Below are 56,234 nucleotides of genomic sequence, written 5' to 3' on the forward strand. Positions count from 1 at the left end.
AGCAGGGCGGTCAGCGCGGCGGGCTGCATCCCCGGCTCGATGATCGGCGACCTGCCCTCGGCACGGGCACGCTGGGCATCAGTTATGCGGGGGTTGCCGGTGGTGGTGGCGGGGCCGTAGGAGGGCCCTTCGGAAGGGCCTCCGGAAGGCTCTTCGGAGGGCTCTTCGGCCGCCGGCGCAGGCGTCGGCTCGTACGCGCTCTGCGGCGGCAGATACGCCGTCTCCGTCACGTCCACCGCGGCGGCGGGCGGCTGCACCTGCGTCTCCCAGGTCTGCCCCTCCCACTGCTGGGTGTACTGGTCCTGGGCGTACTGCTGCGGCTCGGCGTAGTACGGCTGTTGCTGCTGCGGGTACGGCTGCTGCGGGTAAGGCTGCTGGGCGTACTGCTGCTGCTCCGGGTACGGCTGCGCGTACTGCTGCTGCTCGGGGTACCGCGGCTCCGCGTAGGGCTGCTGGTACGGCTGCTGGTACGGGTCGTACCCCTCGTACGGCTGGTTGGACATGGCGCTCATCCTCCTGCGAACGGCGGGAGCACCTCGACCGTGCCGCCCTCGGCCAGCCGTACGGTCTCATGCCCTCGGGTGCCGACGGGGTCGCCGTCGACGAGGAAGGAGCAGCGCTGCAGGACCCGGACGAGCTCACCGGGGTGCCGCTCGCGGGCGGCCTCCAGCGCGTCGGCGAGCGTCACCGCGGCGTACGGCTCCTCCGCGACGCCCGCGGCCGCCTTGGCAGCGGCCCAGTAACGAATGGTGCCGTTCACCATGCGACTCCCCTTTCAGTCGGCGGTCGCCGATGTCTCATCGGCGGTTGCCGACGTCCATGATGCCGTGACCCAGGAGGCGATCCGTCCGACGAGTTCGTCGGAGGCCGCGTGCTCCGCGTGCCCCATGCCTTCTTCCAGCCACAGCTCCGCCCCGCCGTCGGCGGCGGCCGCGAGCATCCGCGGGTGGTCGACGGGGAAGTACGGATCCCGGTCGCCGTGCACGACCAGCAGCGGCGTCGGCGCGATGAGGGGGACGGACTCGACCGGTGAGAGGGGCACGGGATCCCACTCGTGCGGGTGGATTCGCGTCTTCAGGCCGAAACGGCCGACCGCGCGGCCCGCCGGACGCGTGACCACCCAGTGGATCCGCCGCATCGGTGCCGTCCCCCGGTAGAACCAGCGCGCCGGGGCGCTGACGGCGACCACGGCGTCGGTCCGCGCTTCCGTGCGCCCCCTGTGCAACGCGGCGTGCCGCAGGACGACCGAGCCGCCCATCGAGAAGCCGACGGTCGCCACGCGGGTGTGCCCGAGGGAGCGCGCCCACTCCACCGCGGCCGCCAGGTCCAGCACCTCGCGGTCGCCGACCGTGGTGCGCCCGCCGGAGCCGCCGTGCCCGCGGAAGGAGAACGTGATCACGGCCGCACGCTGGGCGAAGACCCCCGCGACGCGGCGCACGTGGGGCCGCGAAAGCTCCCCCGAGAAGCCGTGCGCGACGACGATCGCGAGCTCTCCCGCGGGGTCGGGCCCGGGGGCGTAGGCCGCCTCGATGGCGACGTCGTCACGTGTACGAAGCGTTGCGCGCTGTTGAACGCGACCCTGACCGCGAGTGATCGGAGGCACAGAAGATCGCGCCGCTTGACCTGCCGGACCGGAACTCATGTGGGCTATTCTGCTCGGCAGAGGATCCGGGCAACGCAGCCCCCGGGTCCTTTTGTGCTTTCAGGAGCTCCGGGCGCGGGCCCCTTGAAACGAAGTACGAAGCAGTGCCGTAAACGTCCTCGCAGGGACCGAGGAGGAACCAGACGTTATGGGCGAGCGAAACGTGCACGACAGTCGGACGACCCGGGCAGGTGGGGTGCGATGAGCTCTCTGCTGCTCCTCACCAATGCCCTCCAGCCGTCGACGGAGGTGCTCCCCGCTCTCGGCCTGCTCCTTCACAACGTGCGCGTCGCCCCCGCGGAGGGCCCCGCTCTCGTCGACACCCCCGGTGCCGACGTCATCCTCATCGACGGACGCCGCGACCTCCCGCAGGTGCGCAGCCTCTGCCAGCTGCTCCGCTCCACGGGGCCCGGCTGTCCGCTGGTCCTGGTCGTGACGGAGGGCGGCCTCGCGGCCGTCACCGCGGACTGGGGCATCGACGACGTACTCCTCGACACGGCGGGGCCCGCCGAGGTCGAGGCGCGTCTGCGGCTCGCGATGGGCCGTCAGCAGATCACCGCGGACGACTCCCCCATGGAGATCCGCAACGGCGACCTCTCCGTGGACGAGGCGACGTACAGCGCGAAGCTGAAGGGCCGGGTCCTCGACCTGACCTTCAAGGAGTTCGAGCTGCTCAAGTACCTCGCGCAGCACCCGGGCCGGGTCTTCACACGGGCCCAGCTGCTCCAGGAGGTCTGGGGTTACGACTACTTCGGCGGCACGCGCACGGTCGACGTCCACGTACGGCGCCTGCGCGCCAAGCTCGGCGTCGAGCACGAGTCGCTGATCGGCACCGTCCGGAATGTCGGATACCGCTTCGTCACCCCGGAGAAGGTCGAACGCGCGGCCGACGAGGAGAAGGCGAAGGCGGCGACTCCCCGCCCCGAGGGGAACGGTGGCCGGAAGTCGGCACCCGCTCCCGAAGCCGCGAAGTCCGCTCCGAAGGAAGCTGCCGTACGCCCTGCCCAGCGGTAGTTCCATCCGCGTAGACTCCGCGCGTGGCCAAGGTGACTCGGGATGACGTGGCAAGACTTGCGGGTACTTCGACCGCGGTCGTCAGTTACGTCATCAACAACGGACCCAGGCCGGTCGCCCCGGCCACGCGCGAGCGGGTACTCGCCGCGATCAAGGAGCTGGGCTACCGGCCCGACCGTGTCGCCCAGGCCATGGCCTCGCGGCGCACGGACCTCATAGGCATGATCGTGCCGGACGCGCGCCAGCCCTTCTTCGCGGAGATGACGCACGCCGTCGAGCAGGCCGCGTCCGAGCGCGGGAAGATGGTCCTCGTCGGCAACTCCGACTACGTGGAAGAGCGTGAGACCCACTATCTGCGCGCCTTCCTCGGCATGCGGGTCTCCGGCCTCATCCTCGTCAGCCACGGCCTGACCGACCAGGCGGCCGCCGAGATCGACGCGTGGGACGCGCGCGTGGTGCTCCTGCACGAGCGCCCCGAGGCCATCGACGACGTCGCGGTCGTCACGGACGACGTCGGCGGCGCGCAGCTCGCGACCCGCCACCTCCTGGAGCACGGCCACGAGTACGTCGCCTGTGTCGGCGGCACGGCCGAGACCCCGACCGTCGGCGACCCCGTCTCCGACCACGTCGAGGGCTGGCGGCGCGCGATGCGGGAGGCCGGGCGGTCGGTGGAGGGGCGGCTCTTCGAAGCCCCGTACAACCGCTACGACGCCTACCAGGTGGGCCTCGAACTGCTCGCGCGGCCCGACCGGCCCACCGCGATCTTCTGCTCCACGGACGACCAGGCCATCGGCGTGCTCCGGGCCGCCCGCGAGCTGCGCATCGACGTGCCGGGCGAGCTGGCCGTCGCCGGCTTCGACGACGTCAAGGAGGCGGGCCTCACCGACCCGCCGCTGACCACGGTCGCATCCGACCGGCCCGCGATGGCCCGCGCGGCGGTCGACCTCGTCCTGGACGACGGCCTCAGGGTCGCCGGATCCCGGCGCGAGCGGCTGAAGCTGTTCCCGTCGCGGCTCGTCGTGCGGCAGTCCTGCGGCTGCCAGTAGCACCCGCCACGGCAGCGCCCCGCCCCGGCCTTATATCGGGCATACGCACTTCTGCCGGGCTTCTCAGGACGTACTCAGCCGCCTCTCATGTACGCCGGACAGTCTCAGTGACATGACCGAGACCTTCCGCCCCAGCGGCGAGTACCACCAGCAGCAGTCGTCAGCGCCTGTGCACCACGGCGGTACGCAGGAAGGCCATGCCCACGGCGCATGGCCTCCCCCGCCCGCCTTCGCGCCGGAGGAACCTCGAAAGCCCGCCCCGCGGCGCCGCCGCGCCAAGGGCCCCGTGGCCCTGCTCGCCGCCGTCGCCATCGCGGCGGCCGCGGTCGGCGGCGGCACCGCGTACGCCGTGCAGACGCTCACCGACCGGGACGGCGGTACCACCGCCACCAGCACGGACGTCGTGCCGACCAGCAAGAAGGGCACCGTCTCCGGGGTCGCAGAGGCGGTCAGTCCCAGCATCGTCGAGGTCAGCGCCACCACGGGCCAGGGCAAGTCCACCGGCTCCGGCGTGATCACCAAGAGCGACGGCGAGATCGTCACCAACAACCACGTCATCGCGGGCGCCTCGTCGATCAAGGTGCAGACCAGCGACGGCAAGACGTACGACGCCGAGGTCGTCGGCACCGACAGCAAGAAGGACCTCGCGCTCCTCCAGCTGAAGGGCGCCTCCGGCCTCAAGGCCGCCACCCTCGGCGACTCCGACAACGTCAAGGTCGGCGACGAGGTCGTCGCCATCGGCTCCCCCGAGGGCCTGACCGGCACCGTCACCAGCGGCATCGTCTCCGCGCTCGACCGGGACGTCACCGTCTCCACGGGCGAGGGACAGGAGCAGCCGCAGAACCCTCAGGGCGGCTGGCCGTTCGAGTTCGACGGACGGCAGTTCAACGGCGACACCGGGTCCTCGAAGACCACGTACAAGGCGCTGCAGACCGACGCCTCGCTCAACCCCGGCAACTCCGGCGGCGGCCTCATCGACATGAACGGCAACGTCGTCGGCATCAACTCCGCGATGTACTCGCCCAGTTCGTCGCAGGCGGGCGCCGACTCCGCCGCCGGCAGCGTCGGCCTCGGCTTCGCCATCCCGATCGACACCGTCAAGGACGACCTCGGCAAGCTGCGGTCGGGCTCGAAGACCTGACGTTTCATACGACTCCACGGCACGACCCCAGGAGGACACCATGTCCGGCACCCCGCACACCTCCCTCGCCTCCGTCACCGTCAACCGCGCCAGGCACGCCCGCTCGTCTCCCACCGCCACCGATCCGGCCGGGCTCGGGCTCCCGCTCGCCGTGGCACAGGAAGTGCATGCCCCGCACGCCACGCAGTCGACCCGCACCGCCCCCGCTCGCGTGCGAGGCTGATACCGGCCCCGTCCCGCACCCCGACCCGAGGAAGTCCGAAGCCCATGAGCCCCGCCGAAGGCGACCGCACCGGTGACCGCGAGCAGCTGCGCATCCTGATCGTGGACGACGAACCCGCCGTGCGGGAGGCGCTGCAACGCAGCCTCGCTTTCGAGGGATACGGCACCGAGGTCGCGGTCGACGGCGCCGACGCGCTGGAGAAGGCCGCCGCCTACCGCCCCGACCTCGTCGTCCTCGACATCCAGATGCCCCGCATGGACGGCCTCACCGCCGCGCGCAGGCTCCGCGCCACCGGCTCGACGACGCCGATCCTGATGCTGACCGCGCGCGACACCGTCGGCGACCGCGTCACGGGACTCGACGCGGGCGCCGACGACTACCTGGTCAAACCCTTCGAGCTGGACGAGCTCTTCGCCCGCATCCGCGCGCTGCTGCGCCGCAGTTCGTACGCCGCGGCGGCCGGGCAGGCCGAGGAGGGCGACGTCCTCGCCTTCGCCGACCTGCGGATGGACCTCGCGACGCGCGAGGTGACGCGGGGCGCGCGCACGGTCGAGCTGACCCGCACCGAGTTCACCCTCCTGGAGATGTTCCTCGCGCACCCGCGCCAGGTCCTCACCCGCGAGCAGATCCTCAAGGCGGTCTGGGGCTTCGACTTCGAGCCGTCCTCCAACTCCCTCGACGTGTACGTGATGTACCTGCGCCGCAAGACGGAGGCGGGCGGCGAACCGCGGCTCGTGCACACGGTGCGGGGCGTGGGGTACGTGCTGCGGGGCGGCGAGTGAACAGGGTGGTGCGGCGCTTCCGTGCGCTGCCGTTGCGCTCGCGCCTGGCGTTGCTGGTCACGGTGGCCGTGGCGTTCGCGGTGGCCGCGAGCGCGGTGGCGTGCTGGTTCGTCGTACGGAACGTGCTGATCAGTTCGTTGGACGACGCGCTGAGCGAGAACCGCGTGTCCGACAACTGGGTGCGCGGCATGATCGACGAGACCGGTCAGTGCGGCCGTACGTTCGTCAAGCAGGACGAGGCGCCCAACCTCCTCAAGCAGACCGTGCAGGTGGTCGACCAGACCGGCGGTAAATGCACCGTCCTCGGCAAGCAGTCCATCCAGATCGACGAGAAGGACACCGAGGTCGCCCTCCGGGAGATCCCGAACACCTACCACAACGCCACCGCGGCCGACGGCACGCAGTACCGGGTCTTCACCTACCCCCTGGAGGGCACCCCGTACGCGGTCTCCGCGGCCCGCCCCCTCAGCGAGGTCGACGACACCCTCAACAACCTCGTCATCGTCCTCGCCGTCGTCGCCGGCATCGGCGTCCTCGGTGCCGGCGTCGCGGGGCTCTGGGTGGCCCGCACCGGGCTCAGGCCCGTGGACCAGCTCACCGAGGCCGTCGAACACGTCGCCCGCACCGAGGACTTGGGCCTGCGCATCCCCGTGGACGGCGACGACGAGATCGCCCGCCTGTCGGAGTCCTTCAACTCCATGACCGCCTCGCTGGCCTCCTCCCGCGACCTCCAGCAGCAGCTGATCGCCGACGCGGGCCACGAGCTGCGCACGCCGCTCACCTCCCTGCGCACCAACATCGAGCTCCTCGCCCGCAGCGAGGACACCGGCCGCGCCATCCCGCCCGACGACCGCAGGGCGCTGCTCGCCTCGGTCAAGGCGCAGATGACCGAACTGGCCTCGCTGATCGGTGACTTGCAGGAGCTGTCCCGCCCCGACGCGGGCCAGGGCAGCGGCAAGGTGCAGGTGATCGCCCTGCACGACATCGTGGACGCGGCGCTGGAGCGGGCCAGGCTGCGCGGCCCCGAGCTGACGTTCACCGCGGACCTCTCGCCCTGGTACGTCCGCGCGGAACCGGCCGCCCTGGAGCGCGCCGTGGTCAACATCCTCGACAACGCGGTGAAGTTCGGCCCGGCCGGCTCCGCCATCGAGGTCGCCCTCAAGGACGGCGCGCTGACGGTGCGCGACCACGGACCCGGCATCCCCGCCGAGGATCTCCCGCACGTCTTCGACCGGTTCTGGCGCTCGCCGTCCGCGCGGAGCCTGCCGGGCTCCGGGCTCGGCCTGTCGATCGTGGCCCGCACGGTGCGGCAGTCCGGCGGCGAGGTGGCGCTGGGGGCGGCCGACGGGGGCGGCACGGTGGCGACGGTGCGGCTGCCGGGGGCGGCGACTCCGCCGCCGGAGACGCCACTGAGCCCGTCGGGCCGGGACTCCGGAGAGAATTAAGCGAGACGGTGCGTCTTGCCAGACGCCTCGCGGCGGGCTATGGTCACCCCAGCGAGACGGCGCGTCTCGCCTCGCAGGACCGACCATGCCGCCGAACGACGAGGACGTACTTGTACCCAGCCACCGCCACCACCCCAGCAGCCACCACCACCGCCACCGCCGCCGTCTCCCAGCTCACCCTCTCCGACATCACCAAGCGCTACGAGGACCGCGTCGTCCTCGACCGCGTCTCCCTCACCGTCCGCCCCGGCGAGAAGGTCGGCGTCATCGGGGACAACGGCTCCGGGAAGTCGACCCTGCTGCGGATCGTCGCCGGGATGGAGCCGCCGGACAACGGCACGCTCACCGTCACGGCCCCCGGCGGCATCGGACACCTCGCCCAGACCCTCGACCTGCCGGGCACGGCGACGATCGGCGACGCGATCGACACGGCCCTCGCCGAACTGCGCTCCCTGGCCCGGCGGATCGGGATCGCCGAGTCGTCCCTGGAGGGCGCGGACGAAGCGGCGTACGAGCAATACGCCGCCCTGGTCACCGAGTTCGAGGCGCGCGGCGGGCACGACGCAGACCGCCGCGTCGAGGTCACCCTGCGCCGGCTCGGCGAACGCGCGCCGCTGGACCGCGCACGGCGGCTGGCCACGCTCTCCGGCGGACAGCGCTCCCGCCTGATGCTCGCGGGGGCCCTCGCGTCCTCGCCCGAACTGCTGCTCCTGGACGAGCCGACGAACGACCTCGACGACGAGGCCGTGCGCTGGCTGGAGGACCGGCTGCGCGCGCACCGCGGCACCGTGCTCGCGGTCACGCACGACCGGGCGTTCCTCGACCGCGTCACCACGACGATCCTGGAGGTGGACGGTGACACACGGACCGTGCGCCGGTACGGCGACGGCTACAGCGGCTACCTGACCGCCAAGGCCGCCGAACGGGCCCGCCACGAGCGGGAGTACGAGGAGTGGCGCACCGAGGTGGCCAGGCACTCCGCCCTCGCCGAGTCCAACATCGGCCTGCTCTCCGCGATCCCCCGCAAGGCACCGGCCGCGTTCAGCGGTGCGGGCGCCTTCCGCGCGAGGTCACGGGCGCACGGCGCGATGGGCCGGATCCGCAACGCGCGGGAGCGGCTGCAGCGCCTCACCGAGAACCCGGTCGCCCCGCCGCCGCGGCCCCTGCGCTTCACCGCGCGGGTCGAGGGCGAGGCCGCGGGCGCGGTGGAGCTGACCGACGTACGCGTGCCGGGGCGTCTCGCGATCGAGGGGACGCTGCGGGTCGGCGCGGGCGAGCGGCTGCTGGTCACCGGGCCGAACGGCGCGGGCAAGTCGACGCTGCTGCGGCTGCTCGCCGGTGAACTGGCGCCCGGGAGCGGCGAGATGCGGCGCCCCGCGCGGGTCGGCTTCCTGCGGCAGGACAACTCCCTGTGGCAGGAGGGGCGTTCGGCGCTCGCCCTGTACGGAGAGGAGCGCGGCGCGGAACTCCTCGCCCTCGGGCTCTTCCGCGATGCGGACCTCCGGCTGCCGGTGCGGTCGCTGTCCGTGGGCCTGCGGCGCCGCCTCGAACTGGCCCTGCTGGTCACGCGCCCGCTCGACCTGCTGCTCCTCGACGAGCCGACGAACCACCTCTCCCCCGCCCTCGTGGAGGACCTGGAGGCGGCCCTTGCCCACTACGAGGGCACGCTGGTGGTCGTCAGCCACGACCGGCGGCTGCGGGCGGGCTTCCGGGGCGCGCACCTGGCCCTGGAAGAGGGCCGTCCCGTCTAGCGGCCGAAGCCGATCCCCGCCCCCGCGAGCCGCACCCGGATGCCCTCCTTCTCCACCGTCACGTCCCGCAGCGCCACCGTCCCTGCCCCCGGCAGCTTCGGCAGCTGGAAGGCGAGGGTCAGGCGGTCGGCGAGGACGGGGCGGGTGAGCTGGGAGAGGCCCTTGAGGAGGGCGGGGTCGAGGCCGAGCTTCTTGAGCAGCCAGGGGTGGCCCATCGCGACGTCGATGAGGTTGAGGCCCATCACGTCGTTCACGAAGCGCGGCGACCCGGTGAGTTCGTTGAGCTTGGCGTCGCTCTCCAGGGCGCCGCGGACCACGGACTCGGGGATGCCGAGCCGCTCGACGATCGCCGGCACGGACAGCAGCGCCTTCGCCTTGGCGGTCTCCTCGGCCACGCGGTCCGCGGAGCTCTTCGACAGGTGCAGCCCCTCCGACTTCCGCGCCCCCGGGCGGTAGGTCGCCAGATCGCCGAGCTGCAGGCTCATGCCGCCGATGTCGGTGGAGATGCCGCGCTCGCCGTTGCGCTGGATGCGGGCGTCGGCGCGCACCTTCAGGTCGTGGCCCGCGACGGGCAGCGTGCCGCGGGCGAGGACCTGGTCGCGGCCGTGGCCGGTGAACGTGACCTGGGACGCGCCCAGTTCGCGGTTGAGGTCCTCGAAGGAGAGCAGCACCTCGCCGTCCATCCCGCCGATGGTGGCGCCCGTGATGGAGGTGGGCCCGTCGCCCTCGATCGTGACGTCCGTGGCGGTCGCGGAGACCTTGGCGAGCGAGATCCGGTCGGCCGCGACGTCGGGGACGGTCACCTTCACCTTGTCCAGGCGCTGGTCGAGGACCTGGGTGAGGAAGGGGAACCCCTCGATGTCGACCTCGGGCGCCGCGCTCAGGTGCATCTGGTCCTTGAGCTTCTCCGCGGCCTCGTGCTCGGCGTACAGGAGCGCCCAGCGGTCGCCGAGGGCGAGGAAGGCGGCGGCGACGAGGACGGCGACGACGGCCTTCGCGGCGAGCGGCAGTCCTGCGAACCGGTTGCGGCGGCGGCTGCCGCGGCGGTGGTTGGGCGGCGACCAGGCCGTGTCCGCCTGGTCCTCGTCCTTCTCCTCGTGGAGGAACTCCTCCAGCGGACTGGGCGCGAGCTCGCCGAGCTCTTCGTACGGATTGGTGTACTTGGGCCGGTCGTTGCGGTCGTCGTCAATAGGCGCATCCGGAGGATGCGTGGCTATGCGGTGGGGGGAACGCATCGAGCGATCTCACCATACGTTCACACCCCACCCCAAGCCTTACTCCCGGTAAGCACCGGTTTCGGCCACTTACTTAACGCATCGCTTACTCACCGCAGCACTCACTTCACGATCGTGATGCGGTCCGCCTTCGGCGGCGCGATCGGCTTGTCCGCCGAGGAGTTGGCGATCAGGTGGTCGTTGAAGACCTTCAGGTCCTCGCCGCCGACGAGCGGCTTCGCGCCCTTGCCGAGCTCGGTGAAGCCGTCGCCGCCGCCCGTGAGGAAGGAGTTCATCGCGACGCGGTAGGTGGCCGCCGGGTCGATCGCCTTGCCGTTCAGCCTGACGGAGTCGGCGACGACGCGGTCCGCGCCGGTCTTGGTCATGTCCAGCGTGTACGTCAGACCGTCCGAGATCTGCAGGATCTTCGGCGAGGCCTCGTTCGCGCCGCTGACCTGCTGCTTGAGCCCGGCGACGAGCTGCGCGCCGGTCAGGTCGACCAGGTTGACGGTGTTGGAGAAGGGCTGCACGGTGAACGCCTCGCCGTAGGTGACGACGCCGTCGCCCTCGCTGCCGCTCGCCTTGTGGACGATGTCGGAGCGGATGCCCCCGGAGTTCATCAGGGCCAGATCGGCCTCCGGGTCGAGGGACCTGGCGTGCGCGAGCTGCGCGTCCGCGATGAGGTCGCCGAGCGGGGACTCCGGGACACCGGCGCCACGCCCCGGGATGTCCGCGGAGACGTAGCCGACGGGCCTGTTGGCCACGGGCGCGGCCAGCTTGTCCCAGCGCGAGACGAGCGAGGTCATGTCGGGCGCCTTGGCCTGCTCGCGGCTGACGACGTGGTTGGCCGACCGCACGCTGGTGCGCACGATGTCCTTGGTCCTGCGGTCGTACGTGAGCGTGGTGTCCGTGTAGAGCTTCCCGAAGGAGGACGCCGAGGTCACCATGCGGGGCCTGCCCGCCGGGTCGGGGATCGTGCAGACGTACGCGCTGTGCGTGTGGCCGGTGACGAGGGCGTCGACCTTGGGCGTGATGCCCTTGGCGATGGCGGTGATCGGCCCCGAGATGCCGTCGCCCGCGCCGGGCGAGTCGCAGTCGTAGTTGTACGTCTGGCTCGCGGGGGCGCCGCCCTCGTGGACGAGCGTGACGATGGACTTCACGCCCTGCTTGTCGAGGATCTTCGCGTACTTGTTGACGGTCTCGATCTCGTCGTGGAACTTCAGGCCCTTGACGCCCTCGGCGGAGACGACGTCCGGGGTCCCTTCGAGCGTGACGCCGATGAAGCCGATCTTCACGCCCTTGTGCTTCCACACCCAGTAGGGATCGAGGAGGGGCCTGCCGGTCTTCTCGCTCGTGACGTTCGCGGCGAGGTAGGGGTAGTCGGCGCCCTCGAACTCCTTCGGCTTGCCGTTACCGTCCTTCTCGAAGCAACCGTCCTCGGGGTGGCAGCCGCCGTTCTGGATGCGGGCCAGTTCCTCGGCGCCCTCGTCGAACTCGTGGTTGCCGACGCTGGTGACGTCCAGGTCGAGCTTGTTCATCGCCTCGACGGTGGGCTCGTCGTGGAAGAGGCCGGAGAGCAGCGGGCTGGCGCCGATGAGGTCGCCCGCGGCGGCCGTGACGCTGTAGGGGTGGGCCTTGCGGGCGGTGCGCAGGGACGTGGCGAGGTACTCGACGCCACCGGCGTCGATCTTCTTCTCCGTGCCGTCGGCCTGCTTCTCCGTGACCTGCCCCGAGGATCCCGCGGGCGGCTGCAGGTTGCCGTGGAAGTCGTTGAAGGACAGCAACTGCACGTCCACCGTGCGCTTCTTGCCGCCGGCCGGGCCCGCGTGGTTCTGCCCGGCGCCGGCGGGCAGCGCGGCGACGAGGGCCCCCGCGGTGGCGAGCCCCGCCGCCGCGGCGAGGACGCGGGTGGCTCGGCGCCTGGGCCTTCGTTGCTTCTGTGTGGCGGACAAGTGTTCCCCCGGGGGTGGTGTGGGACGACTGGGACCGTCGGGCAGCCTAGGTTCAACGCGCGTAGCGCAACAGAGGGTTGCCGGTTACATCCTGGTTGCCGTCGGCCTGACGAGGCGGGAAGAGAAGAGGCGGGAAGAGAAATGGAGCCCGTACCCTCGATGCCATGACTGACGACCAGCCCGCTCCCGCCCCCCTTCGGAAGATCGACACCCTCGCCACGCTCACCTCGGCGCAGGCCGACGCCGTGCTCGGACTGCTCGCCGAGGCCGCCCGCTCGGACGGCCAGCAGGCGGTCTCCGAGCAGGGCAGGCTGCAGCTGAAGGGCGGCGCGCGGGAGGGGGTGCGGCACCTGCTCCTGAGCGTCGACGACCACCTCGTCGGGTACGCGCAGCTGGAGGACACCGACCCGGTGGAGGCCCCCGCGGCCGAGCTCGTCGTGCACCCCGCGCACCGCGGCCGCGGGCACGGCAGGGCGCTGGGCACGGCGCTCCTCGGCGAGTCGGGCCGCCGCCTGCGGGTGTGGGCGCACGGCGGGCACTCCTCGGCACGGCACCTGGCGCAGGTGCTCGGCCTCGCCCTCTTCCGCGAACTGCGGCAGATGCGGCGTCCGTTGGCGGACCTGGACCTGCCCGAGCCGGTGCTTCCCGAGGGCGTTTCCGTACGTGCCTTCGTCCCCGGGCAGGACGACGCGGCGTGGCTCGCGGTGAACGCCGAGGCCTTCGCGCACCACCCCGAGCAGGGCTCCCTGACCCAGCGCGACCTGGACGACCGCAAGGCGGAGCCGTGGTTCGACCCGGCGGGCTTCTTCCTCGCCGAGCGCGAGAGCGACGGCGAGCTGGTCGGCTTCCACTGGACGAAGGTGCACGAGCAGGAGCGCCTCGGCGAGGTGTACGTGGTCGGCGTGCGCCCCGGAGCGCAGGGCGGCGGCCTCGGCAAGGCCCTGACCACCATTGGCCTGCGCCACCTCGCACAGGCGGGCCTGCCGACCGCGATGCTGTACGTGGACGCGGACAACAAGGCGGCCGTGAGCGTCTACGAACGCCTCGGTTTCGTCACCCACGAGACGGACCTGATGTACCGCACGGAGTCCTGACGGAGCCCTGAGCGGCGCGGCTCCGGGTGCCGCGGCCCACCTGGCGGCCTGCTCGTGCCGCGGCCCACCTGGCGGCCTGCTCGGCGACCTGCTCGGCGATCTACTTGGCGCCGACCTCGGTCAGGCACATGGAGAACTGCACCCGGCCGCGCCGCGTCTGCTCGTAGCGCGACTGACCCGGCTCGCACTCGGTCTCGTGCATGCTCGCGACCTTGTACTCGGCCTTGGCGTCACCGCAGTCGATGACCTCCATGTCGGGGCTGCCCTCGGACCCCTTGTTCTGGACGCAGTCGCCGACCTGGGCGGAGGCGGGCTGCTTGGCCGTCTCGCTGTCGGGTCCCGTGGTGTTGCCGCGGCTCGTGTACATCCAGACGCCGGCGACGACCGCCGCGATGACCAGGACCGCCACCTTCATCAGGGGCGAGAGGCCGCTGAAGGCCCCGCCGCCACCGCCCTGCGGCAGGTTCGGCCGACGGCGCTGCTGAGACATGGACAAGGCAAGTCCCCCGTATTTCGTACGTGTTCACGTCAATGCTGAGCGGCAGAGGCTACAAGATCACCGGCCGCGCCCCGAAACCGGTTCCGGCCGCTCCTCGAAACCCCCCACACAACTCCCCCTTGACTGCACACCCGGTCTTGCACCACCCTTTCACTACTCAATTAGTGAAAGGGTGGTGCAAGGCGATGGTCGAGTACCGCATCGACCGGCGCAGCGGCGTCGCCACCTATCTCCAGATCGTCCAGCAGACCCGACAGGCCCTGCGCCTCGGCCTGTTGGAGCCCGGCGACAAGCTGCCCACGGCCCGCGAGGTCGTCGAGGCCACGGCCATCAACCCGAACACGGTGCTGAAGGCCTACCGCGAGCTGGAGCGCGAGGGCCTGGTCGAGGCCCGCCGCGGCCTCGGCACGTTCGTCCGCAGGACGCTCGGCGGCGCACCGGCCGACTCGCCGCTGCGGGGGGAGCTCGTCGAGTGGGCGGCGCGGGCCCGGCGGTCGGGGCTGGAGAAGGACGACGTGGCGGCGCTGTTCACGGCCGTACTGGAAGAGCAGTTCAGCGAGTTGTACACCCAAGAGCACATGACCAGGGGGGACTTGGCATGACCGACACCGCCATAGAGGCGACCGCACTGACCAAACGCTTCGGACGGGACCGGTACGCCCTGCGCGACTGCTCCTTCCGCCTGCCCGCCGGGCGCGTCTGCGCGGTCGTCGGCCCGAACGGCGCGGGCAAGTCGACCCTGCTCGCCCTCGCGGCAGGCCTCGACCGGCCCACGTCGGGCACGCTCACCGTCCTCGGCACCAGCCCCGCCGAGGCCCGTACCCGTGTCGCGTACGTCGCCCAGGACAAGCCGCTCCATCCGCGGCTGACCATCGCGGACACCCTGCGGCTCGGGGCCGAACTCAACGCGGGAATCTGGGACATGGGGGCGGCCGAGCGCGTCGCGAGCGGCGGCGGGCTCGATCCGAACGCCCGCGTCCGCACGCTCTCCGGGGGCCAGCGCACCCGCGTCGCGCTCGCCCTCGCGCTCGGCAAGCGGGCCGAACTCCTGCTCCTGGACGAGCCGATGGCCGACCTCGACCCGCTCGCCAGGCACCAGCTCATGGGCACGCTGATGGCGGAGGCCGCCGAACACGGCACGACGGTGGTCATGTCCTCGCACATCGTGAGCGAACTGGCCGACGCCTGCGACCACTTGCTCCTCGTGTCCGAGGGCGGCGTCCGGCTCGGGGGCGGGATCGACGACCTCGTCGCCGCGCACGCCCTGGTGACCGCCAGGCGGCCCCTGGCCGACCTGGCCGTGCACACGGTCGTGGAGTCCCGCGCCACGGGCCGCGGTCTGACCGCCCTGATCCGCACCGAAGTCCCGGTCGGCGAGGGCTGGGAGGTCCAGGAACCCTCCCTGGAGGAGCTGTTGCTGGCCCATCTCCGCTCACCCGATGTGCCGCCGCTCCTGACACCGGGCTCCACGTCCCGCCCCGCGAGGGGAGTGACGGCATGAGCCTGCCCACCCTGCACGGTCCCCGCTGGGCGGAACTCCGCCTGCACCGCACCGCCCTGCTGACCGGCGGCGCCCTCGTCGTCGCGGCGCTCGCCTACACCGGCTGGCTGCGCTGGGCCGCCGACGCCTACCCCGAACCGAAGGGCGCCTGCTCCCACCACGGCACCTGCGAAACGTTCCTGGGCTTCACCAGCGCACGCGACCTGCTCAACATCAGCATGGCGAACGGCGCCGTGGCCCTGCTCCTGGTGCCCCTGCTCATCGGCGCCTTCGTCGCGGGCCCGATGATCGGGCGCGAGATGGAGTCCGGCGTGTACAAGCTCGCCTGGACCCAGTCGGTCTCCCCCGCGCGCTGGCTGGCCACGAAGATGACCACGGCCGCCGCGTTCGCCGTGGGCGGCACGCTCGCCCTCATGGCGGTCTTCCAGTTCGGCGCCTCCGAGCTGGTCGGCAGCCACTGGAACCTCCACTGGGCCGACCGCGGCGTCTACGAAGTGACCGGTCCCGCCTTCGTCGCGTACGCCCTCCTCGCCGTGTCCTTCGGCACGCTCATCGGGCTCCTCGTACGCCGCACGCTGCTCGCCGTGGCCGCCACCGGCATCGTCACCGGGCTCGTGCTGCTCCTGCTCGGCACCACGCGCTGGCACCTGGTGCCCACGCTCACGCGCAGCCGGCCCGCCGACGACGACTCGCCCTGGGTCACCATGTGGCCGATGGACTCCTTCGTCATGGACCAGGGCGTCACCAACGCCGCGGGCGACCGCTTCTACCCGGGCCAGTGCCTCCCCGAGCCGATCTCCGGCTACTCCTGCCCCACCGACACCGAGGTCGTCAGGGCGTACGCGGACTACCATCCCCGATCCCACTTCTGGTACGTCCAGTTGATCGAGACCGGGATCGTGCTGGCCCTCGCCGCCGCGGCGACGTACGCCGCCTTCCGCCTCCTGCGCCGCCGCGTGGCCTGAACCCTACGATCGGCCTGAACCCTGCGATCGGCCGGAGGCTCCCCGCTGTAGACGCCCGGGAGCCTCCGTCCGATGTCCCGCACGTCATGTCGCCGTAACCGGTGATTCAGACAGCCTTGCGACGCTCGCTCAATGCAGCCCGCCGTGCCCGACCCACCCCCGGAGAACGGGGGCGCTTCCCCGGAGGACGGGAGCGCCACCCCGAAGAACGGGAAGCTCCGCCTCACCCCCGCGCTCTCCGACGCGCCCATCGGGGTGCCCGCACGGAAGAATGGCTCCATGAGCCAGCCGCACACGCAGGGACCTGTCCAGCACGCCCAGCCTTCCGTGGGCTCCATCGCCGCGCACCGGCCGCACACCATCGCCGCCACCGTCTCCGACCTCGACCCCGACATCGACGCCGATCTCGACGCGTACGACGAGGACGCCCAGGTCGGACACGACGGCGCCGAACTGCCGCAGGGCCGCTTCCTGGACCGGGAGCGCAGCTGGCTCGCCTTCAACGAACGGGTCCTCGAACTCGCCGAGGACCCCCACACACCCCTCCTCGAACGGGCGAATTTCCTGGCGATCTTCGCCTCGAACCTGGACGAGTTCTTCATGGTCCGCGTCGCGGGCCTCAAGCGCCGCATCGCGACCGGCGTCGCGACCCGCTCGGCCTCCGGCCTGCAGCCCCGCGAGGTCCTCGAACTCATCTGGAACCGCTCCCGCGAGCTCATGGCCCGGCACGCCGCCTGTTACCAGGACGACGTCGCCCCCGGCCTCGCCGACGAGGGCATCCACCTGGTGCGCTGGCACGAGCTGACCGAGAAGGAGCAGTCCCGGCTCTTCACGCTCTTCCGGCAGCAGATCTTCCCCGTCCTGACGCCGCTGGCCGTGGACCCCGCGCACCCCTTCCCGTACATCTCGGGGCTCTCGCTCAACCTCGCCGTGGTCGTGCGCAACCCGGTCTCAGGGCATCAGCACTTCGCACGTGTGAAGGTCCCGCCCCTGCTCTCCCGCTTCCTTGAGGCCTCCCCCCAGCGGTACGTCCCCATAGAGGACGTCATCGCCGCGCCCGCGCATCTCCAGGAGCTCTTCCCGGGCATGGAGATCCAGGAGCACCACATGTTCCGGCTCACCAGGAACGAGGACCTGGAGGTCGAGGAGGACGACGCCGAGAACCTCCTCCAGGCCCTGGAGAAGGAGCTCATGCGGCGCCGCTTCGGCCCGCCCGTGCGCCTGGAGGTCGAGGAGTCCATCGACCCGAACATCCTCAGCCTCCTGGTGCGCGAGCTGAAGATCAGCGAGGCCGAGGTCTACCCGCTGCCGGGCCCGCTCGACCTCACCGGCCTCTTCAGCATCGCCGCCCTGGACCGGCCCGAGCTGAAGTACCCCAAGTTCGTGGCGGGCACCCACCGCGACCTCGCCGAGGTCGAGTCGGCGTCCGCACCCGACATCTTCGCCGCCCTTCGCGAACGCGACGTACTCCTGCACCACCCGTACGACTCCTTCTCCACGTCCGTGCAGGCCTTCCTGGAGCAGGCGGCGTCCGACCCCGACGTCCTCGCCATCAAGCAGACGCTGTACCGCACCTCGGGCGACTCCCCGATAGTGGACGCGCTGATCGACGCCGCGGAGTCCGGCAAGCAGGTCCTCGTCCTCGTCGAGATCAAGGCCCGCTTCGACGAGCAGGCCAACATCAAGTGGGCGAGAAAGCTGGAGGAGGCGGGCTGCCACGTGGTCTACGGCCTGGTCGGCCTGAAGACCCACTGCAAGCTCTCCCTCGTCGTACGCCAGGAGGGCGAGGCCCTCGTCCGCTACTCGCACGTCGGCACGGGCAACTACCACCCCAAGACGGCCCGCCTGTACGAGGACCTGGGCCTGCTGACCTCCAACTCCGAAGTGGGCGCGGACCTCTCCGACCTCTTCAACCGCCTCTCCGGCTACTCCCGCAGGGAGACCTACCGCCGTCTGCTCGTGGCCCCCAAGTCCCTGCGCGACGGCCTCGTCTCCCGCATCAACAAGGAGATGCAGCACCACAGGGCGGGCCGCCCCGCCTACGTCCGCATCAAGGTCAACTCGATGGTCGACGAGGCGGTCGTCGACGCGCTGTACCGCGCGTCGCAGGCGGGCGTCGAGGTGCACGTGTGGGTGCGCGGCATCTGCGCGGTGCGCCCCGGCGTGGCGGGTCTGTCGGAGAACATCCGCGTACGCTCCGTGCTCGGCCGCTTCCTTGAGCACTCCCGCGTCTTCGCCTTCGGCAACGGCGGCGAACCGGAGGTGTGGATCGGCAGCGCCGACATGATGCACCGCAATCTCGACCGCCGCATCGAGGCGCTGGTCAGGGTCCAGGACCCGGCGCACCGGGCGGCCCTCAGCCGGCTCCTGGAGACCGGCATGTCGGACACCACCGCCTCCTGGCACCTGGGCGCGGACGGCAACTGGACCCGCCACTCGGTGGACCCGGAAGGCCAGCCCCTGCGGAACGTACAGGAGATGCTCATAGACGCCCGGAGGCGCCGGCGTGGCACAGCAACACCATGAGATGACGACGGGTACGGCGGGCACGACGGGCGCCGCGGGGAAGGCCCTGGAGGCCTATCTACAGGACCAGGCCACGGAGTTCCTCCGCTCCCTGCGGCTGCACCGCGAGTCCACGACGGACGCGCAGGGCGCCGAGGAGTCCCAGGAGGCGGCCCGCTCCCTGCGCCGCGCGGCCCGCCGCATCGGCGGCACCCTGCACACCTTCCGCCCGCTCCTGGACCCGGACTGGGCGGCCTCGCTGCGCCCCGAACTGGCCTGGCTCTCGGGCACGTTGGCCCAGGAACACGCCTACGCCACCCGCCTGACCCGCCTGCTGGACGCCTTGCACCGCCTGTCGGGCCCGGCACCTGTGCCGAGCCCGGCGGAGGAGGCCGTCCCCGCCGCGGGCAGGCGTTCCGCACGGCGAGGGGGATCCCCCCTGCTCGAGCGGGGCCGAGGGCTCGGGGGAGGGTGGGCACAGCCCGAGGCTCCCGGCGCCGATGCGCCGGGCAGCCCCCCGAGAGGCCTGACGGTGGGCGCGGCGAAGGCAGCGGCACTTCTGGAACGGCAACTCACCCTGGCCAGGACCCGCGCGCATTCAACGGCCCTCCAGGCCTTCGGCTCCTCCCGCTTCCACGCGGTGGCGGACAACGTGGCCGTACTGGCCAGCGACGTCCCCCTCAGCGACGCCACGGACGACCTGAAGCGCCTGGCCGCCCAGGCCGAGGCGGACCTCGCCGAAGCCGTCTCCGCGCTCCCCCTCGGCCAGGCGGGCCACCCGTACAACGCGGGCGCCCTCTCCCACGGCCTGGCCCCCACGGACACCGCCCCGGACGCGCAGGACGCCCCCTGGCTCAAGGTCCGCTCCCTGCTGCGCCTGCACCGCTACGCCCAGGAGCTCCTGGACCTCGCGCCCCCGGAGCCCCGCATCACCCAGGCGAGCCACGCCCTCAACCTGCACCGCGAGGCCGCCGCCGCGGCCGCCGCCGCGGCCCAGGCGGCCCGCACCCCCCGCATCGCCCCGGCCACGGCGTACGCCCTCGGCGTGCTCCACGCCGACCAGCGCCACGAGGTCGAGGCGGCACGCTTCACCTTCCAGCAGGCCTGGCTGCACGAGGCGATGAGTCCGCGGTGACCTCGGGGAACGGCTCCGCGATCCGCGCGGCGGGCTGCCTGCTGTGGCGCCGCTCGCCCACGGGCCACGGCATCGAGCTCGCCCTGGTGTACCGCCCGAAGTGGGCGGACTGGTCGCACCCGAAGGGCAGGCAGAAACGCCACGAGAACGCGCGGGACTGCGCGCGCCGCGAGGTGCTCGAGGAGACCGGCATGACGTGCGCCCTGGGCCCCGAGCTGCCCACCGTCCGCTACCGGGTCGACGGCCGCCCCAAAGAGGTCCGCTACTGGGCGGCCGAGGCCACCGCGGGCTCGTTCGCCCCGAACGACGAGGTGTCCCGGATCCTCTGGCTCTCCCCCTCCGCCGCCCGGGACCGCCTGACCCAGGACAGGGACAAGGAACTCGTGGACGTCCTGCTCAGCGTCCTTAACCTCACGTAGTCGAGCGGCTACTTTTCGTCACACATTCGCCTAACCAGGCCGACCGCCGAGGTTCACCCTCCGTTCACTCATGCCCATCGGCCGCTTCACCTGTCCTGCCTAATTTCGGCCTTACAACACGACGTAAGACCTCGACACGCAAGACATCGCACGCCGCCAGCAAAGGGTCGGCGGCTCCCGGAAGGAAGACCCGAAGTGAAGCTTCAGCGCAAGAACCGGCTCCGCGCCCTCTCGCTCGGCGCCATCGCCGTCTCCGGCGCCCTGGCCCTCACGGCGTGCGGCTCCGACGACACGAGCGGCAACGGCGGCGGCAAGGAGACCAACGCCAACGCCAACATCAAGTGTGATGACGCCAAGGGCCAGCTCGCCGCTTCCGGCTCCTCCGCGCAGAAGCCCGCGATCGACGCCTGGCGGAAGGTCTACACGACCAACTGCAAGGACGTGCAGCTGAACTACAACCCGACGGGTTCGGGCGCCGGCATCACCGCGTTCCTGCAGGGCCAGACCGCCTTCGCCGGTTCCGACTCGGCGCTGAAGCCCGAGGAGATCGAGAAGTCGAAGAAGGTCTGCAAGGACAGCCAGGCCATCGACCTGCCCATGGTGGGCGGCCCGATCGCCATCGGCTACAACGTCCCCGGCGTCGACAACCTGACCCTGGACGCCAAGACCCTGGCCGACATCTTCAACGACAAGATCAAGACCTGGGACGACAAGGCGATCAAGAAGCTCAACCCCGACGTCAAGCTCCCCAGCACCAAGGTCCAGGCCTTCCACCGCTCCGACGAGTCGGGCACCACGGACAACTTCACCAAGTACCTCAAGGGCGCCGCCCCCGACGCCTGGCCCTACGAGCCGGGCAAGCAGTGGGAGCCCAAGGGCGGCCAGTCCGCGAACGGCTCCTCCGGTGTCGCGGGCCAGGTGAAGCAGACCGCGGGCGCCATCTCGTACTTCGAGCTCTCCTACGCCGGTGACGGCATCAAGACCGTCGACCTGAAGACGGGCGCCAAGGAGCCGGTGAAGGCCACCGTCGACAACGCCTCCAAGGCCATCTCCGAGGCCAAGGTCGTCGGCAAGGGCAAGGACCTCGCCCTGGAGCTGAACTACAAGCCCACCGCCGAGGGCGCCTACCCGATCACCCTGGTGACGTACGAGATCGTCTGCGAGAAGGGCAACAAGGCCGAGACGCTCCCCGCCGCCAAGTCCTTCCTGACCTACATCGCCAGCGAGGACGGCCAGAACGTCCTCAAGGAGAACGACTACGCGCCGATCCCGGCCGAGATCATCGCCAAGGTCCGCTCCACCGTCGCGAGCCTGAGCTAGCTGAACCGAGTGCGGCCGGCCCCGCAGGACCGGGCCGGCCGCACCGTCCGGTGCACCGCCGCCACGGAGCGCCTGCGACACCCGCACGGCGCCTCCGCAGACCGGAGAACCCCATGGACATACCAAGCAATACGACCGCACCTCCCCCCGTAGACGACGCGCAGCCCGTGGCTCCCGTCAGCAAGGCAGCAGCCCGCGGCGCCACCCGCCCCGGCGACCGGATCTTCCTCGGGCTCTCCCGCGGTTCCGGCATCGTGCTCCTCGCGATCATGGCCGCCATCGCCGCGTTCCTCACGTACCGCACGGCGCTCGCCCTCTCCGACAACACGGGCAACTTCCTCACCACCTTCGAGTGGGACCCGGCCGGTTCCACCACCGGCGGCAAGCCGTACTTCGGCATCGCCGTCCTGGTCTTCGGCACCGTGGTGAGCTCCGTGATCGCTCTCGTGATCGCGGTCCCCGTGGCCATCGGCATCGCGCTCTTCATCTCGCACTACGCGCCGCGCAAGCTGGCCGCCCCCATCGCGTACGTGATCGACCTGCTGGCCGCCGTGCCCTCGATCGTGTACGGCCTGTGGGGCGCCCTCGTGGTCGCGCCCAACCTCACCGGCCTCTACGGCTGGCTCGACGACTACCTCGGCTGGACCGGCATCTTCGAGTACCAGGGCGGCGCCCCGCGCTCCCTGATGACCGTCGGAATCCTCCTCGCGATCATGATCCTGCCGATCATCACGAACGTGACCCGCGAGGTCTTCCTGCAGGTCCCGAAGATGCACGAGGAGGCCGCGCTGGCCCTCGGCGCCACGCGCTGGGAGGTCATCCGCATGTCGGTGCTCCCCTTCGGCCGCTCGGGCATCATCTCCGCCTCGATGCTGGGCCTCGGCCGCGCGCTCGGCGAGACGATCGCCGTCGCCACCGTGCTCTCCCCGACCTTCGTGATCCAGGCCTCCGTGCTCGACTACGGCGGCGGCACCTTCGCGCAGAACATCGCCAGCAAGTTCAACGAGGCGACCGAGTACGGCCAGGACGCGCTGATCGCCTCCGGCCTCGTCCTCTTCGTCATCACCCTGCTGGTCAACGGCGCGGCCCGCCTGATCATCGCGCGCCGCAAGGAGTACTCGGGGGCCAACGCATGAGCACCACGACACCCACCCCGCCCGCCAACCCGCTCGTCAAGCGCCCCTCGACGCTCAAGGCGGCCAGCCTCCCGCGCTGGACCCCCGCGGCCGTCGCGCTCGGCTCGGCCGCCGTCGCCGTCGGCATCGGCGCGGGCGCGGGCCTGGACAGCCGCATCCAGTGGGGCCTGATCGCCGCCCTCCTCTTCATCGTCGGGTCGTACGTCCTCGCGGTGGCCGTCGAGGGCACCCGCCAGGCCAAGGACCGCCTCGCCACCTCGCTGGTGTGGGTCATGTTCCTGCTGGCCGTCGTCCCGCTGGCCTCGCTCATCTACGAGACGCTGCAGCGCGGCATCAAGGTCTTCGACGTCTACTTCCTGACCCACTCGATGGGCGTCCTCTCCGACGACGAGACCGGCGGCGGCATCTACCACGCGATCATCGGCACCCTGGAGCAGGTGCTCCTGGCCTCCGTGATCGCCGTGCCGATCGGCCTGCTCACCGCCGTCTACCTCGTCGAGTACGGGCGCGGGAAGCTCGCCAAGACCGTCACGTTCTTCGTGGACGTCATGACCGGCATCCCCTCGATCGTCGCGGGCCTGTTCGTCCTCAGCTTCTGGATCCTGATCCTCGGCTTCGGCTACTCCGGCTGGGCCGGTGCCATGGCGCTCGCCATCCTGATGATGCCGGTGATCGTGCGCTCCACCGAGGAGATGCTCAAGCTCGTCCCGAACGAGCTGCGCGAGGCGTCGCTGGCCCTCGGTGTGCCGAAGTGGCGGACCATCCTCAAGGTCGTCCTGCCCACCGCGATCGGCGGCATCACCACGGGCGTCATGCTCTCGGTCGCCCGCATCGCCGGCGAGACCGCGCCCGTCCTGCTCCTGGTCTGGGTGAACCCCATGATCAACACGAACCCGTTCGACGGTTCGCAGGGCTCGCTGCCGCTGTACATCTACCAGCAGTACGCGGCCGGCACCGACGCCTCGTACGACCGCGCCTGGGCGGCGGCCCTCGCCCTCATCGGCTTCATCATGATCCTCAACCTGGCGGCCCGCGGCGTAGCCCGCTGGAAGGCCCCCAAGACGGGCCGCTGAGCGGCCATATCAGCGACCTTCCTCGCAGAACTCCGAAAGAAGCAGTGATCCCCATGGCCAAGCGAATCGACGTATCGGGCCTGACCGCCTACTACGGCTCCCACAAGGCGATCGACGACATCTCGATGACCGTGGAGCCCCGCTCCGTGACGGCCTTCATCGGCCCGTCCGGCTGCGGCAAGTCCACCTTCCTGCGCACCCTGAACCGCATGCACGAGGTCACCCCCGGCGGCCGCGTCGAGGGCAAGGTGCTCCTGGACGACGAGGACCTCTACGGCAACGGCGTGGACCCGGTGGCCGTGCGCCGCACGATCGGCATGGTCTTCCAGCGCCCGAACCCGTTCCCCACGATGTCGATCTTCGACAACGTCGCGGCGGGCCTGAAGCTCAACGGCTCGTACAAGAAGTCCGAGCTGAACGACATCGTCGAGAAGTCCCTCAAGGGCGCGAACCTCTGGAACGAGGTCAAGGACCGCCTGAACAAGCCCGGCTCCGGCCTCTCCGGCGGCCAGCAGCAGCGTCTGTGCATCGCGCGGGCCATCGCGGTCGAGCCCCAGGTGCTCCTGATGGACGAGCCCTGCTCGGCCCTGGACCCCATCTCGACCCTCGCGATCGAGGACCTGATCGGCGAGCTGAAGGAGCGCTTCACGATCGTCATCGTGACGCACAACATGCAGCAGGCGGCCCGTGTCTCGGACCGCACCGCCTTCTTCAACCTCGCCGCCGTCGGCCAGCCGGGCAAGCTCGTCGAGATCGACGACACGGAGCGGATCTTCTCCAACCCCTCGGTGCAGGCGACCGAGGACTACATCTCGGGCCGCTTCGGCTGAGCCGACCCCGACTCCCCGCGGTGCTGCATGGCGGTGCCACCGCAGGGGCAACAAGAAGGGCCCGCCCCTGGCTCCCGGGGGCGGGCCCTTCCTACGTTCACTGATACGCGCCCCGAAAGGGGCGCGGGGAACTGCGCGACCGGCCACGACGATCCGCAGCCGAAGAACTACAAGAACGCCAGGTTCACGACCCAGAAGCTCAAAGCCGCAACGATCGCCGCCGCAGGCATCGTGATGAACCAGCCCAGGATGATGTTCTTGGCGACACCCCAGCGAACCGCGTTGACCCGCTTGGTCGCGCCCACACCCATGATCGCGGAGGTGATGACGTGCGTCGTCGAGATCGGCGCGTGGAACATGAACGCGGTCGTGAACATGATGCCCGCGCCGGTCGTCTCGGCGGCGAAGCCCTGCGGCGGGTCCAGCTCGATGATCTTGCGCCCGAGGGTCCGCATGATGCGCCAGCCACCCGCGTACGTACCGGCGGACAGCATCACCGCACAGGCGATCTTGACCCACACCGGGATCGGCGCGTCCGCGCTCTGCACGTCGGAGATGACCAGGGCCATCACCACGATGCCCATCGTCTTCTGCGCGTCCTGCAGACCGTGGCCGAGCGCCATGCCGGCCGCGGAGACCGTCTGCGCGATGCGGAAGCCGCGCTTGGCCTTGTGCGGGTTGGACTTGCGGAACATCCACATGATCGCGCACATCACCAGGTAACCGGCGACGAGGCCGACCACCGGCGACAGGAACATCGGGATGACGATCTTGTCGACGACCCCGGACCAGATGACGCCGATACCGCCGGCGAGCGCCGCGCCGACCATGCCGCCGAACAGCGCGTGCGACGAGGACGAGGGGAGCCCGAAGTACCAGGTGATGAGGTTCCACACGATCGCGCCGATGAGCGCGGCGAAGAGGATCCACATGCCCTTGTCGCCGTGCGGGGTCTCGATGATCCCCTCACTGACGGTCTTGGCGACGCCGCTGCCCATGAAGGCACCGGCGAGGTTCATCACCGCGGCCATGGCGAGCGCGGCACGAGGCGTCAGCGCACGGGTGGAGACCGATGTGGCGATGGCGTTCGCGGAGTCGTGAAAGCCGTTCGTATACGTAAATCCGAGCGCGACGCCGATGGTCACGACCAAAGCAAAGGTGTCCATGGCGGTGCCTCAGGACTCCTTGACCGCGATGGTCTCCACAGTGTTCGCCACGTGCTCGAAGGCGTCGGCGGCCTCTTCCAGCACATCCACGATCTGCTTGAGCTTCAGCACCTCGATGGCGTCGTACTTGCCGTTGAAGAGGTGGGCGAGCAGCTTCCGGTGGATCTGGTCGGCCTGGTTCTCGAGGCGGTTCACCTCGATCCAGTACTCGGTGAGGTTGTCCATGGTCCGAAGGTTCGGCATGGCCTCGGCCGTCAGTTCGGCGGCCCGGGAAAGGACCTCGATCTGCTGCTCGACGCCCTTGGGAAGTTCCTCGACCTGATAAAGGACGACCAGGTCGACGGCCTCCTCCATGAAGTCCATGATGTCGTCGAGGGACGACGCGAGGGAGTAGATGTCCTCGCGGTCGAACGGCGTGATGAAGGAGGAGTTCAGCTGGTGGAAGATCGCATGCGTGGCGTCGTCTCCCGCGTGTTCCGCGGCCCGCATACGCTCTGCGATCTCGGCCCGAGCGGAAGAGTCCGCTCCGAGCAGTTCCATCAGGAGCTTCGAGCCCGTGACGATGTTGTCCGCGGATGCGGCGAACATGTCGTAGAAGCTCGTCTCCCTGGGGGTCAGACGAAAGCGCACGTGGGGTCCTCGGGGTGCTTTGGATGCGGTCAGGCTGATGCTAGGCGCATCATCCGGCCACGGCTAACCGGCCGCCCCCCAGTGTCGCCCATCAGGCACAGTGATCAGCACACCCCCCGAGAAATCGGCTACCATATACCCACCGGGGGTATATGGATCTGCAGAAATGCGGGAATGCCCGCAGTAGCTCCCCCAACAGACAGAAGGAGGACGCGATGACGACCACCGAGGCGGCCGACGCGGCCACGACCCCGACCGAAGCGCCCTCCGACCACGCCCACGGAGTGCACGGGTACCACAAGCAGAAGGACGAGCACCTCAAGCGCCTGCGCCGCATCGAGGGCCAGATCCGCGGCCTGCAGCGCATGGTCGAGCAGGACGTCTACTGCATCGACATACTCACGCAGGTCTCGGCGAGCACGAAGGCCCTGCAGTCCTTCGCGCTCCAGCTCCTGGAGGAACACCTGCGGCACTGCGTGGCCGACGCGGCGGTCAAGGGCGGCGCGGAGATCGACGCCAAGGTCGAGGAGGCGACGAAGGCGATCGCCCGCATGATGCGTACGTGACGCTCCGCAGGCCGAAGAACACCGGCGGAGGGACTAGCGGCGGTCCTCGTCGAGGCCGCCCTCGTCCCGCCCGTCGGAGACCCTCAGCACCTCGTCGATCCGGTCGAAGCTCAGCCGCTCGGCCGCGGCGCTCGCCGCGATGATGAGGTCGCCGCACAGCTCGATCTCGGCGAGGGCGACGTGGTCCTGAACAGCCGTACCGCCACGCATCGGAGCCACGTTCATCACCTCTTCCTGACCCGTTCCTGCCGGTACCGATTTCCTAGAGTAGGGAGCGGTCTACACAACGCGCATGGCACGGACGGACCATTTCCACCAGCCGTACGCGACTACTGCCCCGCAATCTTCCCGGCGAAGATGTCCTCGTCGGCCGGAAGTCGCACCTCCACGGGCACCCCGAAGTCGTAGAGCAGCGTGGTCGAGGCCACGTTCGCCTCGGCCACGGCGAACTGCTGCCGCAGCTTGCGCACCCGCCCCCGCTCGTCGAGGTACACGTCGAACGGCACGCTCCCCCTGCTGAACCCTTTCGCCGCCGCAACCCCCAGCGCACCACGCTGACCTGCGGAGGCCGCCTTCGCCGCGGCCCGCAGATCCGCGGATCCGCGGTAGTGGCGCACCTCGACGCCGCCGACCCGCTCGTCCCCCACGAACACCACCTTCCGCGCCCCGCGCAGCAGTTCCGCCGCCGCGAGGGGATCCGTCGCGCCACCGGTGACGAGATTCCCGTCGGACAGCGAACGTGTCTCGATCCGCACCCACTTGTCGGGCGGCACCCCGGCCCCGCGGTTCTTCATGAAGAGCGCCCCGGCCGAGAGGATCTCGGTGATGGGCCGGTGCCCGTCGTCCCCCGCGGGATCCTGCGGCAGCACCACCTCGAACCGCCCGCGCTGCCGCCCGAAGTCGTAGACGCCCTTGCCGCGGATGGTGACGCGCGTACCACCACTGGCCATCTCCATCGACGTACGCGCCTTGGAACTGCCCGCGCGGACAAGGGAGTCGGCGGACTTCCGCACCACCTCCGCGGGGTCGCCGCCGTGCAGGCCGTCGGCGGCGGCGCCGGTGTCCGTGCAGCCGGCGGTGACCGCCATCAGCCCCGCCACCGCGACCGCGGCGACCGCCCCGCCCGTGCGCCTGTGCCGATGCACCATGGCCTGTCTACCCCCAAGCGTTGCCGCGCCTGCCGTTCCCCCCGTCGTCCCACCTAACGACCGGTACGTTGACCCGTCACGCGGACGAGTCCCCCACGGATCGGCCGAGGCCCGTTCACCCGGGGTCGGTACGGTGACGGCGTGGCCGATCAGCAAGCCCCCGCATCCCACCGCACGACGACGGTCGAGAAGGGCCGTTTCGTCTCCGCCCACTGCACCTGCGGCTGGCGCGGTCCGGCCCGCAGGGCCCGCAGCAAGGCCCGCTCCGACGCGGCCGAGCACGAGGCGTCCCCCTAGCGGAACCCGTCCGCCCCGCACACCGTCTCGTTCTCCGGGAAGCAACGGGAGGCGACATGGAACGACGTACGTTCATCGGTACAACGGCGGCCACGCTGGCCGCGGCCACGGTCGCGGGCTGCACGGGCGGCAGCGAGGCAGGGGCCGGTACGCGCAGCAGCGGCACCGGCACCGGCACCGGAAGCAGCACCCCCATCAGGACGTCCAGTGCCGCCGCGTCCTCCCCCGCCACCCTCAAGGCCCTCGCCCGCGACCTGGACGGCAGCCTCGTGCGGCCCGGCGAGGCCAAGTGGGCGGCGGCCCGCCAGCTGTACAACACGCGTTACGACGACCTGAAGCCCACCGCCGTCGCCTACGTCGCCCACACCGACGACATCCGCACCGCCCTCTCCTACGCCCGCGCCCACCGCACCCCGGTCGCGATCCGCAACGGCGGCCACTCGTACGCGGGTTGGTCCTCCGGCAACGGCCGGCTGATCATCGACGTGTCGAAGCTGAGCAGGATTCGGGCGAGCGGCGGCTCCGCGACCATCGGCGGCGGCGCCAAGCTCATCGACGTCTACCGCTCGCTCGCCGCGAAGGGCGTCACGATCCCCGCGGGCTCCTGCCCGACCGTCGGCATCTCCGGGCTCACCCTCGGCGGCGGCCACGGCGTGGTCTCCCGGGCGTACGGACTGACCTGCGACAGCCTCACCTCCGCGAAGCTGGTCACGGCGGACGGCAAGGAGCTCACCGCCTCCAAGTCCGAGAACAAGGACCTGTTCTGGGCGCTGCGCGGCGCGGGCAACGGCAACTTCGGCATCGTCACCGAGCTGACCTACCGCACGCACGCCGCGCCCCAGGGCGTCTCCGGGTACATGACCTGGCCCTGGTCGAAGGCGGCCGCGGTCGTCAAGGCGTGGCAGGAGTGGGGCCCGGACCAGCCGGACGAGATCTGGTCGTCCCTCCACCTGGCGAACACCCCGGGCGGCACCCCGAACGTCTCCGTGGCCTGCTTCTCGCTCGGCACGTACGGCGAGCTGCAGAACGCCGTCGACCGCCTCGCCGACAGGATCGGGGCGCCCGCGCGCAGCGTCTCCCTCAAGCGGCGTACGTACGAGGAGTCGATGGAGGTCTACGCCGGCTGCGCGTCCTTCGCCGCCGACGCCCAGTGCCACCTGCCCGGCGCGACTCCGGGCCGCAGCCCGCAGGGCGCCCTCAAGCGCGAGACGTACGCGGCGAGTTCGGACTTCTTCGACCGTTCCCTGTCGGCGGCGGGCATCAGGGCGCTCCTCTCCCAGGTCGAGAACGTGACGGGCGCGAGCGCGGGCAGCATCGCGCTCACCGCGCTGGGCGGCGCGATCAACCGCGTCGACCCGACGGCGACGGCCTTCGTGCACCGCCGCTCGCGGATGCTCGCGCAGTACATCGCGTCCTGGCGCGCGGGCACCTCCGGCAAGCCGGCCCAGGCCTGGCTGAAGAAGGCCCACACGGCGATGGGGCGGTACGCCTCCGGCGCGGCCTACCAGAACTACGCGGACGCGACGCTGACGAACTGGCGCACGGCGTACTACGGGGACGCGGCACCGCGCCTGAAGAAGCTGAAGAAGCAGTACGACCCGGGGCGCTTCTTCGACTTCCCCCAAGCGCTCTAGCCCCGGCCGCGGCCCCCCGTACGGCCGACATCGCAACCCGTTCGGCCCCGCCCGACACGCCCTCAGGTGGCCCACCCCGCTGGACAGCGCTGGCCTGAGGGCATGACCCCACCGCACAGCACCCCGCGAATAGCCGCCGTCACCGCGACGGCGGCCGCCGCTCTCGTCCTCGGCCTCGCCGGTCCCGCCGCCGCCCTGGACAAGCCCACCGAGCCCGGTCAGCTGACCCTCGTCGACACCCCGAAGGGCAAGGCCCTCGCCGACAAGGACGGCAACCCGCTCTACACGCGCGACGCCGACAAGGCCGACACCCCCGACTGCACCGGGGAGTGCGCCACGAACTGGCCCGCCGCGATCGGCTACCCCACCAAGGCCGACGACGTCACGGGCCAGACCGCCCAGACCGAGGACAACGCCCCGAACGCCGACCAGCCCCAGGTCATCTACGAGACCCGGCCCCTCTACTACTTCAAGAACGACGAGAAGGGGCAGGACCCCAAGGGCCAGGACGTCGAGGGCTGGAGCCTCCTCGGCGCCGACGGCAAGGAACTGGGCGGCGGCGCGGGCGACTCCACGGACGAGTCGGCGTCCCCGTCGTCCTCACCGGAGGAATCCCCTGAGGAATCCCCGGATGCGTCGGCCTCTCCGGCCCAGTCCCCGACCATGCTCCCGTCGCCGACGAAGCCGTACGCGAAGGAGTCGACGGGCACGGGAACAGGAACGGGCACGGACACGGGTACGAGTACGGGAACAGGAACGGGCACCGATACCGGCACAGGCACGGGTGCCGGCACGGACACCGGCGCCCTCAAGGCCACCCCCTCCGGCGCCGCACGAGGCGGTGCCGTGCACGCGACGGCCGCCGACACGCACCCCGAGGCCGGTCCCCTCGCCGTCGCCTCCGCGGGCGTCGCCGGAGCCGCGGCGGCCGCCGGGTTCTGGCTGCTGCGCCGCCGCCGGGCCCGCGGCACCGGGGCGGAGCACCGCTGAGCCGCACCCTGCGGCGCACGGCGACGCCCCTGCTGCTCGCGGCGGCCGCGGTCCTCGCCGCGGCGCCCTCCGTGGGCGTCGGGACGCCGGGCCGGGGCGAGCGCGTACGCATCCCCGCGATCGGCGTGGACGCCGCCCTCCTGCCGGTCGGCCTCGACCGGCAGGGCGCCCTGGAGGTCCCGTCGTTCCGGGACGCCCTGAAGGTCGGCCGGTACACCCTGGGCCCGCGCCCCGGAGCCCGGGGCCCCGCCGTCCTGGTGGGCCACAGGGACGCACCGGCCGGGCCGGGCGGCAAGGGCTACAGGGACGCCGTGTTCGCCCGCCTGGACCGGCTGCGCCCCGGTGACCGCATCGAGACGACGACGGCCGCGGGGCGACGTACGACGTTCGAGGTCACGGCAGTCGACACGTACCGCACGAAGGACTTCCCCACGGCAAAGGTCTACGCCCCCACCGCCGATCCCCAACTCCGCCTGCTGACCTGCGGGGGCCGCATCGGCAAGGACGGCCACTGGGACTCGAACGTCGTGGTGTCCGCTACGCGGCCAGATCCCGCTCGTCCGGATCCGCGGCCGCCGGCGACGGAGTCGTCCGCTCGCTCAACGGCGCGGCAACAGGGCCCACTTTCCGGTCCCACACCAGCCACCCCACGCGACCGGACCGGCCGATCGCCTTGGAGAGCGGGGTGAGCAGGGCCATGGCGAGCGGCGAGAGGAGCAGGGCGACGGCGGTGCCGAGCGCGAAGCCGCCGACGACGTCCGTCGGGTAGTGCACGCCCATGAAGACCCGGCAGAAGCCCTCCAGGGCGGCGAGCGCGATGCCGATGAGCCCGAACTTCCGGTTGGCGACGAAGAGTCCGGCGCCCATGGCCATGGCGAGCGTCGCGTGGTCGCTGACGAAGGAGTAGTCGGTCTTGCCGTCGAGCAGGAGCTCGATGCCCTGGTGGTCGCGGAAGGGGCGAGGGCGCTCGACGAAGCCGCGGATGGGGATGTTCACGAGCACCGCGATACCGGCCGCCAGCGGCGCCCAGACGACGGCGGCGACGGACGAGGCGGCGTCGTCGAGGGTGCCGCGCCTGCGCTGGCCCCACCAGCACCAGACCACGAGGAGCACGAGGGCGAGCAGCAGGCCGTACTCCCCGACGAACGTCATGACGCCGTCGAACCAGGACGGGGTGTCCTTCGCCAGGCCGTTGATGTCGTAGAGCAGGCCGACATCGGGGTTCGACCCGGATTCGTCGAGTCCAGCCATGGCGCTGCGGCCCCTTGTCTTCTCGCCCATGGGCGCACCTTTCTGTGCGCCCGTTCCATCAACCCCCGTGGTCGGTCCAGTCAAGGGAACGCGCGGTCCCCTCTCCTACGTTCCACTCTCCACCGAAAGATCACTCAGACGTTATCGAAGAGAGACACATCGCCGCAGCTCAGGGGAGTGTGCTAACGGAGGGTTCAAGCCACATCACACCCCGCGCACGCCCTCCGCGCGCCCCCTTGCGAGCCCCTCTCAGACCTCTGACGGCTTGGTGGGCACGGCCTTCGCCCCGTCCTTCGTGACTCGAGTCGCGCCAAAATAATCGGGGGTGTCGATCGGGTCGAAACGGATCACGGCGCCCGGCCGCGGGGCGTTGATCATGTATCCCCCGCCGACGTAGATCCCGACGTGCCGGATGGCCCGCGAGTTGGTGAGGTCGTCCGAGAAGAACACCAGGTCACCCGGCAGGAGTTCGTCCCGCTTGGGGTGCGGTCCCACGTTGTACTGGTCGTTGGCGACGCGCGGCAGGGTGATGCCGACGGAGCGGTACGCGGCCAGGGTCAGGCCGGAGCAGTCGAAGCGGCCGTTCTGCTCGGGGGTGCCGTTGCCGCCCCACAAGTACAGGGTGCCGAGCTTCTTCTGGGCGTACGAGATCGCCCCGGCCGCCTGCTGCGAGGGCTCCACGCGCCCCACGGGCCTGGCGAAGCTCTTCGACAGGTCCGTGATCGTCCTCACGTAGTTCTGTGTCTCGCTGTAGGGCGGCACACCGCCGTACTTGATGACGGCGTACGCCCCCGCGTTGTAGGCGGCGAGCATGTTCTTGGTCGGGTCGCCGGGGGCGTCCTTCACGTACCCGGCGAGCTTGCAGTCGTACGAGGCCGCGGAGGGGATGGCGTCCTCCGGGTCCCAGACGTCGCGGTCCCCGTCCCCGTCCCCGTCGACGCCGTGGGCGGCCCAGGTCCCGGGGATGAACTGCGCTATCCCCAGCGCCTTGGCCGGGCTCTTGGCGCGCGGGTTGAACCCGCTCTCCTGGTACAGCTGGGCGGCGAGCAGCGCGGGGTTGATGGCTTTGCACAGATTGCCCCACTTCTGCACGAGGGGCCGATAGGTCGCGGGCACGGCACCCTTGGCGAGCCCGACGGATCCGCCGCTGCCGCCCGCGATGCCTCCCGCGGCCATGTACGTCCCGACGACGAGCAGCGCGATGAAGCTGAGGGCGCCGCCGATTCCGACGGACGTGACCAGCCACGCCTTACGCACCGTCAACCACCCCTCACCCACCGGCAGTCCGCCGGACTCAGTGTAGAGGCCCCGTGCGACAGTGACAGGGATCAATCAACGAGAAAACTTCCCCGCCCCGGGAGCCGGCGGGGCCGGGCGGGAACCGGCGGGAACCGGCACTCACCCACGGACAACACCTGATGCGACGTACTCATCACTCTCATCACTGCGACCGGGGTGCCGCCCACTTGACGTTGCGCGACGGATACAAGCCAAGTGCGATCGGCGTCAGACCGAAAGAGGCGGTTTTACTCCTATACATGCCGTCGCCCGGCACCCCTGCCGCTGGTATCGACTACCCCTCCTGGATAGCTTGGTTCACTCCAGTGAACCCTCGTCCCACCGGGAGCCGACCGTGAACCGCCGCCCCAGCCTGCTCGCAGCGGCCGCCCTGACCGCGGCCGCTGTCCTTTCGCTCGCCGCCTGCGGAGGAAGCGACGGGGACTCCAAGGACAACGAGAAGATCGCGGGCGCGGACTCGGCCGGTGGGAAGAGCGAGTCGCCGTCCCCCAAGGCGTCCGACGACGGCATCGACCGACCGGAGATCAAGCTGCCGAAGGACGTGAAGAACGTCTTCGAGGGGGGCAGGACCGGGGATTCGAAGAAGGATGCGGTGCTGGCGGACAACGAGCGGTGGCTCGACGCCCTGATCGAGGCCACCGTTGTCGTCGACGCCAAGGATCATCCGGCACTGAAGTTCTACGGATCGGGCGACGCCCTGATCACGGCTGCGGACTACGTCCAAGGCTTCCGGAAGAAGAACTCGAGCTTCATCGGGACGATTCGGTACTACGACCGTCAGGTCACCTTCCTCAAGGACGGCGTCGCAGCGGTGTCGTACTGCCAAGACGGCACCAAGACGTATCCCAAGGACCTCAAGACCGGGAAGGTCGACCGGTCCATCCCTGAATCGGAGGCCGATTACGGCTTCTACAACACCCGCGTGAGGAAGAACGCCAAGGGCGTCTGGCAGACGGAGTCCATCACGTACGTGAAGGAGGCGGTGAAGAAGTGCATGTGAGCGCGCCGAAGTCGTCCGCCCGCTGGGCCGCGCCTGTTCTCGCCACAGTCATGGCGCTGCTCCCCGGCGCCGCCTTTGCCGCCGGCGGCAACACCGACGGAGGGGGCAACGTCGCGGACAGCCAGCAGTCGCAGGGCACCCGCCAGGGCAAGAACCTCGGCGTCGAGACGAGGATCCAGACGACGGTCGAGGGCAGCCCGCAGTCCGCGAAGACCGGCACGCTCACCCCGGCCAACTCCAACTGGGACCCGCCGGCCTGCTGGTACGAGCCCGCCTACACCCCGAAGCAGATCGAGGCCACGGTCAAGGCGATCCGGCAGATGAAGTTCTTCGGGATCGGCGACTTCGTCGGCGGCATCTTCGACTCGTACTTCAAGGACGGCAACCCGTACAAGGACTACAACCTCGACAAGCAGGGCGAGGGACAGTTCTGGGCAGCCGCCGTCGACGAGAAGCGCAAGGACGAGCCCGGGGCGAAGGCCTGCGACAAGCTCCCGTTCTGGGTGAAGGACGGACAAACCCCCGACGAGCCCCTCGCGGTCACCCCCAAGATCCTCGCCGAGTACGCCTACGGCCAGATCCCGGTCCCGGACACCAGGATCGAGATGGCGCCCGCGGGCGAGACGAAGGTCAACCTGCCGACCTGGGTATGGCTGGACAAGGCGAAGTTCAAGAAGATCTCCGTGACCGCGATCCTCCCGGGAACGGACCTCTCCGCGACCACGACCGCGCAGCCGGTCTCCCTGAAGCTCGAACCGGGCACGTCGGACGCCGAGACGTACCCCGCCTCGGGCGAGTGCCCGATCGGCGACGACGGCCGGATCGGCGAGCCCCGCGCCAAGGGCACACCGGCCGACACCGACCCCCCGTGCGGCGTGAAGTACCTGCGCTCCTCCACCGACGCCGCCTACGAACTCCAGGCGACCATCACGTGGAAGGTCACCTGGACGAGCACCAACGGACAAGGCGGCAACCTGCCTCCGGGCGAGTTCGGCGCCACACAGGACGTCGTCGTACGCGAGATCCAGTCCATCAACCGCTGACCACGGCCGCACGGGCAAGACAGCAAGACAGCAAGACAGCAAGACAAAGGGAAGCCTGAAGAGACGACATGAGCGACCTACGCCTCGACGGAACGGTCTTCGAGAACCTCAAGAAGACGTTCTCCTCGGTCAGCGACCGCATGGACGCCGCACGCCGCACCCTCAAGAACACCGACGGATCGGTCGTCGGCACCGGCAAACTCGCCGAGGACGTGCAGGAGTTCGCCGACGAGTGGGGCTACGGCGTCAAGCAGCTCGGCAAGCACACCCAGGGCGCCGTCAAGATGATCAACAAGATCGACGAGGAGTTCAGCAAGCTGGACCAGGCCCTCGCCGAATCCCTCAAGACGGCCAAGAAGAAGGCGGCCCAGGCCCAGAAGAAGGGCCAGTGACGTGGGCACCAAACGACCCGCGTTCCCCCACATAGGCTGGGACCCCACCCCGGGCGACGTCGAGGACACCCGGGACCTGGCGAAGAAGCTCGGCGGTCTTGCTTCCGAACTCGGCACGGCCGTACGGGACTTGGAGCGGATCGAGTGCGGCGCCTGGAAGGGCAAGGCCGCGCTCGCCTTCACCGAGTACATCGGCGAGGACGTCACCCCGCTGATCCGCAAGAGCCACGAATCCTTCGACAAGGCCTCGCGCGCGCTGCACCGCTGGGCCCGGGAGCTCCAGGACTTCCAGGACGAGGCCGACCGCCTTGAGATCAAGGCCGGCAAGAAACTGGACGCCCGCTCGGAGGCGAAGCCCGACAGCAAGGAGTCCGCCAAGGCCTCGGGGGAGGTCGACGAGGTCATCGGGGACGTCCGCGACCTGGAGGACCGCTACAGCAAGGCCGCCGGGGCGATCAGCAAGGAACTCGACAAGGCCGGCGACATCGCCCCGGACGAGCCGGGCTTCTGGGACAAGCTCACCAAGGGCGTCAAGGACGCGTGGGACGCGACCGGCAAGTGGCTAAAGGACCACGCCGACCTGATCAAGCTGATCGGCGACCTGCTGAGCGATCTGACGGCCGTGCTGGGACTCCTGGCCATCGTCACGCTTCCTTTCCCGCCGCTCGCCGCGGTCTTCGGTACGGCGGCGCTCATCACCAGCGGGCTGGCGCTGGGGGCTCATGGGCTCGCCAAAATGGGCGGGGCCGATGTGAGTTGGGCGCAGATGGGGCTGGATGCGTTGGGGCTCATGCCCGGGATCGGGATGTTCAGCAAGGGAATCAAGGTGGCCGGCAAGACCCCGGCACTTGCGCTGAAGGCAGGCACCACCAAGGCTGGCGAACTCGGCAAGGGCTTCCAAGCAACCAGCATCGGCAGGTCGCGTCTGCTGCTGGCCACCGGAGAGCAGGCCGGCCTCGTCAAGGGAGGCGTCCCACTGCTGCCCGGCAAGGTGGTGCTAGGCGGAACAGCCGAGCATGTCTACGAGGTTTCCCACGCCACCAGCGGTCTGGCGTCACGCATGGGCGGCCTCGCCAACCAGGGATATCACTCGGGCCAGTGGCTCGGTTCCAAGGGAGCCAACTTCATTCCGGGTGTGAACATCAACCCGATGGGCGCAGGCATCGCCATGGATGCCGGACTCAAGATCTTCCCCAAGGTCACGAGCATCCACCAGCATGTAGGAGAAGCACTGTTCCCCGGCGACCAGTTCGAGAAGTCCGCCTCGGGCGGCTGAGCATTCCGCTCAGGGGCAGGAAGAGCACACCCCATTGGCAATGACACCAGAGCCGCTGCGTAGGAAGATGCACTCGAATATGGACATCTGGCAGCCCGAAGCAGGCGAGATCCTTCTCAGCCGCACGATGGTCACCTTCGCCACTGGCGCGGCCATGCCTGTCCGAGGCATGCGGTGGTTCCGCGACACCGAGCGCAATGACATTCAGCACGAGCTGCCGGGCTGGCCCGAAGGGACCGAGTACACAGCCCGCTCGACAGGGCATTCTCTTGTACGGAACATCGGCAAAGGTGGAGCCCTCGCCTTGTACGTCGCCACCATGGCCGTCCTCACCGGTGGCGGAGGCAGCGGCCCCTCGTCCTCCAAGTCCGGCTCGGACACCTCCGACGAGCGCGCCGACGAGGTCGAGGATTTCCCCGTCATGTGGGCCGCCCCGGGCGCCATCGCCCGCACCCTGCCCTGGCAGCTGGACCCCGGGCGATCAGACGCGAAGCACTACCGCACCCACGCGATCGTCACCGACCGTCGGCTGGTCATCGTGGGGTTCCCGTACTCCAAGCGGAACGATGAGCTCATCGAGGACGAGACTCTCTGGGAGATTCCACGCTCCCGGATCAGCCGGGTCGAGCCGAAACCTTTCAAGGACGGGAACGACGTCAAAGTCGTCTTCAGCGACGACTCATGGTGCAGGTTGCGTGCCGTCACATGCGAGAAGTTCACCCGGTACCTGCTACACCCTCTCGACCTGATCCCGCAGTCAGCTCTCACTCCGGCACAGCAGAGGACCGTCGAGCAATTCATCGCCGCATCAGGCACGGCCGGCGAGCCGCACACAGGAACCCCTGTCGTCAGTCGTCGTCCTTGCGGCCACTACCGGGTCGAGCTCCTCGCACCGGACGAAGTCGACTCCTTCTTCGGCCTATCCGAAAACGCCCTGCTCATGGACGCCGACGGTAGAGAAGTGGAGCTCAAGGACTACCACCCCGAAGACTTCTGACCCTGCTCCGAACCAGCCCAGGACGCCTCCGCCCCATGACATCTCCAACCGGCTTTCCAGCTACGCCGTCCGACCAGCTCGATCCCCCGCCCATATGGTTCAACGTCCCCGACGGCTTCTACGCCCTCCCCCTCGCCGCCACGCCAGAGGAACGTGCCGAACGCGCCCATGAGTTCGTACGCGGCCTCTACTCCCGCGGAGACGAACGCATTTGGGAGCCCGCCGCTCCGTACTACGAGGGACTGGCCGAGCTCATGGCGGAGACCGGTGTCTCCTACTCGGCGATGGGGCTCTTCTCCATGGCGGAGGACGCGGAAGAGGAAAACGACGGCGAGACCCAGGACAGCGCCGGAATCGGACATGAAGGCTCCCACGGCGTCGCCCAGTGCGCGTTCACCGTGGCAGCCGTCCCGACCGACCAGGCATCAGGCGACACGGAGACCGTCGCCCAGGGAATCCTGGCCATCCTCTCCAGCACCCCGCACAACGACGCCCGATGGCTGGACCTGCCGTGCGGCCCCGCGGTCTCCTGCATCACCCTGACCGAGTACAAGCTGAATCCGGAGATCACGGCGACCGGCGAGGCAACCGACCTCCTCACCGGACAGATACAAGTCCATATCCCGTTCCCCACAGGCCCGTTCACCGCCGTCTTCACACTCCACACCGCGTCCACGGACTACTGGACCGAGTTCTGCAACCTCATGGCGGCGGTCCTCCAGACGGTCTCCTTCGCCGAACCGGACGAAGGCGAGTCCGACGACCTCGTGGAGGGCGTCGACGGCCCGTAGCAGCCGGCCCCGAAAAAACCCTTGGCCAGCGCCCGGCACGTCGCTGCTACGGTCCCGCCATGTCTGAGACCGAAGATTCCACCGACCGCAAGCCCACCACCCCGGACGCCGCCGCTTCCGACACCACCACCCCGGACGCCGCCACTTCCGTCACCGCCACCGACGTCACCCGCGCCGTGCGTCTCGCCGTGGCCGCCCTTCGCGAGGTGCCCGACGACGCGGACTGGAGCGTCGAGGCGGGTGGCATCGACTGGGACTGCTGGGAGACCGCCGAGCACCTCGCGGACGATCTCTTCGCGTACGCGGCCCAACTCGGCCCGGAGAAGCCGCCCCTGGACACCGAGGTGCCCTTCCTCTGGTACGAGCGCAGGCATGGCGGTCCCTCCAACGTCACCTTCGCCGACCGCGAGGCGGGGGTCGCGGGGCTGCTCCAGGTCGTGGAGTCGTGCGGCGCGCTGCTGACCGGCATGGTCGCGACCACGCCCGCCACGGTCCGCGCCCACCACGGCTGGGGCGTCTCCGACCCGGAGGGCTTCGCCGCGATGGGCATCGTGGAGACGCTGGTCCACACGTACGACATCGCCGGCGGCCTCGGCGTCGGCGACTCCTGGAACCCGCCCGCCGACCTCTGCGCACGCGTACTGAACCGCCTCTTCCCGGACGCCCCGAAGGACACGGACCCGTGGCCCACCCTCCTGTGGGCGACGGGCCGCGGTGAGCTCCCCGGCCGGGCACGCCTGACGAAGTGGCGCTGGTACGGGGCCCCGGAGGGCGAACGCTGAACCGAGCCCTCCGCAGGCGCCGGCACGTCCCATGACGGCATTCCAGGGAATGGGTATTTCTGCAGGTCAGAACCCCTATCGGCATTCCAGCGTCCCTGATCCCCCGACGCTCCTTGCCCCCAAGGACCGGAACCCGTTTCTCTGTTTCCGGGCCGGACACCACGGGCCGAGAGCCCGAACGAACGTCACGCGCCACATCACGTACTCACGACGTCTCATCACGAACTCACGACGTCTCACCGCGAACTCACGGGGGATCCCATGAAGCTCAAGCACGCCTCGAAGACCCTGCTCGCCGGACTCGCACTGCTCGGCACGCTCTCGCTCACCGCGTGCAACGGCGACGACGGCAGCACGGACGCGGCCCCGGCCGGCTCCTCCTCCGGCTCCCAGACGGGCGGCGGCGAGGGCTCCGGCGGCGGCTCCTCGGACGAGGGCTCCGGCTCCGGTTCCGGATCAGGTTCCAGCTCCGGCAGCGGCGCCTCCAAGAGCGGCGGCAGCGGCGGCGAAGGCACCCTCGCGGGCACCGGCTCCAACGAGAACGGCAAGGTCGGCATCTGCCGCAGCGACGAGCTGGAGGTGTCCTCCACCGACAACACCACCGACAAGGAGGAGGGCGTCGTCACCGTCGTCTTCAAGAACGGCGGTGGCCGCGACTGCACCGTCGGCGGCTTCGCGGGCGTCGACCTGCAGACGGCCGCGGGCGACTCCCTGTCCGCGGAGCGCACCGAGGACAAGCCCGTGACCGGCGTCATCAAGGACGGCGAGTCAGCCGCCTTCAACATCCTGTTCCCGCTCAACAACTCCGGCGGCTCCGGTGTCCGCGTGACCAAGATCCTGGTGACGCCGCCGAACGAGACGAAGACCGTCACCATCGACTGGCCCGCGGGCTCCCTCCCGCCCGAGAACCCCGACTCCCAGGCCCTCACCGGCCCCGTCCGGATCAGCCCGGTCGCCCCGGTCAGCGACTCCCCTGCCGGCTGACCGAACTCGTCACTCGTACGGGTTGATCGCCTCGGCACTCGTACGGGTTGATCGCCTCGGCGCCCCGCCCAGGAACACCGGCACGAAGCGCCCTTGACCGTGCCGGACCCCGATGCCTCCCAGGTCCGACCGGGAGGCATCGGCCTGTCCTGGGCCTCTCGGCCACGGTCCGGCCACAGGACCCGATTCGCGCCACTCTGCGCCCGAAATCTCCGGGTCCAGACACATACCCCAGAGCTTCGCACTGGCGAAATCACACGCCCCGTGGATAGCGTCGGCCGAATCTGCTCACCGTCCGACCGCGCGACGCGGGGACCTCGAGGGCGGCGGCAAGATCCACCACTGCGAAGAACGCACGTGCGAATCCCGCCGAACTCCCGCCTCCTGTTTCCCGCTGACGGCACGATGAGCGTCGAGCCCGACACGACAGGTACCGACTGAAGGCGGGGCAGCGATGGCGGAGAAGCTCAGAGTCGACGCGGTCGAACTCGAACAGTTCATGAAGCTGCTCGACGGGTCCGTCACGTCCCTCAAGGGCTTGCGCACCGCCCTCGCCGACGCGACCGTCGGCGGGCTGGGGACGGACGAGCTCGACAAGGCCTGCGAGGAGTTCCAGGGGGACTGGAAGTACGGCGCGGAGCAGATCGGCGAGCAGACGGAGGATCTCTCCAAGATCGTCGAGCAGAACAAGAACGCCTTCATGGAGGTCGAGGACGCGCTCACGAAGGCGATGAACAAGGCCGGGAAGACCAAGGGCGACATCGTGGAGATCCCGAAGTGACGAGCGCATCCACCTACCCGGACCTCGGCTTCGACCCCACCCCCGGCGACTGCGACACCGTGAGGAACCTGCACAAGAAGCTGGACAGCTGCGTCACCGTCCTCCGTGACACCCGCAAGGTCGTCACCAAGCTGATGGACGGCAGCTACTGGGAGGGTGACGCGGCCGTCGCCTTCCGCGAGACCGTCGAGGACGGGCCGCTCGCCCTGAACCTCAAGAACGCCGCGCGCTCCATCGAGAAGGCGGCGAAGCAGCTGGAGCGCTGGGAGGGCGACCTGGAAGACTTCCAGCGCCGGGCGAGGGAGTTGAACAGGCAGGCCAAGGAGGCGCGGGAGGCGCTGAAGGCCGCGAAGGGGCACGCCGGCGCTGCGGGCGACGACCCGGACCTGGACAAGAAGGGCAAGAGGCAGGACGACGCGAAGAAGGCCCTGAAGCTCGCCGACGGGAAGGTCGAGGACGCCCAGGCCGAGCTCGACCGGATCCTTGGCCGGGCCCGAAGCCTGCAGCACGAGCACGACCAGAAGTCCAAGCACCGCGCGGAGAAGATCCGCGACGCGACGGACAAGCTGGCACCGCAGGAGCCCAACTGGTTCGAGAAGGCCTGCGAATGGGTCAAGGAGAATCTGCCGGACATTCTCAGCGCCGTTGCCGGGGTTCTTGCGTTGGCGGCCCTGATCTTTACCGGCCCTGTTGCGCTGCCCCTCCTCCTGACGGGTGCAGCAGTTCTCAGCACAGGGGCGCTCAGTGCTCGAATGTCGGATCCGGCAGTGCGAGCGTCATTGTGGGACGGGGTCACCAAAGGGGAGTTCGACGCCGACTTCTTCAGCAACTTGGTTTCAGTCGGTGCTGACGGCCTGGGCATGGTTCCGGGGCTCGGCGCTACCCTCAAAGGGGGTCTCCAGACCGCGCGGACCATACGAACAGGGGAGACGACCCTGAGCCTCGGGCAGAAACTGGCCCTCTTCGGAAGCAAGACGTCGGAAGGCGCTCGAGGCATGAGCAGCGCCGCAAATCCCATGCTTGAGCGCGTGTTTAGTCGCACAAGCAATCCGGCCGTGGTGATCGACTCCGTCGCCAAGGGTTCCGCCGGCATCGGACTTGTGACTGCCGGCTACGGCTTGGCATCCGATGACGAGATCAAGGGACAGGTCGGAACTGGTATCGACGGCACGCGGCTCGGTGTCGACCTGCCGGCACTTCCGTCTCTCCTGCGCGCCGCCTTCTGACCTTCTCCACTGCAGAAAGAAGTGTCTCAGTGAACCCTGACAAATTCGCCGCCGCATGGGATCACCCCCCAACACGCCGCGCCTGGATGCTGCACATGTTCCTGAACGTGGCCGGGCTTGTCGGGTGGGTCGGCGGGTGGATCGCACTGCTCGGCATCTCCACCAAGACACCCGACTGGGTCGTGTGGATCTTCATGCCGTACTTCATCTACGGCTTCTACCGGGCGTACGTTCAACTGCGCTACTTCCCCGCGGCCCTGAGCATGCGGCGCATCCTGCGCACATTTCCTTGGCAGGTGCTGGATGACGTCCCTCGCGGCCTGGCGGACTATCCAGGAGTTGTGGGATCGCAGCACGGATGGTTTGAGTTCCCCAATCCCGCCAACCCGCAGCAGCAGCTCCCACTGGTCTTCACTCAGCACTTCCGCCTGAACTGGTGGACCCGTCGGTTGGCACCCCGCGCCAAACCTCAGCTGAAGGCACAGATCGCGACGATCTGGTTCGCCGGTGACCCACGCATGATCGGTCTCATCGCCGCCCCCACCCCGAACGGTCAGATGCCCCGTCGATTCCAGGTCCTCGACCAAGGCCTGGGAAAGGGCGACGGCAACCGAATCGCGGAATGGGGCGTCACGCCCGCAGACCTCGAACGCGGTCGGCGCGCCGGAGTCACCCCAAACCGCTGACACCTGTCGCCTTATGGAGACGCACTGTTGAGTAGTCCCAAGTTCGTTCTCGACGAATCCGTCAAAGACCCGAACGCTGACGTCTGGTTCGCCGAGCCTGCAGGCTTCACCTCAATCCCCATCAGTACGCTGCTGAATCCGCCCGGCTCTCCCGCAGCCGACGAGTTGCGCACCGCCATCACCCCGCTCCTGGATTCCGCTCCGGACGACGCCGCCCGGCAGCAGTTCCTGGCTCAAGTTGCGCTGGCCCAACAGCTGTTGGCAGCGCTCACCGAGGCCGGTACCGTGCACTGCTCCATCGGCCTGCACCGCGACGACGTATCCGAAACCAGCAGCGGCGAGACCAAGAACGGGCTCCTGTTCTCCCTCTTCACCATTTCCTGGCGAGACATCGCCCCCGCCTCCCCCGCCGCAACCGCCGCCCGAGCCGTCGCGGGCGCCGAGGGGCACACGAACATCGCGTACCTCGAACTGCCCTGCGGCCCCGCATCGTTCAGCGAACGCGTACGCACCCCGAACGCCGACTCCGGCCTCCCCCAGGCCCCGGTGCTCCAGTTCTTCGCCCACCTCCCGCACCCGGACGGCCGACGCCTGGTGGTCCTCACGCTGGGCACCACCGCCGTGAGCCGCCGCGCGGAGTACCGGAGCCTGCTGCGTCAGATCGCCGAGAACGTCAGCTTCGAGAACCCCCTGCCGCGCACCCCGAAGGCCCGGACTGCGGCCGAGTCACGCAAGTGAACTGTGCGACCAGGGAAACGCCCAGGTCAGACGAGGCGAAGTGCTCCATCCCAGCCGATTGACGTGCCTCCAATGAACCTCGATCGTGGGGGAATTGGTCGTTATGCGACCGCGTCACGGCTGGGGGGAGCCGACGATGGAACCCAGGGATCAGCGTGCCGAGGGCCCCGGCGACGACCGCCCGGGTGAGTTCGGCCCACCGCCGGACATGCCGCCCAGCACTCCTCCAGAGCCGCAGACACCCCCACACCCACAGACACCCCCGCCTCCGCAGGCGCCTCCAGCCCCACACCAGCCCCCACCCCCACACCAGCCTCCACCCCCCTCTCACCCCCCACACCTCCACCCCGACCACCCCCACCACCCCCGCGACCCCCTCCGCCCCCTCGCCGTCGCCCTCCTCAACCTCACCGGACTCGGCCTCGGCTACCTCCTCCTGCGGCGCCTCCTGCTCGCACTCCTCTGCTGCGCCGCGACCGCCGCACTGCTCGTCGTCGCGCTGCCCGCCGAAGTCGACGGCATCCCCGGCGGCGTACTCCTCGGATACGCCGCCTTCCTGCTCCTGGCCGCCGCCCACGGCGCACTCCGGGCCACCCGCGACCGGCGGCCCTGGCCGCTGCGGACCCCCGTGGCCGTGGCCCTCGGCGTCGTCCTGCTCGCCGTGCCCGCCGGCGGGTCCTACGCGTACGAGGCCGCGCGCGACGAGGCCGTCGAGCAGATGCTCGTCGACCGCCTCGAACGGGCCGACCGCATCGTCGCCGGCCTCGACGGACAGCCGTTCGACGACGCGGCGAAGCGCCGGTACGACAAGGCCCTCGGCATCTACCGCGGCCTCGCCGAGGACCACGAGGGGTCCAAGGCCGCGGATCGCCTGCCCGACAGCCTCGACGCGTACTACAAGTCGGCCGCCGCCCCCTACGAGGCCAAGCGGTACTGCGACGCCGTCGCCCCGCTCGAACACCTGCGGACCGTCCCCGACACCCTCGGCGCGGACGGCAAGGACCACCTCGGCGCCCTCGCCACCTGGCCCGACGACCGCCTCGCCACGTCCCTCTACGAATGCGGGACCGAGGCCCTCGGCCGCTCCGAGGCGAACGGCCCGCTCACCGAACTCCTCAGCACGTTCCCCGAGTCGGACCAGGCCGCCAAGGTCGAGCCCGCCCTGCGCGCCGCCGTCGACACACGCGCGGCCGAGCTGAAGGGCGACGCCCCCTGCCCCGCCGTCGACGAGCTGCGCACCCTCGACGACACCGCCGCGGGCCTGCCCGCGAACGACGACGACACCGGCACCGGGGACCTGCGCGACGCCATCGACCGCGCCGTCGAGCGCGGCGTCTACGCCTGCGGCGTGGACGAGTTCGAGGACGCCGCCTTCACCAAGGCCGCCGAGACGCTGAAAGGCTTCGCCGAGCAGTACCCGGCCAACGGCAGGCGCGAGCGCGCCAAGGACATCGCCGTCGCGGCCGAGATCGCCGCCGAGCGACCGAGCGCGGGCCGCCGCCTGCCCCCGGCGGGACCCTCCGGCGGCGGCAAGGTCGACTTCGTCGTCGCCAACCTCGGCCCCGGCGCCCTGGAAGTCCTCTACACCGGCCCCACCACCGGCACCGTCAAGCTCAAGGACTGCACGTCCTGCCGCATCTACGCCACCAAGTCCGATGGCGACAAGGCCTGCCGGGCCGGCGTCGGCAAGTACCCGAGGACCACCCTCCGGCTGCCCGCCGGGGAGTACCACTTCCTCTACAAGCGGGCCACCGTACGCAATCGCGCCGACGGCGCGAGGCTGAGCACCGCGTACCGCTACACCGACTGCTCCTTCGTGACCCGCGGGACCGCCGGGCTCGGGCTGACCTAACACCAGGTCAGAACACCAGGTCAGAGGCGCGCCGAACCGTCATTGCCCGGCGTCGTACCGCGTGATACACAGAGTGACCAGACATCACGTACGAGGAAACGCACGAAGTCGGCCAACGAATGGCGCCAAGGCGACATGCGCGGGCCCGATTGTCGGCGAGAATGAGCTGTCCTCTGCACCGAGGTGGGCAGAGGTGGCAGAACAACCCACTAGGGGCGGTGAGTTACACATGCTTATGGCAGCCGAAAAGGGCGACATCACCACCATCATCGGCGGGATCGCCCCCGACTGGGGTCCCTTCGGGAGCCTGGGCAACGAGGCACGCGTGATGATCGAGGTCGTGATGGCGATCGCCATCCTCCTCTGTCTCGGCATTGCGATCTGGGGCGCGGCGAAGCAGCGCATCGGTGCGACGGCGCTGCGCGACACCTTCAGCGCGGAGCAGGGCAAGGGCCTGATCATCGCGGGCCTGACCGGCGTCTTCATCATCGGCTCGCTCGGCACCCTGTTCACCATCGTCTACGGCATGGCGGTCTAGCGGCCCGTTCCCCGCCTCGCCCCCCTCTCTCCCCTCCGACGTCCCCATGTCCCCTGTCCCCTCTCCCCTGTCCCCTCTCCCCACCTGTCCGTCGTGCCCACCGGCTGAGGTTGCAACTCCCTGATGTCGAGTCACCACACCGCGCCCGCGCGGGAACCAGCACGGCTACCGTCGTACGTGGCCTACGTGTCCTGCGTGGCGGTTCAGCGAGAGGTTGAGGGGGCGTACGCGGCATGAGTCACGACGACGAGCGGAACGACGGCCTCTTCGGCGGCTCGGGAGAGACCCGCACGAGGCTCCCCGAGGGGGAGGGCGGAGGCGGCGACGTCTACGGCGCCCGCAGATCCGGCCGCGCCGGCGGCACGTCGTCGCGGAGCCTGGTGACGGTGGTCGGAGTCGTGGTCCTGCTGATCGCGGCGATCGCGTTCGCCAACAGGGGCGGTGACGGGGACTCCTCCGGAGAGGGGGGCGGGGAGAAGGCGGGGGCTGCGGCCCCCACGGCCCCCTCCGGGGAGAAGCCGGTTGCCTCCGGCTTCGGTCATGACGCGCAGGGGGCTCAGAGTGCGGCCTCCAACTATGCGGTGTCACTGGTCTCGGCCGACATCCTCAAGCCGGACCGCCGCGGCGAGATCGTGCGCCGGCTCTTCGTCGCCGACAAGGTGAACGAGCTGGAGGACAAGTTCGACAAGACGTACTCCAAGGACTTCCTGGACAAGATCGGCCTGGATGAGAAGGGCAACCCCGCGCCCGGCCAGACGTACGTCTCGCGCACCGTGCCTGTTGGCACCAAGGCCACGGCGTACTCGGACAGCGCGGCGACCGTCGAGGTCTGGTGCACGGGTGCCTTCGGCACAGCCGGAGAGGACACGACGAACCCGGTCAGCAACGACTGGTTCACACTGACCCTCAAGCTCCGGTGGGCCGACGGCGACTGGAAGGTCGAGAGCTTCCGGTCGAAGGACGGCCCCTCTCCCGTGAACGGCGACAACAAGATCTCCAAGGCCGAGGAGATCGCCAAGGCCATCGAGGAGTACGGAGGGTTCACGTATGCCCGCTAGCCGTCGCGTACTGAAGCTCACTGCCGCCTCGGCCGTCCAGGTGGCGGCGGTCCTGCTGGCCTCGCGTGCCTACGCCGCCCCGGAGCCCGACGACGACCGATGCGACCTCATCGTCGGCCCCGCCAAAAAATACTGCGAAAGAGGCCAAGACAGCGGCGGCGGCAACGAAGGCAAATACCCCGCCGAGGCCCCCTTCGACGACTCCTCCACCGACCCCCTGAGCTCCCTCGCCAAGGGCTGTGCCGAAGCCGCCTCCTGGACCGTCGACAAGTTGTCCGACGCCGTCAAGGAGACCGCGAACGTCGACTTCACCAACCCCAAGTTCCTCCAGCAGTACGCCGTCGTCTTCGCCGCCTCCACCGTCCTCACCCTCCTCCTGTGGCTGATGGCGGTGGCCAAGCGCGCCGTCCGCGGCGTCCCGCTGACCACCGCGATCTCCGAGGCCATCGGGTTCCTCTGGCTCACCGTCCTCGCCTCCGCCTTCACGCCCCTGATCCTGTACACCGTCGTCTCGGCGACGGACGGCGTCACGGACGTCATCGCGAAGGCGACGGGCGGTCAGACGGACACGTTCTTCGGGACGTTCTCCAGTGCCCTGAAGAAGGGCGAGGAGATCGGCGGCGGGCCGATCATGCTGATCGTCGTCTCCCTCGTGTCGATCCTCGCCGCGGGCGTCCTCTGGCTGGAGCTCGTGATCAGAGCCGCGCTCCTCTACGTGGGGGCACTGCTCGGCACCGTCGTGTACGCGGGCCTCGTCGACAAGAACCTCTGGTCGCACGTCCGCCGCTGGGCGGGCATCATGATCGCCGTCATCCTGGTCAAACCGATCATCGTGATCGTGCTCGGGCTCGCGGGCGCGCTCTCCGCCGACGACGGGCCGGACTCCTTCTCGGCCGTCGTCTCCGGGCTCTCGATCATCCTGCTCGCCATCTTCGCGAGCGCCATGATCTACCGCTTCGTCCCGGGCTTCGGGGACGAGATCGCGAACTCCCGGAACAACCGCATCATGCGCGGCGCCGAGAACAAGGCCGCCGCCGTGATCAGCTCTCCCGCCTCCCTCGTCTCCCAGGGCATCAAGACCCACAGCGCCCGGGGCAATGGAGGCGGAAGCGGCGGCGGCAACAACCAGGCGCGGCCCGCCAACCCCGCCAGCGGCGGCGTCGCCGCCCACAGCAGCCGCCCCTCCGGAGGCGGCGGCTCGTCGAACGGCGGCGGATCTGTCCCCTCCGCCGCACCCCCGCCGCGCTCCAGCGCGACGAACACGCCGCACGCGGGCAACCGCGGCGGGTCCCGCAACAACAGCAACAGCAGTACCAACCGCACGGGAGGTGAAGGGCGTTGACGACCCAGTCCCACGTGTCCCAGCCGGTCGCGCCCCGCCGCACATATCTGATCGGCCGCGCGCGGCCGAACGCGATCGTCGGCAAGAACCGCGAGACCGGGGAGATCGCCCTGATCATCGTGGGGGCGTTCCTCGGCATGATGTGCGGACTCCTCGTCCCCGTCCTCTCCCTGCGCATCGTGCTGCTCACGGGCCTGCCGATGCTCGCCATCGCCGCGGTGTACGTCCCGTACAAGGGCCGGACCTTTTACAAGTGGTTCGAGATCAACCGCAGTTACAAGCGGTCCCTGAAGCGCGGCACCGCCTACCGCTCGGCCGCGGCCGAGGCCGGCGTACGGCTCGACGGCAGGGAGGTCGAGATCGGGCCGCCGCCCGGTATCGGCCGCATCAGCTGGCTGGCCGCGCCCTTCGGACCGGATGAAATCGCCGTCCTGCTGCACGCGGACCGGCGGACCGTCACCGCGGCCATCGAGATCGAGGGCCCGGGTGTCGGGCTGCGCGACTCCGAGGACCAGGAAGCGCTCGTCGACCGGTTCGGGACGCTCCTCAAGCACGTCGCCAACGGGGACGGCTTCGTGACGCGGCTCCAGATGCTCGCGCGTACGCTGCCCGCCGACCCCGACGCGCACGCCAAGGACGTCAGCCAGCGCGGCGACGACCGGGCCCTGCCGTGGCTCCAGCAGTCGTACGACCAGCTGCAGTCGATGGTGTCGACCAGCAGCGAACAGCACCGCGCCTACCTCGTCGCCTGCATGCACTACTCCCGCGATCTGGCGGGCGAGGCCCAGGCGATGGCCCGCGCGGCCCGCCCGGCCGGCGGCAGGAAGCTCGACAAGGACGCCGGTCTCGCGGTCGTCATGGCGCGCGAGCTGACGGACATCTGCTCGCGACTGCAGGAAGCCGACATCCGCGTACGCCAGCCGCTCGGTCAGGGGCGGCTGGCTTCCCTCGTGCACTCCATGTACGACCCGGACCACCCCATCGACCACATCCAGGCGATGACGAAGCGCAACGCCTGGCCCGCCGAGCTCGACGCCATGGAGCCCACCTACCTCCAGGCCAAGACCCGCGAGTCCTCCACCCGCGCCCCCTGGTGCCACGCCACGGCCTGGGTGAAGGAATGGCCGATGACTCCGGTCGGCGTCAACTTCCTCGCGCCGCTGCTCGTCCACACCCCGGACGTGATCCGCACGGTCGCCGTGACCATGGACCTCGAGCCCACCGAGGTCGCCATCGAGCGGATGCTGACCGAGAAGACGAACGACGAGGCGGAGGCCAGCCGCCAGGCCAAGATGAACCGCACGGTCGACCCCCGCGACATCGCCTCGCACTCCCGCCTCGACCAGCGCGGCGAGGACCTGGCGAGCGGCGCGGCGGGCGTGAACCTCGTCGGCTACATCACCGTCTCGTCGCGTTCCCCCGAGGCGCTCGCGCGCGACAAGCGCACCATCCGCGCCTCCGCCGGCAAGTCGTATCTGAAGCTGGAGTGGTGCGACCGCGAGCACCACAGGGCCTTCGTCAACACGCTGCCGTTCGCGACCGGCATCCGACGCTAGACGTAGAGGCAGGCTGCCACGATGCGGGATCCGCTGACCGTCCTCACGGACGCCTTCACCTCCTTCCTCTTCGGGAAGGTCGAGACGACCAGGCTTCCGGTGCGTACGTCGACGGGGCAGGCCCAGGCGGTCTACCTCCCGACGGCCGCGCCGGGCCTCGGCGACTCGGGCGTGATCATCGGCCGCGAGGTGTACTCCGGCAAGGGCTACATTTACGACCCCTTCCAGCTGTACGGGCAGCAGCTGCCCGCCCCGCACTGGCTGGTGCTCGGCGAGTCCGGCAACGGCAAGTCGGCGCTGGAGAAGACGTACGTCCTGCGGCAGTTGCGCTTCAAGGACCGTCAGGTCGTGGTCCTCGACGCGCAGGGCGAGGACGGGGTGGGCGAATGGAACCTCATCGCCCAGGAGCTGGGGATAACTCCCATCCGGCTCGACCCGACGGCCGCCCTCGACATGGGCATCCGGCTGAATCCGCTGGACCCGGCGATCACGACGACCGGCCAGCTCGCGCTCCTGAGGACCATCATCGAGGTCGCGATGGGGCACGGCCTGGACGAGCGCTCGGGCTTCGCCCTGAAGGTCGCGCACGCCTACGTGAACGAGACCATCGTGGAGCGTCAGCCGGTCCTCACCGACATCGTCGAGCAGCTGCGGCACCCCGAGCCCGAGTCGGCCGAGGCCATGAACGTGGCCATAGACGACGTACGGGCGTGGGGTCTGGACGTCGCGCTGGTCCTGGACCGCCTGGTCGACGGTGACCTGCGGGGCATGTTCGACGGTCCGACGACGGTCGGCATCGACCTGGACGCCCCGCTGATCGTCTTCGACCTCTCGCACATCGACCGGAACTCCATCGCGATGCCGATCCTGATGGCGATCGTGGGCGTGTGGCTGGAGCACACCTGGATCCGGCCCGACCGCAAGAAGCGCATCTTCCTGGTGGAGGAGGCGTGGCACATCATCAACTCGCCCTTCGTGGCGCAGCTGTTCCAGCGCCTGCTGAAGTTCGGCCGACGGCTCGGTCTGTCGTTCGTGGCGGTGGTCCACCACCTGAGCGACGTCGTCGACGGGGCCGCGGCGAAGGAGGCCGCGGCGATCCTGAAGATGGCGTCGACCCGGACCATCTACGCCCAGAAGGCGGACGAGGCGAGGGCGACGGGGCGGGTGCTGGGCCTGCCGAGGTGGGCGGTGGAGATCATCCCCACCCTCACCCCGGGCATCGCGGTCTGGGACGTGAACGGCAACGTCCAGGTGGTCAAGCACCTCATCACGGAGACGGAACGGCCGCTGGTCTTCACGGACCGCGCCATGACCGAGTCGTCCTCCGACCTCCCCGACGAAGGACCGGTCGACGACGCCATGCGCGCGGCCGAGCTGGAGGCGGAGGAGCGGGCGGCGTACATGGAGCAGCATGCGGGATGAGTGGGAGCGGGACCGGGGCCGGGACGGGGTCCGGTCTCCTCGCGGACGCGGCCCGGAGAGGGGAGGCCGTCCCGAACGCGGCGTTCCCGACGGGCTTCTGGTGGGCTTCCTCGGCTTCCTGATCGGGGCCACGGTGCTCGTCTGGTCGGCCACGAACCTCGCGGGCCGGTTCGCGCACGGGGCCTGGCCGGAGAAGGTGTCGTTCGGCCATACGCCGCCTGCCGTACGGCACTTGGTGGGCAATCCGCAGGACGTGGCGGGCGCGTGGCCGCAGACACCGGCGGACCAGCTCTCGGGGTACGGCCTTTTCTGGGGCCTGTTCATCGGCCAGTTGATGGTCCTGATCGTGCTGACCGTCTTCGTGATGGGGACGGTGACGCGGTGGAGGGCGGTGCGGAGGGCCCGCCGGGCGAGTGCGGCGCGCGCGCCTGCTGAGGCGTCCGGGGCTGCTGAGGCTTCCGGGGCTGCGGCGGCGGCTGGGGCTGCGGCGACCGCTGAGGCTGCCGGTCTCTTTGGTGCCGCCGCGGCTGCCGGGCCCGTCGAGTCCGTCACGCCCCCTGTGTCCGCCGCTCCCCCTGCGCCCCCTGCGCCCACCGCGGCCGTGGAACCCCCGGCGCCGGTCGAGTCCGCCGCGTCAGCCTCGTGCGTCGCGTCGGCCCCGTACGCCGCCCCCGCCGCCGAGCCGGTCGCCGCCGCTTCCCCGATCCCCGGCCCCGGCCCTTCGGTCCCCACTCCCCGCGCCCCGCTGGTCCTCGGGGGCCCCGCGACCCGGCGGCCCCTCGCCGTGCAGGCCATCCAGGACGCCGAGGGCGCGGCCCTCGTCCTGACCTCCGACCCCACCCTGTGGGCCGAGACGAAGGACGCCCGCGCCAAGCTCGGCCCCGTCCTGCTCTACGACCCCCTCCACCTCTGCGACACCCCGGCCCGCCTGCACTGGTCCCCCACCTCCGGCTGCCACGACAGGGCGACGGCCGATCAGCGCGCGGCCGCCCTCCTCGCCCCGATAAGGCCGACCGCGAAGCTGGACAGCGCCGTGGCGGACACCGCGCGGACGCTGATGCGCAGCTTCCTGCACGCCGCCGCGGTGGCCGACAAGCCCATGAAGCTCGTCCACCGCTGGTCCCAGGGCACGCAGGTCCAGGAGGCGGTACGCCTTCTCCGTACGCACCCCAAGGCCGCGTCCGGAGCCGCCGGCGAGCTGGAGGCCGCGCTCACCGCGCACCCCGAACGGCGGGACATCGCACAGGAGTTGACCGCCCGCGCACTCTCGGCACTGTTCACGGTCCACGTCCGTGAATCGTGTACACCGAACCGAACTGATGCGCTCACCCTGGATTCCTTCGTGGATGAAGGGGGCACGCTTTTTGTGGTGGGTGAGGCGATCGAGGATCCCAAGTCCCACCAGGGCCCGGGTGCCATGCCACTGCTGACGGCACTCGCCTCCAGCGTGGTCGAGCACGGCCGGCGCATGGCCGAACGGTCATCCTCCGGTCGGCTCGACCCACCAATGGCCCTCGTCCTGGACGACGTCGCCGCGGTGGCCCCGCTGCCCCAGCTGCCGGAGCTGCTCGCCGCGGGCGCGGACAGCGGGCTGCCGACCCTGGCCCTGCTGCGGTCACGGGAACAGGGCAGGGCGCGCTGGCCGGACAGCGAGCTACCGATCCAGTGAGCGAACTGCCGCTCCGGTGAAGGCCGTTCAGCGCTTGCCGCCGTCCACGTCCAGCGTCGTACCGGTCGTGAACGCGTTCTCCATCAGGTACGCCGCCGCATGGGCGACCTCCTCGGCCGTGCCGGGCCGCCCCACCGGCAGCCGTCCCGCGATCTCCTCGCGGTAGGCGCGGTGCTCCTCGGGGCTCATCAGATGCGCGTGCGTGTCGGTCGGGCCGGGCGCGATGGCGTTGACGCGCAGCGGCGCGAGCTCCATGGCGAGGGACTTCACGGCGGCCTCGACGGCGCCGTTGACCGCGGCGAAGGCGAAGTACCCGGGGTCGACCTTGCGGTAGAGGTAGCCGGAGACGAGCGTGACCGACCCGGTCTCCTTCGGCATGTGGGGCAGCGCGGCCCGCAGACACCGGTACTGCCCCCACCACTTGACCTCGAAGAACTGCCGCACCTGCGCCTCGGTGAGCTCGTCGAAGGGCGCGATCACCGCGCCGGACGCGCAGGTGAAGAGGTGGTCGATGGTGCCGACCGACCCCATGACCTCCTCCACGGCGGTGGCGTCGGTGACGTCCAGGGCGCGGAACCCGGTCTCGGCGCCGGTCAGTTCGGCGATCCGCTCGGCGTGCGGGCGCACCGCGTCGGCGCTGCGGTCGGTGAGGACGACACGGGCGCCGCGCCGCGCGACGAGTTCGGCGGTGGCGAGCCCGATGCCGCTGCCGGCGCCGGTGATGACGACGGTGCTGCCGGAGAGATTCACATGAACCACGATCCTTCGATTCCATAGCCGCTTGGCTTTCCTGCTTCGAGTCTCACAGCAGGAAAGCGGCCTGGCCTTCGATATCCCGGTGCATAATCGTGCGATGCACGATGACGCACAGGGTCCCGCAACCGGCTGCCGCTGCGCCGACACCGCCGATGCCCCCTGCGCCGAGGGCCTGAGCCGCTACCGCGCCGCCGTCGTCAAGGGCTGTCTGCCGCGCGCGACGGCGCCCCGCTGCCTCGTACGCCTGGGTCTGCTGACGCCGCCGCCGGACGACCCCGGGGTCCTGGTGCCCGTGTCGCCGAACGTCGCCGAGTCCGAGCTGCTCCAGCCCGTGCGGGAGCTGCTCGACGCCCAGCGGGAGCAGCTGCGCGCCATCAGCTCCGGGTTCTCCCCGGTCCACGCGATCTACCGGGCCGCGCGGCGCGAGTCCCAGGACTGGCTGACCGTCGTCGACGGCGCGGACGCGGTGCCCGTGCTCCTGGAACAGGCCGTGCGCGACTGCCGTGCGGAGCTCCTGACGAGCCTCCCTGACCCCGTCGCCGTCCCGCCCGGCGTCACGCACCGGGCCCTGTGTCCGCACGCGGCCCGCACCCATGCCGCGCAGTGGCGGCACGTCCAGGACATCGAGCGGGCGGGCGGGCAGGTCCGCACCCTGCACCAGCTGACCGGTCACCTGATGCTCTGCGACCGGTCCGTCGCCTACCTCCTCGGCCAGAGCTCGGGCCAGAGCTCGGGCCAGGGCTCCGGCCACGGCTCCGGCCAGGGCTCCGGAGCCGTGGAGATCAGGCATCCCGCCGTCGTGGCCCACCTCGCGGCCGTCTTCGACGACGCCTGGGAGCGGGCGAGGCCGGTGGCCGAACCGTCCGCCGCCCGCACCCGCGAGCCGCTGATCGTCGACGAGGTCCGCCGCACGGTCATGAAGCTCCTCGTCTCCGGCCTCACGGACGACGCCATCGCGCGCCGCCTCGGCGTTTCGCGGCGCACGGTGGCGGGCCATGTGGCCGCGATCTCCCGGGAGTTGGGCTCGCGGTCACGGGCACAGCTCGGCTACCTCATCGCGCGGGCGGAGCCGGAGCTCTAGGCGCCCCGAAGGGGCGCGGGGAACTGCGCGACCAGCCACGACGAACCCGCAGCGACCGCGTTCCCCGCAGCGCATCCTGCCCTACACCCCATACAGCCGCAGAAAGATCCCCACCCCGTCCCGCACGATCCCCTCCACCTCGGCCTCCTCCAACGGCAGCGCCCCGTAGTACGACTCGGCCATCACCCCGCCGCCCACCATGAGCGCGAGGTGCCGCGCCGCCTTGCGCGCGTTCGTCTCGTCGACGGCGAGGAACCCCTGCCGACCGAGGTCCAACAGCCAACGCCCCAGGGCCTCCTGGGTCGCCTGCGGCCCGATCCGCTGCCACTCGGCCAGGACGTCCGCGGGCAGCCGCCGCCCCTCCGGGATGATCTGGCGTACGACGGAGAAGTGCCCGGGGTGCGCCTCGGCCTGCCCGACCCAGTCGCGGGCGAAGTCGAGGAGGTCCTCCTCGACGTCACGGACCTTGCGCAGATGCTTCTCGAAGAGCGCCTCCGTGGCCGCCGTCACCGAGGCCGCGCTCTCCAGCAGAACGGCACGGAAGAGGCCCTCCTTGTCGCCGAAGTGGTTGTAAATGGTGCGCGTGGAGACGCCGG

The 56,234-nt window shown here is 70.3% G+C and carries 56 protein-coding genes and 1 pseudogene (2 of these 57 running past the window's edge); 43 read left to right on the forward strand and 14 right to left on the reverse strand.

Annotation, left to right across the window (positions count from 1 at the left end):
- The 3 genes in view from ACZ4D5_RS35370 to ACZ4D5_RS35380 are tightly spaced (at most 12 nt apart) and all read right to left on the reverse strand, a layout consistent with a single transcriptional unit that may run on beyond the window.
- Nucleotides 1-503, reverse strand: partial view of a hypothetical protein gene (locus tag ACZ4D5_RS35370; RefSeq protein WP_467776581.1) — the 5' portion only. Its footprint begins 670 nt before the window's first position; only the first 503 of its 1,173 coding nucleotides appear in the window; it begins with the start codon at nt 501-503; its stop codon lies off the left edge, out of view.
- 5 nt (nt 504-508) lie between these two features.
- On the reverse strand, nt 509-763 hold the full coding sequence (locus ACZ4D5_RS35375; protein WP_055700327.1) for a MoaD/ThiS family protein: 255 nt from the start codon (nt 761-763) through the stop codon (nt 509-511).
- Nucleotides 764-775: 12 nt separating this feature from the next.
- Complete coding sequence (locus tag ACZ4D5_RS35380; RefSeq protein WP_467776582.1) at nt 776-1,642, reverse strand: alpha/beta hydrolase; 867 nt, start codon at nt 1,640-1,642, stop codon at nt 776-778.
- Nucleotides 1,643-1,843: 201 nt separating this feature from the next.
- Here ACZ4D5_RS35380 and ACZ4D5_RS35385 point away from each other — a divergent pair, with 201 nt between their 5' ends.
- The 7 genes from ACZ4D5_RS35385 (at nt 1,844) to abc-f (ending at nt 9,044) form a co-directional block, all read left to right on the forward strand.
- The gene (locus ACZ4D5_RS35385; RefSeq protein WP_467776583.1) at nt 1,844-2,656 is read left to right on the forward strand and encodes a response regulator transcription factor; all 813 of its coding nucleotides are present in this window, start codon (nt 1,844-1,846) and stop codon (nt 2,654-2,656) included.
- 23 nt (nt 2,657-2,679) lie between these two features.
- Nucleotides 2,680-3,702 carry a LacI family DNA-binding transcriptional regulator gene (locus ACZ4D5_RS35390; RefSeq protein WP_467776584.1) on the forward strand — a complete coding sequence of 341 codons (1,023 nt, stop codon included), beginning with the start codon at nt 2,680-2,682 and terminating at the stop codon, nt 3,700-3,702.
- A 112-nt stretch (nt 3,703-3,814) separates the two neighbouring features.
- Nucleotides 3,815-4,843 (forward strand): S1C family serine protease, encoded by a 1,029-nt coding sequence (locus ACZ4D5_RS35395; RefSeq protein WP_467776585.1) that lies wholly within the window; start codon nt 3,815-3,817, stop codon nt 4,841-4,843.
- A 40-nt stretch (nt 4,844-4,883) separates the two neighbouring features.
- Nucleotides 4,884-5,066, forward strand: a complete 183-nt coding sequence (locus ACZ4D5_RS35400; RefSeq protein WP_467776586.1) for a hypothetical protein — start codon at nt 4,884-4,886, stop codon at nt 5,064-5,066.
- Nucleotides 5,067-5,110: 44 nt separating this feature from the next.
- Nucleotides 5,111-5,848: a response regulator transcription factor gene (locus ACZ4D5_RS35405; protein WP_069885132.1), complete on the forward strand. Its 738-nt coding sequence runs from the start codon at nt 5,111-5,113 to the stop codon at nt 5,846-5,848.
- Nucleotides 5,845-7,293 carry a sensor histidine kinase gene (locus ACZ4D5_RS35410; RefSeq protein ID WP_467776587.1) on the forward strand — a complete coding sequence of 483 codons (1,449 nt, stop codon included), beginning with the start codon at nt 5,845-5,847 and terminating at the stop codon, nt 7,291-7,293. Before ACZ4D5_RS35405 ends, ACZ4D5_RS35410 begins: the two co-directional genes overlap by 4 nt.
- Nucleotides 7,294-7,403: 110 nt before the next feature.
- A complete protein-coding gene (gene abc-f / locus ACZ4D5_RS35415; RefSeq protein WP_467776588.1) occupies nt 7,404-9,044 on the forward strand; it encodes a ribosomal protection-like ABC-F family protein in 1,641 nt (546 codons plus the stop codon).
- Here the strand turns inward: abc-f and ACZ4D5_RS35420 are convergent.
- The gene (locus ACZ4D5_RS35420) at nt 9,041-10,279 is read right to left on the reverse strand and encodes an LmeA family phospholipid-binding protein (RefSeq protein ID WP_467776589.1); all 1,239 of its coding nucleotides are present in this window, start codon (nt 10,277-10,279) and stop codon (nt 9,041-9,043) included. The two genes, abc-f and ACZ4D5_RS35420, sit on opposite strands and share 4 nt — an antisense overlap.
- A gap of 101 nt (nt 10,280-10,380) precedes the next feature.
- Nucleotides 10,381-12,210 carry a bifunctional metallophosphatase/5'-nucleotidase gene (locus ACZ4D5_RS35425; RefSeq protein ID WP_467776590.1) on the reverse strand — a complete coding sequence of 610 codons (1,830 nt, stop codon included), beginning with the start codon at nt 12,208-12,210 and terminating at the stop codon, nt 10,381-10,383.
- 164 nt (nt 12,211-12,374) lie between these two features.
- Here ACZ4D5_RS35425 and mshD point away from each other — a divergent pair, with 164 nt between their 5' ends.
- Nucleotides 12,375-13,304 carry a mycothiol synthase gene (mshD, locus tag ACZ4D5_RS35430; RefSeq protein WP_467776591.1) on the forward strand — a complete coding sequence of 310 codons (930 nt, stop codon included), beginning with the start codon at nt 12,375-12,377 and terminating at the stop codon, nt 13,302-13,304.
- Between the two features lie 100 nt (nt 13,305-13,404).
- Here mshD and ACZ4D5_RS35435 read toward each other — a convergent pair whose 3' ends face one another.
- Nucleotides 13,405-13,794 carry an LppU/SCO3897 family protein gene (locus tag ACZ4D5_RS35435; RefSeq protein ID WP_467776592.1) on the reverse strand — a complete coding sequence of 130 codons (390 nt, stop codon included), beginning with the start codon at nt 13,792-13,794 and terminating at the stop codon, nt 13,405-13,407.
- 194 nt (nt 13,795-13,988) lie between these two features.
- On the opposite strand from ACZ4D5_RS35435, the gene ACZ4D5_RS35440 reads away from it, so the two are divergent.
- The 10 genes from ACZ4D5_RS35440 (at nt 13,989) to pstB (ending at nt 24,687) form a co-directional block, all read left to right on the forward strand.
- Nucleotides 13,989-14,405 carry a GntR family transcriptional regulator gene (locus ACZ4D5_RS35440; RefSeq protein ID WP_467776593.1) on the forward strand — a complete coding sequence of 139 codons (417 nt, stop codon included), beginning with the start codon at nt 13,989-13,991 and terminating at the stop codon, nt 14,403-14,405.
- Nucleotides 14,402-15,304, forward strand: a complete 903-nt coding sequence (locus tag ACZ4D5_RS35445; RefSeq protein WP_467776594.1) for an ABC transporter ATP-binding protein — start codon at nt 14,402-14,404, stop codon at nt 15,302-15,304. Before ACZ4D5_RS35440 ends, ACZ4D5_RS35445 begins: the two co-directional genes overlap by 4 nt.
- Nucleotides 15,301-16,269: an ABC transporter permease gene (locus ACZ4D5_RS35450; protein ID WP_467776595.1), complete on the forward strand. Its 969-nt coding sequence runs from the start codon at nt 15,301-15,303 to the stop codon at nt 16,267-16,269. Before ACZ4D5_RS35445 ends, ACZ4D5_RS35450 begins: the two co-directional genes overlap by 4 nt.
- 132 nt (nt 16,270-16,401) lie before the next feature.
- Nucleotides 16,402-18,795 carry an RNA degradosome polyphosphate kinase gene (locus tag ACZ4D5_RS35455; RefSeq protein WP_467776596.1) on the forward strand — a complete coding sequence of 798 codons (2,394 nt, stop codon included), beginning with the start codon at nt 16,402-16,404 and terminating at the stop codon, nt 18,793-18,795.
- Nucleotide 18,796: 1 nt separating this feature from the next.
- Complete coding sequence (locus ACZ4D5_RS35460) at nt 18,797-19,909, forward strand: CHAD domain-containing protein (RefSeq protein ID WP_467776597.1); 1,113 nt, start codon at nt 18,797-18,799, stop codon at nt 19,907-19,909.
- Nucleotides 19,906-20,328 (forward strand): NUDIX hydrolase, encoded by a 423-nt coding sequence (locus tag ACZ4D5_RS35465; protein ID WP_467776598.1) that lies wholly within the window; start codon nt 19,906-19,908, stop codon nt 20,326-20,328. The genes ACZ4D5_RS35460 and ACZ4D5_RS35465 overlap by 4 nt, the downstream gene beginning before the upstream one ends.
- A 195-nt stretch (nt 20,329-20,523) precedes the next feature.
- Nucleotides 20,524-21,648, forward strand: a complete 1,125-nt coding sequence (pstS, locus tag ACZ4D5_RS35470) for a phosphate ABC transporter substrate-binding protein PstS (protein WP_467776599.1) — start codon at nt 20,524-20,526, stop codon at nt 21,646-21,648.
- A 113-nt stretch (nt 21,649-21,761) separates the two neighbouring features.
- Complete coding sequence (pstC, locus tag ACZ4D5_RS35475) at nt 21,762-22,784, forward strand: phosphate ABC transporter permease subunit PstC (RefSeq protein WP_467776600.1); 1,023 nt, start codon at nt 21,762-21,764, stop codon at nt 22,782-22,784.
- Complete coding sequence (pstA, locus tag ACZ4D5_RS35480) at nt 22,781-23,857, forward strand: phosphate ABC transporter permease PstA (protein ID WP_467776601.1); 1,077 nt, start codon at nt 22,781-22,783, stop codon at nt 23,855-23,857. Before pstC ends, pstA begins: the two co-directional genes overlap by 4 nt.
- A gap of 53 nt (nt 23,858-23,910) precedes the next feature.
- Nucleotides 23,911-24,687, forward strand: coding sequence for a phosphate ABC transporter ATP-binding protein PstB (gene pstB, locus ACZ4D5_RS35485; RefSeq protein WP_362342480.1), 777 nt, complete (start codon nt 23,911-23,913; stop codon nt 24,685-24,687).
- 167 nt (nt 24,688-24,854) lie between these two features.
- On the opposite strand, the gene ACZ4D5_RS35490 is transcribed toward pstB, so the two are convergent.
- A complete protein-coding gene (locus tag ACZ4D5_RS35490; protein WP_362342483.1) occupies nt 24,855-25,853 on the reverse strand; it encodes an inorganic phosphate transporter in 999 nt (332 codons plus the stop codon).
- Nucleotides 25,854-25,862: 9 nt separating this feature from the next.
- A complete protein-coding gene (locus ACZ4D5_RS35495; RefSeq protein WP_055699552.1) occupies nt 25,863-26,483 on the reverse strand; it encodes a DUF47 domain-containing protein in 621 nt (206 codons plus the stop codon).
- Nucleotides 26,484-26,698: 215 nt separating this feature from the next.
- On the opposite strand from ACZ4D5_RS35495, the gene ACZ4D5_RS35500 reads away from it, so the two are divergent.
- Nucleotides 26,699-27,049, forward strand: coding sequence for a metal-sensitive transcriptional regulator (locus tag ACZ4D5_RS35500; protein ID WP_467776602.1), 351 nt, complete (start codon nt 26,699-26,701; stop codon nt 27,047-27,049).
- Nucleotides 27,050-27,082: 33 nt separating this feature from the next.
- Here ACZ4D5_RS35500 and ACZ4D5_RS35505 read toward each other — a convergent pair whose 3' ends face one another.
- Entirely contained in the window at nt 27,083-27,274 is a 192-nt protein-coding gene (locus ACZ4D5_RS35505) for a hypothetical protein (protein WP_467776603.1), read from the reverse strand.
- 104 nt (nt 27,275-27,378) lie between these two features.
- A complete protein-coding gene (locus tag ACZ4D5_RS35510; protein ID WP_467776604.1) occupies nt 27,379-28,197 on the reverse strand; it encodes an SCO4651 family lipoprotein in 819 nt (272 codons plus the stop codon).
- Nucleotides 28,198-28,338: 141 nt separating this feature from the next.
- On the opposite strand from ACZ4D5_RS35510, the gene ACZ4D5_RS35515 reads away from it, so the two are divergent.
- The 4 genes and pseudogenes from ACZ4D5_RS35515 to ACZ4D5_RS35530 all read left to right on the forward strand — a co-directional run.
- Nucleotides 28,339-28,494: a hypothetical protein gene (locus ACZ4D5_RS35515; protein WP_467776605.1), complete on the forward strand. Its 156-nt coding sequence runs from the start codon at nt 28,339-28,341 to the stop codon at nt 28,492-28,494.
- Between the two features lie 56 nt (nt 28,495-28,550).
- Nucleotides 28,551-30,128 carry an FAD-binding oxidoreductase gene (locus ACZ4D5_RS35520; RefSeq protein ID WP_467776606.1) on the forward strand — a complete coding sequence of 526 codons (1,578 nt, stop codon included), beginning with the start codon at nt 28,551-28,553 and terminating at the stop codon, nt 30,126-30,128.
- Between the two features lie 102 nt (nt 30,129-30,230).
- Nucleotides 30,231-31,118: a COG4315 family predicted lipoprotein gene (locus ACZ4D5_RS35525; RefSeq protein ID WP_467776607.1), complete on the forward strand. Its 888-nt coding sequence runs from the start codon at nt 30,231-30,233 to the stop codon at nt 31,116-31,118.
- A 125-nt stretch (nt 31,119-31,243) separates the two neighbouring features.
- Nucleotides 31,244-31,603 (forward strand): annotated as a pseudogene (locus ACZ4D5_RS35530) (sortase domain-containing protein); the annotation flags it as partial.
- Nucleotides 31,604-31,655: 52 nt separating this feature from the next.
- Here the strand turns inward: ACZ4D5_RS35530 and ACZ4D5_RS35535 are convergent.
- Nucleotides 31,656-32,369, reverse strand: coding sequence for a phosphatase PAP2 family protein (locus tag ACZ4D5_RS35535; RefSeq protein WP_467776644.1), 714 nt, complete (start codon nt 32,367-32,369; stop codon nt 31,656-31,658).
- 249 nt (nt 32,370-32,618) lie between these two features.
- On the reverse strand, nt 32,619-33,626 hold the full coding sequence (locus tag ACZ4D5_RS35540) for a C40 family peptidase (RefSeq protein ID WP_467776608.1): 1,008 nt from the start codon (nt 33,624-33,626) through the stop codon (nt 32,619-32,621).
- 376 nt (nt 33,627-34,002) lie between these two features.
- On the opposite strand from ACZ4D5_RS35540, the gene ACZ4D5_RS35545 reads away from it, so the two are divergent.
- The 19 genes from ACZ4D5_RS35545 to ACZ4D5_RS35635 all read left to right on the forward strand — a co-directional run bounded on the left by ACZ4D5_RS35545 (nt 34,003) and on the right by ACZ4D5_RS35635 (nt 53,801).
- Complete coding sequence (locus ACZ4D5_RS35545) at nt 34,003-34,668, forward strand: hypothetical protein (RefSeq protein ID WP_467776609.1); 666 nt, start codon at nt 34,003-34,005, stop codon at nt 34,666-34,668.
- Complete coding sequence (locus tag ACZ4D5_RS35550; RefSeq protein ID WP_467776610.1) at nt 34,665-35,711, forward strand: hypothetical protein; 1,047 nt, start codon at nt 34,665-34,667, stop codon at nt 35,709-35,711. The genes ACZ4D5_RS35545 and ACZ4D5_RS35550 overlap by 4 nt, the downstream gene beginning before the upstream one ends.
- A 68-nt stretch (nt 35,712-35,779) precedes the next feature.
- Complete coding sequence (locus ACZ4D5_RS35555) at nt 35,780-36,103, forward strand: hypothetical protein (protein WP_467776611.1); 324 nt, start codon at nt 35,780-35,782, stop codon at nt 36,101-36,103.
- 1 nt (nt 36,104) lies between these two features.
- On the forward strand, nt 36,105-37,379 hold the full coding sequence (locus ACZ4D5_RS35560) for an enoyl-CoA hydratase/isomerase family protein (RefSeq protein ID WP_467776612.1): 1,275 nt from the start codon (nt 36,105-36,107) through the stop codon (nt 37,377-37,379).
- Nucleotides 37,380-37,458: 79 nt separating this feature from the next.
- On the forward strand, nt 37,459-38,376 hold the full coding sequence (locus tag ACZ4D5_RS35565) for a hypothetical protein (RefSeq protein WP_467776613.1): 918 nt from the start codon (nt 37,459-37,461) through the stop codon (nt 38,374-38,376).
- A 35-nt stretch (nt 38,377-38,411) separates the two neighbouring features.
- Complete coding sequence (locus ACZ4D5_RS35570; protein WP_467776614.1) at nt 38,412-39,167, forward strand: hypothetical protein; 756 nt, start codon at nt 38,412-38,414, stop codon at nt 39,165-39,167.
- Between the two features lie 59 nt (nt 39,168-39,226).
- The gene (locus ACZ4D5_RS35575; protein ID WP_467776615.1) at nt 39,227-39,949 is read left to right on the forward strand and encodes a hypothetical protein; all 723 of its coding nucleotides are present in this window, start codon (nt 39,227-39,229) and stop codon (nt 39,947-39,949) included.
- Between the two features lie 261 nt (nt 39,950-40,210).
- Nucleotides 40,211-40,933 carry a DUF4232 domain-containing protein gene (locus ACZ4D5_RS35580; protein WP_467776616.1) on the forward strand — a complete coding sequence of 241 codons (723 nt, stop codon included), beginning with the start codon at nt 40,211-40,213 and terminating at the stop codon, nt 40,931-40,933.
- Nucleotides 40,934-41,387: 454 nt separating this feature from the next.
- Entirely contained in the window at nt 41,388-41,714 is a 327-nt protein-coding gene (locus tag ACZ4D5_RS35585; RefSeq protein ID WP_467776617.1) for a hypothetical protein, read from the forward strand.
- Nucleotides 41,711-42,940, forward strand: coding sequence for a putative T7SS-secreted protein (locus ACZ4D5_RS35590; protein WP_467776618.1), 1,230 nt, complete (start codon nt 41,711-41,713; stop codon nt 42,938-42,940). Before ACZ4D5_RS35585 ends, ACZ4D5_RS35590 begins: the two co-directional genes overlap by 4 nt.
- Nucleotides 42,941-42,969: 29 nt before the next feature.
- Nucleotides 42,970-43,626, forward strand: coding sequence for a hypothetical protein (locus ACZ4D5_RS35595; RefSeq protein WP_467776619.1), 657 nt, complete (start codon nt 42,970-42,972; stop codon nt 43,624-43,626).
- A gap of 27 nt (nt 43,627-43,653) precedes the next feature.
- Nucleotides 43,654-44,364, forward strand: coding sequence for a hypothetical protein (locus ACZ4D5_RS35600; RefSeq protein WP_467776620.1), 711 nt, complete (start codon nt 43,654-43,656; stop codon nt 44,362-44,364).
- 136 nt (nt 44,365-44,500) lie between these two features.
- The gene (locus ACZ4D5_RS35605; protein WP_467776621.1) at nt 44,501-46,216 is read left to right on the forward strand and encodes a hypothetical protein; all 1,716 of its coding nucleotides are present in this window, start codon (nt 44,501-44,503) and stop codon (nt 46,214-46,216) included.
- A gap of 229 nt (nt 46,217-46,445) precedes the next feature.
- Nucleotides 46,446-46,754 carry a hypothetical protein gene (locus ACZ4D5_RS35610; RefSeq protein ID WP_055570172.1) on the forward strand — a complete coding sequence of 103 codons (309 nt, stop codon included), beginning with the start codon at nt 46,446-46,448 and terminating at the stop codon, nt 46,752-46,754.
- 233 nt (nt 46,755-46,987) lie between these two features.
- Complete coding sequence (locus ACZ4D5_RS35615) at nt 46,988-47,812, forward strand: DUF8175 domain-containg protein (RefSeq protein ID WP_467776622.1); 825 nt, start codon at nt 46,988-46,990, stop codon at nt 47,810-47,812.
- On the forward strand, nt 47,802-49,154 hold the full coding sequence (locus ACZ4D5_RS35620; RefSeq protein ID WP_467776623.1) for a hypothetical protein: 1,353 nt from the start codon (nt 47,802-47,804) through the stop codon (nt 49,152-49,154). The genes ACZ4D5_RS35615 and ACZ4D5_RS35620 overlap by 11 nt, the downstream gene beginning before the upstream one ends.
- The gene (locus ACZ4D5_RS35625; protein WP_467776624.1) at nt 49,151-50,710 is read left to right on the forward strand and encodes an SCO6880 family protein; all 1,560 of its coding nucleotides are present in this window, start codon (nt 49,151-49,153) and stop codon (nt 50,708-50,710) included. Before ACZ4D5_RS35620 ends, ACZ4D5_RS35625 begins: the two co-directional genes overlap by 4 nt.
- A gap of 21 nt (nt 50,711-50,731) precedes the next feature.
- Nucleotides 50,732-52,132, forward strand: coding sequence for an ATP-binding protein (locus ACZ4D5_RS35630; protein WP_467776625.1), 1,401 nt, complete (start codon nt 50,732-50,734; stop codon nt 52,130-52,132).
- On the forward strand, nt 52,122-53,801 hold the full coding sequence (locus ACZ4D5_RS35635; protein WP_467776626.1) for a P-loop NTPase family protein: 1,680 nt from the start codon (nt 52,122-52,124) through the stop codon (nt 53,799-53,801). The genes ACZ4D5_RS35630 and ACZ4D5_RS35635 overlap by 11 nt, the downstream gene beginning before the upstream one ends.
- Nucleotides 53,802-53,828: 27 nt before the next feature.
- Here ACZ4D5_RS35635 and ACZ4D5_RS35640 read toward each other — a convergent pair whose 3' ends face one another.
- On the reverse strand, nt 53,829-54,560 hold the full coding sequence (locus ACZ4D5_RS35640; RefSeq protein ID WP_467776627.1) for an SDR family NAD(P)-dependent oxidoreductase: 732 nt from the start codon (nt 54,558-54,560) through the stop codon (nt 53,829-53,831).
- A 94-nt stretch (nt 54,561-54,654) separates the two neighbouring features.
- Here ACZ4D5_RS35640 and ACZ4D5_RS35645 point away from each other — a divergent pair, with 94 nt between their 5' ends.
- Nucleotides 54,655-55,638 (forward strand): helix-turn-helix transcriptional regulator, encoded by a 984-nt coding sequence (locus ACZ4D5_RS35645; RefSeq protein WP_467776628.1) that lies wholly within the window; start codon nt 54,655-54,657, stop codon nt 55,636-55,638.
- Between the two features lie 81 nt (nt 55,639-55,719).
- Here ACZ4D5_RS35645 and ACZ4D5_RS35650 read toward each other — a convergent pair whose 3' ends face one another.
- Nucleotides 55,720-56,234, reverse strand: the 3' portion of a protein-coding gene (locus ACZ4D5_RS35650; protein WP_467776629.1) for a TetR/AcrR family transcriptional regulator. Its footprint extends 151 nt past the window's final position; 515 of the gene's 666 nt are visible here — the last part of the coding sequence; the start codon falls outside the window, past its right edge; its stop codon occupies nt 55,720-55,722.

The organism is Streptomyces sp. NPDC025651 (genome assembly GCF_055558735.1).

What these genes read in the sequence shown, in the direction of transcription:
- ACZ4D5_RS35605 (WP_467776621.1), top strand. Translation starts at nt 44,501, where the DNA reads ATGGAACCCAGGGATCAGCGTGCCGAGGGCCCCGGCGACGACCGCCCG.
- ACZ4D5_RS35505 (WP_467776603.1), bottom strand. Translation starts at nt 27,274, where the DNA reads ATGAACGTGGCTCCGATGCGTGGCGGTACGGCTGTTCAGGACCACGTC.
- ACZ4D5_RS35445 (WP_467776594.1), top strand. Translation starts at nt 14,402, where the DNA reads ATGACCGACACCGCCATAGAGGCGACCGCACTGACCAAACGCTTCGGA.
- ACZ4D5_RS35525 (WP_467776607.1), top strand. Translation starts at nt 30,231, where the DNA reads ATGACCCCACCGCACAGCACCCCGCGAATAGCCGCCGTCACCGCGACG.
- pstC (WP_467776600.1), top strand. Translation starts at nt 21,762, where the DNA reads ATGGACATACCAAGCAATACGACCGCACCTCCCCCCGTAGACGACGCG.
- ACZ4D5_RS35585 (WP_467776617.1), top strand. Translation starts at nt 41,388, where the DNA reads ATGGCGGAGAAGCTCAGAGTCGACGCGGTCGAACTCGAACAGTTCATG.
- ACZ4D5_RS35455 (WP_467776596.1), top strand. Translation starts at nt 16,402, where the DNA reads ATGCAGCCCGCCGTGCCCGACCCACCCCCGGAGAACGGGGGCGCTTCC.
- ACZ4D5_RS35375 (WP_055700327.1), bottom strand. Translation starts at nt 763, where the DNA reads ATGGTGAACGGCACCATTCGTTACTGGGCCGCTGCCAAGGCGGCCGCG.
- ACZ4D5_RS35460 (WP_467776597.1), top strand. Translation starts at nt 18,797, where the DNA reads ATGACGACGGGTACGGCGGGCACGACGGGCGCCGCGGGGAAGGCCCTG.
- ACZ4D5_RS35405 (WP_069885132.1), top strand. Translation starts at nt 5,111, where the DNA reads ATGAGCCCCGCCGAAGGCGACCGCACCGGTGACCGCGAGCAGCTGCGC.
- ACZ4D5_RS35570 (WP_467776614.1), top strand. Translation starts at nt 38,412, where the DNA reads ATGACATCTCCAACCGGCTTTCCAGCTACGCCGTCCGACCAGCTCGAT.
- ACZ4D5_RS35610 (WP_055570172.1), top strand. Translation starts at nt 46,446, where the DNA reads ATGCTTATGGCAGCCGAAAAGGGCGACATCACCACCATCATCGGCGGG.
- ACZ4D5_RS35420 (WP_467776589.1), bottom strand. Translation starts at nt 10,279, where the DNA reads ATGCGTTCCCCCCACCGCATAGCCACGCATCCTCCGGATGCGCCTATT.
- ACZ4D5_RS35520 (WP_467776606.1), top strand. Translation starts at nt 28,551, where the DNA reads ATGGAACGACGTACGTTCATCGGTACAACGGCGGCCACGCTGGCCGCG.
- ACZ4D5_RS35630 (WP_467776625.1), top strand. Translation starts at nt 50,732, where the DNA reads ATGCGGGATCCGCTGACCGTCCTCACGGACGCCTTCACCTCCTTCCTC.
- ACZ4D5_RS35580 (WP_467776616.1), top strand. Translation starts at nt 40,211, where the DNA reads ATGAAGCTCAAGCACGCCTCGAAGACCCTGCTCGCCGGACTCGCACTG.
- ACZ4D5_RS35645 (WP_467776628.1), top strand. Translation starts at nt 54,655, where the DNA reads ATGCACGATGACGCACAGGGTCCCGCAACCGGCTGCCGCTGCGCCGAC.
- ACZ4D5_RS35400 (WP_467776586.1), top strand. Translation starts at nt 4,884, where the DNA reads ATGTCCGGCACCCCGCACACCTCCCTCGCCTCCGTCACCGTCAACCGC.
- ACZ4D5_RS35500 (WP_467776602.1), top strand. Translation starts at nt 26,699, where the DNA reads ATGACGACCACCGAGGCGGCCGACGCGGCCACGACCCCGACCGAAGCG.
- mshD (WP_467776591.1), top strand. Translation starts at nt 12,375, where the DNA reads ATGACTGACGACCAGCCCGCTCCCGCCCCCCTTCGGAAGATCGACACC.
- ACZ4D5_RS35385 (WP_467776583.1), top strand. Translation starts at nt 1,844, where the DNA reads ATGAGCTCTCTGCTGCTCCTCACCAATGCCCTCCAGCCGTCGACGGAG.
- ACZ4D5_RS35510 (WP_467776604.1), bottom strand. Translation starts at nt 28,197, where the DNA reads ATGGTGCATCGGCACAGGCGCACGGGCGGGGCGGTCGCCGCGGTCGCG.
- ACZ4D5_RS35440 (WP_467776593.1), top strand. Translation starts at nt 13,989, where the DNA reads ATGGTCGAGTACCGCATCGACCGGCGCAGCGGCGTCGCCACCTATCTC.
- pstB (WP_362342480.1), top strand. Translation starts at nt 23,911, where the DNA reads ATGGCCAAGCGAATCGACGTATCGGGCCTGACCGCCTACTACGGCTCC.
- ACZ4D5_RS35490 (WP_362342483.1), bottom strand. Translation starts at nt 25,853, where the DNA reads ATGGACACCTTTGCTTTGGTCGTGACCATCGGCGTCGCGCTCGGATTT.
- pstA (WP_467776601.1), top strand. Translation starts at nt 22,781, where the DNA reads ATGAGCACCACGACACCCACCCCGCCCGCCAACCCGCTCGTCAAGCGC.
- ACZ4D5_RS35395 (WP_467776585.1), top strand. Translation starts at nt 3,815, where the DNA reads ATGACCGAGACCTTCCGCCCCAGCGGCGAGTACCACCAGCAGCAGTCG.
- ACZ4D5_RS35620 (WP_467776623.1), top strand. Translation starts at nt 47,802, where the DNA reads ATGCCCGCTAGCCGTCGCGTACTGAAGCTCACTGCCGCCTCGGCCGTC.
- ACZ4D5_RS35535 (WP_467776644.1), bottom strand. Translation starts at nt 32,369, where the DNA reads ATGGCTGGACTCGACGAATCCGGGTCGAACCCCGATGTCGGCCTGCTC.
- ACZ4D5_RS35435 (WP_467776592.1), bottom strand. Translation starts at nt 13,794, where the DNA reads ATGTCTCAGCAGCGCCGTCGGCCGAACCTGCCGCAGGGCGGTGGCGGC.
- ACZ4D5_RS35380 (WP_467776582.1), bottom strand. Translation starts at nt 1,642, where the DNA reads ATGAGTTCCGGTCCGGCAGGTCAAGCGGCGCGATCTTCTGTGCCTCCG.
- ACZ4D5_RS35555 (WP_467776611.1), top strand. Translation starts at nt 35,780, where the DNA reads ATGAGCGACCTACGCCTCGACGGAACGGTCTTCGAGAACCTCAAGAAG.
- ACZ4D5_RS35565 (WP_467776613.1), top strand. Translation starts at nt 37,459, where the DNA reads ATGGACATCTGGCAGCCCGAAGCAGGCGAGATCCTTCTCAGCCGCACG.
- ACZ4D5_RS35615 (WP_467776622.1), top strand. Translation starts at nt 46,988, where the DNA reads ATGAGTCACGACGACGAGCGGAACGACGGCCTCTTCGGCGGCTCGGGA.
- ACZ4D5_RS35635 (WP_467776626.1), top strand. Translation starts at nt 52,122, where the DNA reads ATGCGGGATGAGTGGGAGCGGGACCGGGGCCGGGACGGGGTCCGGTCT.
- ACZ4D5_RS35575 (WP_467776615.1), top strand. Translation starts at nt 39,227, where the DNA reads ATGTCTGAGACCGAAGATTCCACCGACCGCAAGCCCACCACCCCGGAC.
- ACZ4D5_RS35450 (WP_467776595.1), top strand. Translation starts at nt 15,301, where the DNA reads ATGAGCCTGCCCACCCTGCACGGTCCCCGCTGGGCGGAACTCCGCCTG.